This window comes from Streptomyces sp. NPDC007875 (assembly GCF_042868035.1).
Lineage (GTDB): Bacteria > Actinomycetota > Actinomycetes > Streptomycetales > Streptomycetaceae > Streptomyces > Streptomyces antimycoticus.
The window spans coordinates 213,547-270,730 of sequence record NZ_JBIADZ010000002.1; the positions used below are offsets into that span (position 1 = coordinate 213,547).

General features: G+C 71.4%; 48 protein-coding genes, 3 tRNA genes and 1 pseudogene (1 of these 52 cut by a window edge). 27 read left to right on the plus strand and 25 right to left on the minus strand.

Annotated features, from left to right (window positions below; genetic code table 11):
- Positions 1-252 (plus strand): annotated as a pseudogene (locus ACFYOY_RS04710) (hypothetical protein); the annotation flags it as partial.
- A gap of 1,072 nt (positions 253-1,324) precedes the next feature.
- Here the strand turns inward: ACFYOY_RS04710 and ACFYOY_RS04715 are convergent.
- From ACFYOY_RS04715 to ACFYOY_RS04725, 3 genes are all read right to left on the minus strand, one after another.
- Complete coding sequence (locus ACFYOY_RS04715; protein ID WP_351883799.1) at positions 1,325-1,867, minus strand: hypothetical protein; 543 nt, start codon at positions 1,865-1,867, stop codon at positions 1,325-1,327.
- Positions 1,868-2,190: 323 nt separating this feature from the next.
- A tRNA-Arg gene (locus ACFYOY_RS04720) sits at positions 2,191-2,263 on the minus strand.
- Between the two features lie 427 nt (positions 2,264-2,690).
- A tRNA-Ser gene (locus ACFYOY_RS04725) sits at positions 2,691-2,781 on the minus strand.
- A 337-nt stretch (positions 2,782-3,118) separates the two neighbouring features.
- Here ACFYOY_RS04725 and ACFYOY_RS04730 point away from each other — a divergent pair.
- Both ACFYOY_RS04730 and ACFYOY_RS04735 read left to right on the plus strand, forming a co-directional pair.
- Positions 3,119-3,568 (plus strand): SSI family serine proteinase inhibitor, encoded by a 450-nt coding sequence (locus ACFYOY_RS04730; protein ID WP_351883790.1) that lies wholly within the window; start codon positions 3,119-3,121, stop codon positions 3,566-3,568.
- 213 nt (positions 3,569-3,781) lie between these two features.
- Positions 3,782-8,254 carry a PAS domain-containing protein gene (locus tag ACFYOY_RS04735; protein ID WP_388584794.1) on the plus strand — a complete coding sequence of 1,491 codons (4,473 nt, stop codon included), beginning with the start codon at positions 3,782-3,784 and terminating at the stop codon, positions 8,252-8,254.
- A 254-nt stretch (positions 8,255-8,508) separates the two neighbouring features.
- Here the strand turns inward: ACFYOY_RS04735 and ACFYOY_RS04740 are convergent, their stop codons facing one another.
- The 6 genes from ACFYOY_RS04740 to ACFYOY_RS04765 form a co-directional block, all read right to left on the minus strand.
- Complete coding sequence (locus ACFYOY_RS04740) at positions 8,509-10,167, minus strand: long-chain fatty acid--CoA ligase (RefSeq protein ID WP_351883786.1); 1,659 nt, start codon at positions 10,165-10,167, stop codon at positions 8,509-8,511.
- Between the two features lie 189 nt (positions 10,168-10,356).
- The gene (locus tag ACFYOY_RS04745) at positions 10,357-10,887 is read right to left on the minus strand and encodes a SigE family RNA polymerase sigma factor (protein ID WP_351883784.1); all 531 of its coding nucleotides are present in this window, start codon (positions 10,885-10,887) and stop codon (positions 10,357-10,359) included.
- A 273-nt stretch (positions 10,888-11,160) separates the two neighbouring features.
- Entirely contained in the window at positions 11,161-12,030 is an 870-nt protein-coding gene (locus ACFYOY_RS04750) for a DUF1906 domain-containing protein (RefSeq protein WP_351883782.1), read from the minus strand.
- A gap of 53 nt (positions 12,031-12,083) precedes the next feature.
- Positions 12,084-13,250: a lipid-transfer protein gene (locus ACFYOY_RS04755; protein ID WP_388584799.1), complete on the minus strand. Its 1,167-nt coding sequence runs from the start codon at positions 13,248-13,250 to the stop codon at positions 12,084-12,086.
- The gene (locus tag ACFYOY_RS04760) at positions 13,247-13,762 is read right to left on the minus strand and encodes a MaoC family dehydratase (RefSeq protein ID WP_388584801.1); all 516 of its coding nucleotides are present in this window, start codon (positions 13,760-13,762) and stop codon (positions 13,247-13,249) included. Before ACFYOY_RS04760 ends, ACFYOY_RS04755 begins: the two co-directional genes overlap by 4 nt.
- Before the next feature lie 101 nt (positions 13,763-13,863).
- Positions 13,864-14,859, minus strand: a complete 996-nt coding sequence (locus ACFYOY_RS04765) for an OB-fold domain-containing protein (RefSeq protein WP_388584803.1) — start codon at positions 14,857-14,859, stop codon at positions 13,864-13,866.
- Between the two features lie 688 nt (positions 14,860-15,547).
- Between ACFYOY_RS04765 and ACFYOY_RS04770 the strand changes: the two genes are divergently transcribed.
- The gene (locus tag ACFYOY_RS04770) at positions 15,548-16,561 is read left to right on the plus strand and encodes a bifunctional DNA primase/polymerase (RefSeq protein ID WP_351883776.1); all 1,014 of its coding nucleotides are present in this window, start codon (positions 15,548-15,550) and stop codon (positions 16,559-16,561) included.
- A 364-nt stretch (positions 16,562-16,925) separates the two neighbouring features.
- Positions 16,926-17,723: a hypothetical protein gene (locus tag ACFYOY_RS04775; protein ID WP_351883774.1), complete on the plus strand. Its 798-nt coding sequence runs from the start codon at positions 16,926-16,928 to the stop codon at positions 17,721-17,723.
- A gap of 67 nt (positions 17,724-17,790) precedes the next feature.
- Here ACFYOY_RS04775 and ACFYOY_RS04780 read toward each other — a convergent pair whose 3' ends face one another.
- The gene (locus ACFYOY_RS04780; protein WP_228053110.1) at positions 17,791-18,123 is read right to left on the minus strand and encodes a helix-turn-helix domain-containing protein; all 333 of its coding nucleotides are present in this window, start codon (positions 18,121-18,123) and stop codon (positions 17,791-17,793) included.
- A gap of 325 nt (positions 18,124-18,448) precedes the next feature.
- On the opposite strand from ACFYOY_RS04780, the gene ACFYOY_RS04785 reads away from it, so the two are divergent.
- Positions 18,449-18,883 (plus strand): VOC family protein, encoded by a 435-nt coding sequence (locus ACFYOY_RS04785; RefSeq protein ID WP_388584807.1) that lies wholly within the window; start codon positions 18,449-18,451, stop codon positions 18,881-18,883.
- 191 nt (positions 18,884-19,074) lie between these two features.
- Here ACFYOY_RS04785 and ACFYOY_RS04790 read toward each other — a convergent pair.
- Together ACFYOY_RS04790 and ACFYOY_RS04795 are read right to left on the minus strand one after the other, a co-directional pair.
- Positions 19,075-19,161, minus strand: a tRNA-Ser gene (locus tag ACFYOY_RS04790).
- Between the two features lie 39 nt (positions 19,162-19,200).
- Entirely contained in the window at positions 19,201-20,682 is a 1,482-nt protein-coding gene (locus ACFYOY_RS04795) for a trypsin-like peptidase domain-containing protein (protein ID WP_351883770.1), read from the minus strand.
- 217 nt (positions 20,683-20,899) lie between these two features.
- Here ACFYOY_RS04795 and ACFYOY_RS04800 point away from each other — a divergent pair, with 217 nt between their 5' ends.
- From ACFYOY_RS04800 to ACFYOY_RS04810, 3 genes are all read left to right on the plus strand, one after another.
- Positions 20,900-21,733 (plus strand): glycerophosphodiester phosphodiesterase, encoded by an 834-nt coding sequence (locus ACFYOY_RS04800; protein WP_351883768.1) that lies wholly within the window; start codon positions 20,900-20,902, stop codon positions 21,731-21,733.
- Between the two features lie 140 nt (positions 21,734-21,873).
- Positions 21,874-22,539 carry an ATP-binding protein gene (locus ACFYOY_RS04805; RefSeq protein WP_388584811.1) on the plus strand — a complete coding sequence of 222 codons (666 nt, stop codon included), beginning with the start codon at positions 21,874-21,876 and terminating at the stop codon, positions 22,537-22,539.
- A 157-nt stretch (positions 22,540-22,696) separates the two neighbouring features.
- Positions 22,697-23,665, plus strand: coding sequence for a DUF5926 family protein (locus tag ACFYOY_RS04810; protein WP_161560713.1), 969 nt, complete (start codon positions 22,697-22,699; stop codon positions 23,663-23,665).
- Positions 23,666-24,226: 561 nt separating this feature from the next.
- Here ACFYOY_RS04810 and ACFYOY_RS04815 read toward each other — a convergent pair.
- Entirely contained in the window at positions 24,227-24,901 is a 675-nt protein-coding gene (locus ACFYOY_RS04815; RefSeq protein WP_351883764.1) for a bifunctional DNA primase/polymerase, read from the minus strand.
- Positions 24,902-25,484: 583 nt separating this feature from the next.
- Between ACFYOY_RS04815 and ACFYOY_RS04820 the strand changes: the two genes are divergently transcribed.
- Positions 25,485-27,113 carry a PP2C family protein-serine/threonine phosphatase gene (locus ACFYOY_RS04820; RefSeq protein WP_351883762.1) on the plus strand — a complete coding sequence of 543 codons (1,629 nt, stop codon included), beginning with the start codon at positions 25,485-25,487 and terminating at the stop codon, positions 27,111-27,113.
- A 102-nt stretch (positions 27,114-27,215) separates the two neighbouring features.
- Positions 27,216-28,712 carry an aminopeptidase P family protein gene (locus tag ACFYOY_RS04825; protein ID WP_351883760.1) on the plus strand — a complete coding sequence of 499 codons (1,497 nt, stop codon included), beginning with the start codon at positions 27,216-27,218 and terminating at the stop codon, positions 28,710-28,712.
- Positions 28,713-28,780: 68 nt separating this feature from the next.
- On the opposite strand, the gene ACFYOY_RS04830 is transcribed toward ACFYOY_RS04825, so the two are convergent.
- The gene (locus ACFYOY_RS04830; RefSeq protein WP_351883758.1) at positions 28,781-29,284 is read right to left on the minus strand and encodes a carboxymuconolactone decarboxylase family protein; all 504 of its coding nucleotides are present in this window, start codon (positions 29,282-29,284) and stop codon (positions 28,781-28,783) included.
- A 47-nt stretch (positions 29,285-29,331) separates the two neighbouring features.
- On the opposite strand from ACFYOY_RS04830, the gene ACFYOY_RS04835 reads away from it, so the two are divergent.
- Complete coding sequence (locus ACFYOY_RS04835) at positions 29,332-30,834, plus strand: PLP-dependent aminotransferase family protein (protein ID WP_351883756.1); 1,503 nt, start codon at positions 29,332-29,334, stop codon at positions 30,832-30,834.
- Positions 30,835-30,914: 80 nt separating this feature from the next.
- On the opposite strand, the gene ACFYOY_RS04840 is transcribed toward ACFYOY_RS04835, so the two are convergent.
- Positions 30,915-31,418: an ATP-binding protein gene (locus ACFYOY_RS04840; RefSeq protein WP_014061889.1), complete on the minus strand. Its 504-nt coding sequence runs from the start codon at positions 31,416-31,418 to the stop codon at positions 30,915-30,917.
- Positions 31,419-31,619: 201 nt separating this feature from the next.
- Here ACFYOY_RS04840 and ACFYOY_RS04845 point away from each other — a divergent pair, with 201 nt between their 5' ends.
- The 9 genes from ACFYOY_RS04845 to ACFYOY_RS04885 all read left to right on the plus strand — a co-directional run bounded on the left by ACFYOY_RS04845 (position 31,620) and on the right by ACFYOY_RS04885 (position 41,698).
- Positions 31,620-32,435, plus strand: a complete 816-nt coding sequence (locus tag ACFYOY_RS04845) for a hypothetical protein (RefSeq protein WP_351883754.1) — start codon at positions 31,620-31,622, stop codon at positions 32,433-32,435.
- A 96-nt stretch (positions 32,436-32,531) separates the two neighbouring features.
- A complete protein-coding gene (locus ACFYOY_RS04850) occupies positions 32,532-33,287 on the plus strand; it encodes a YcnI family protein (protein ID WP_388584818.1) in 756 nt (251 codons plus the stop codon).
- A 143-nt stretch (positions 33,288-33,430) separates the two neighbouring features.
- Positions 33,431-34,093 carry an SCO family protein gene (locus ACFYOY_RS04855; RefSeq protein ID WP_351883752.1) on the plus strand — a complete coding sequence of 221 codons (663 nt, stop codon included), beginning with the start codon at positions 33,431-33,433 and terminating at the stop codon, positions 34,091-34,093.
- Positions 34,090-34,584 carry a copper chaperone PCu(A)C gene (locus ACFYOY_RS04860; protein ID WP_351883750.1) on the plus strand — a complete coding sequence of 165 codons (495 nt, stop codon included), beginning with the start codon at positions 34,090-34,092 and terminating at the stop codon, positions 34,582-34,584. Before ACFYOY_RS04855 ends, ACFYOY_RS04860 begins: the two co-directional genes overlap by 4 nt.
- A gap of 6 nt (positions 34,585-34,590) precedes the next feature.
- Complete coding sequence (locus tag ACFYOY_RS04865) at positions 34,591-36,693, plus strand: copper resistance CopC/CopD family protein (protein ID WP_388584822.1); 2,103 nt, start codon at positions 34,591-34,593, stop codon at positions 36,691-36,693.
- Positions 36,690-37,931 carry an iron uptake transporter deferrochelatase/peroxidase subunit gene (gene efeB, locus ACFYOY_RS04870; RefSeq protein WP_351883746.1) on the plus strand — a complete coding sequence of 414 codons (1,242 nt, stop codon included), beginning with the start codon at positions 36,690-36,692 and terminating at the stop codon, positions 37,929-37,931. The genes ACFYOY_RS04865 and efeB overlap by 4 nt, the downstream gene beginning before the upstream one ends.
- A 112-nt stretch (positions 37,932-38,043) precedes the next feature.
- Positions 38,044-38,979, plus strand: coding sequence for a prephenate dehydratase (gene pheA, locus ACFYOY_RS04875; RefSeq protein ID WP_351883744.1), 936 nt, complete (start codon positions 38,044-38,046; stop codon positions 38,977-38,979).
- Between the two features lie 590 nt (positions 38,980-39,569).
- Positions 39,570-40,847, plus strand: a complete 1,278-nt coding sequence (serS, locus tag ACFYOY_RS04880; protein WP_351883742.1) for a serine--tRNA ligase — start codon at positions 39,570-39,572, stop codon at positions 40,845-40,847.
- Entirely contained in the window at positions 40,844-41,698 is an 855-nt protein-coding gene (locus ACFYOY_RS04885) for an HAD family hydrolase (protein WP_351883740.1), read from the plus strand. The genes serS and ACFYOY_RS04885 overlap by 4 nt, the downstream gene beginning before the upstream one ends.
- A 177-nt stretch (positions 41,699-41,875) precedes the next feature.
- On the opposite strand, the gene ACFYOY_RS04890 is transcribed toward ACFYOY_RS04885, so the two are convergent.
- Positions 41,876-42,325 carry a phospholipase gene (locus ACFYOY_RS04890; protein WP_351883738.1) on the minus strand — a complete coding sequence of 150 codons (450 nt, stop codon included), beginning with the start codon at positions 42,323-42,325 and terminating at the stop codon, positions 41,876-41,878.
- A gap of 199 nt (positions 42,326-42,524) precedes the next feature.
- The gene (locus ACFYOY_RS04895) at positions 42,525-43,529 is read right to left on the minus strand and encodes an Lrp/AsnC family transcriptional regulator (protein WP_351883736.1); all 1,005 of its coding nucleotides are present in this window, start codon (positions 43,527-43,529) and stop codon (positions 42,525-42,527) included.
- 160 nt (positions 43,530-43,689) lie between these two features.
- Between ACFYOY_RS04895 and ACFYOY_RS04900 the strand changes: the two genes are divergently transcribed.
- From ACFYOY_RS04900 to ACFYOY_RS04920, 5 genes are all read left to right on the plus strand, one after another.
- Complete coding sequence (locus ACFYOY_RS04900; protein WP_351883734.1) at positions 43,690-45,234, plus strand: MFS transporter; 1,545 nt, start codon at positions 43,690-43,692, stop codon at positions 45,232-45,234.
- Positions 45,235-45,551: 317 nt separating this feature from the next.
- Positions 45,552-46,301, plus strand: a complete 750-nt coding sequence (locus tag ACFYOY_RS04905) for a hypothetical protein (protein WP_388584828.1) — start codon at positions 45,552-45,554, stop codon at positions 46,299-46,301.
- Positions 46,302-46,414: 113 nt separating this feature from the next.
- Positions 46,415-47,125, plus strand: coding sequence for a FadR/GntR family transcriptional regulator (locus ACFYOY_RS04910; protein ID WP_388584831.1), 711 nt, complete (start codon positions 46,415-46,417; stop codon positions 47,123-47,125).
- Positions 47,126-47,195: 70 nt separating this feature from the next.
- Entirely contained in the window at positions 47,196-48,488 is a 1,293-nt protein-coding gene (locus ACFYOY_RS04915) for an MFS transporter (protein ID WP_351883730.1), read from the plus strand.
- Positions 48,489-48,748: 260 nt separating this feature from the next.
- A complete protein-coding gene (locus ACFYOY_RS04920; RefSeq protein ID WP_388584833.1) occupies positions 48,749-48,913 on the plus strand; it encodes a hypothetical protein in 165 nt (54 codons plus the stop codon).
- Between the two features lie 121 nt (positions 48,914-49,034).
- Here the strand turns inward: ACFYOY_RS04920 and ACFYOY_RS04925 are convergent, their stop codons facing one another.
- From ACFYOY_RS04925 to ACFYOY_RS04960, 8 genes are all read right to left on the minus strand, one after another.
- Positions 49,035-49,763, minus strand: a complete 729-nt coding sequence (locus ACFYOY_RS04925; protein WP_351883728.1) for an ABC transporter permease — start codon at positions 49,761-49,763, stop codon at positions 49,035-49,037.
- A gap of 15 nt (positions 49,764-49,778) precedes the next feature.
- Positions 49,779-50,705: an ABC transporter ATP-binding protein gene (locus ACFYOY_RS04930; protein ID WP_059143685.1), complete on the minus strand. Its 927-nt coding sequence runs from the start codon at positions 50,703-50,705 to the stop codon at positions 49,779-49,781.
- On the minus strand, positions 50,702-51,601 hold the full coding sequence (locus tag ACFYOY_RS04935; protein WP_351883726.1) for an ABC transporter permease: 900 nt from the start codon (positions 51,599-51,601) through the stop codon (positions 50,702-50,704). Before ACFYOY_RS04935 ends, ACFYOY_RS04930 begins: the two co-directional genes overlap by 4 nt.
- Entirely contained in the window at positions 51,591-52,661 is a 1,071-nt protein-coding gene (locus ACFYOY_RS04940; RefSeq protein WP_351883724.1) for an ABC transporter ATP-binding protein, read from the minus strand. Before ACFYOY_RS04940 ends, ACFYOY_RS04935 begins: the two co-directional genes overlap by 11 nt.
- Positions 52,662-52,776: 115 nt before the next feature.
- Positions 52,777-53,340 carry a hypothetical protein gene (locus ACFYOY_RS04945; protein WP_059143688.1) on the minus strand — a complete coding sequence of 188 codons (564 nt, stop codon included), beginning with the start codon at positions 53,338-53,340 and terminating at the stop codon, positions 52,777-52,779.
- Between the two features lie 320 nt (positions 53,341-53,660).
- The gene (locus ACFYOY_RS04950; RefSeq protein WP_208515080.1) at positions 53,661-54,245 is read right to left on the minus strand and encodes a hypothetical protein; all 585 of its coding nucleotides are present in this window, start codon (positions 54,243-54,245) and stop codon (positions 53,661-53,663) included.
- The gene (gene htpX, locus ACFYOY_RS04955) at positions 54,242-55,156 is read right to left on the minus strand and encodes a zinc metalloprotease HtpX (RefSeq protein ID WP_388584838.1); all 915 of its coding nucleotides are present in this window, start codon (positions 55,154-55,156) and stop codon (positions 54,242-54,244) included. Before htpX ends, ACFYOY_RS04950 begins: the two co-directional genes overlap by 4 nt.
- Before the next feature lie 137 nt (positions 55,157-55,293).
- Positions 55,294-56,202, minus strand: coding sequence for an LLM class flavin-dependent oxidoreductase (locus ACFYOY_RS04960; protein ID WP_388584840.1), 909 nt, complete (start codon positions 56,200-56,202; stop codon positions 55,294-55,296).
- Positions 56,203-56,505: 303 nt separating this feature from the next.
- Here ACFYOY_RS04960 and ACFYOY_RS04965 point away from each other — a divergent pair, with 303 nt between their 5' ends.
- Positions 56,506-57,184 carry the 5' portion of an HAD family hydrolase gene (locus ACFYOY_RS04965; protein WP_388584843.1) on the plus strand. 203 nt of this gene lie beyond the right edge of the window, so only the first 679 of its 882 coding nucleotides appear in the window; the start codon lies at positions 56,506-56,508; the stop codon falls past the right edge of the window.

Sequence of the window (57,184 nt, forward strand, 5' to 3'; positions counted from 1 at the left end):
CCCGGCATGCGCTGCACCAACCAGATCGACTACGGGGACGACCCCAGGGACAACGCCACGATCAACAGCATCGGCTCGGACACCGGCTACTGCCCGGAGCCGCAAAAGGGCGGCACTCCGTCCGGCACCCCCAGGAAGCCCGGCATGCGCTGCACCAACCAGATCGACTACGGGGACGACCCCAGGGACAACGCCACGATCAACAGCATCGGCTCGGACACCGGCTACTGCCCGCCGGTCCAGCACCAGTGAGTTCTCGCAGTAATTCCCCCCTCCAGGGTCCACGAACAGGCTGCATGGGATCCCCGGATGGCAATCACCACAGTGCACAGGCAGGAGGCGAACATCCAGCCTGATAACACCTCCTCGCCGAACCTTGTCAAGCGCCTGGGTTCCAGCGCGAGGGCTACTCAACAGCCCTCCAGTTCATCAACGGCGAGAGGAGGGACCACGAGCGCTGGGCCATCACTGCCGAGATGGCCCAAGCCGAGGCACCACTGGCCAACTGAAGTGCGCAGTCGCAGCAACCGCGGTCTGGCTCCCACACAAACACCTCTCGATCCGTAGGTCTTCCGAGCAACGTCGCCCAGGTCCGCGCCCCGGCCTCATGAGCGACATCTCTTCACCATGCCCGAAAGAGCGTTCCTCAGCTCTTGAGGGCATTTCTTTTGCTCCGTCATCACCCCCTCTGCATGCCAGGAACTATCCGGCGGGTAAGGCTGGCAATGAATACGCGCCAGACGCCGCTCGCCCCGGCAGAGTTGAAAGGCGCATGGGCAGCACCCACGTGCTGAACTCCGTTTCCTCGCAGCCCTTCCAGGGAATGACCCATACACGCTGTCAGAGGGTTTCAGCGAGGCGGGGGGCCTGCCCATGAGCGGTACGTCACGGTCGCATCAGAACGGCGCGGAGGCAGGGAACACCACCCCTGAGCCACAGCGCCACAAGATCAAGCAGATAGCGCACACCGCCGTCCCCGGGACCGCTGCCTGAGCGCAAGCATTCGGGCGACGAGCGCTCCGACCGCCAACTCGCCTCAATGAAGGCCAAGATCGATGCCGGGGAGAAAATCCCGACTCCTGGAGGCACCGCGGGGAACGAAGACCGCGACATCCATGAGGAGGAGTGGCGCGCACACGATCGCCACGGCCCCTATGGACAACGGCGCCGTCGCAGGAATTAGCCACTGGGTGCCGCAGGAGACGACCGCCGTCACTGGGTAACGCAAGAGGCCCCATCCATTTCTGGAAGGGGCCTCTTAGCTGCGTCGCCACAAATTGCCACACCGGGGCGCGGCAACGGCGTTCATGCCCAAGGCGAGGGCTTACGGGTGGTACTTCTCCTCAACCGTCTCGGCACCACCGGATTTGCGGTCCATGGTGACGCGGACGGTCACGCTGTTGGTCTTCGCAGCCTTCTCCAGCTCGTCCACGGTGCACTTCGCGGTGCCGTAGCCGTCGTCGCCGATGGCCACGCTGCCGTCGGGGGCGGTGCAGATCGCGGCCGCGCCGCGGATATTCGTGGCGTTGGCGACCAAGAACGCCTGGTCCATGCCGCCGTCCTCAGGCTTGACGATCAGCTTGCCGGGCGCGAGGTACTTCATCGTGCCGACGACCGTGAGGCTCCTACCGGCGTTGGCGGCACCGCCCCCGTTCTGCCCCTGCGAGCCAGAGTTGCCCGAGGAGGAGCCGCTCGAGGCTTGCTGCGAGGGGGACGCGGTCGAAGAGGCCGAGGAGCCGCTGGAGTCCGCAGCATCAGAGTCAGGGCCGCAGGCCGTGGCCCCCAGGCCCAGCGCCGCGGCGGCCACGATAGTTGCGGCGATGCGGCGGCCGGCGCGGCCGCGGAAGCGGTTGGTGGTGGTGCTCATCGTGTCTCCCATTGCTGCGTTGTCTTGTCTTGCTCCCGGACGACAATCAGCTTCGAAGATCGCGTTGGCGTTCGACTAACGGACGCCTAATGGAACCCAGCGGCGCATAACAGCACGCTTGCGCCGATCGGCGCCACGCCCGCTGCGCTGGGAAAACATCGGCCTCGGACGGGACCCGGACGCGGACCCGGCCGGTCGCCGAGACCGGCACGACGACCAGGAACAAGCCCTTCGGCGCATGCTCCGGACCCGGTAGCCGCGCAGTGAGGCACGCAGCAACACCAGAGGCCCCCTTCCACAACTGGAAGGGGGCCTCTGAACTGCGCGCTCGGCAGGATTCGAACCTGCAACCTCTTGATCCGTAGTCAAGTGCTCTATCCGTTAAGCTACGAGCGCTTGGCTTCCCGGCGGTTTTTCTTGCCGGTCGGCGTTGCGGGGACAACATTACATGACCTCTGCCGCCAGGCGAAATCCGTTTCCCACACCCCCACTGACCTGCGAAAACTCCGTTTTCAGGGGCTGTCGAAGCGGCCGTCGCGAGACATCGGGGAGCGGGCCTTCGCGTCGCGAGGCGCTTGAGGGGTGACGGCCGACGTCACGGAAGGCTACAGGCTGGTCGCCCTGCGTCGCTTCGGTGAGAGTCCGGGATTTGCGGGCTATCGGACCGCGGTCGTCCGGAGTCGCAGCCACCGTCACCGTCACCGTAGTAAGGGGAGCACGGGCGGGCATCGTCGCGCCGGGTCCGCTTCGGTGATCATTGGCGGCAGTCCGCAAAACGACACAGGGAGCCCGCGCCATAGGCACGGGCTCCCTGATCAGAGAGCGGAGGCTGAGGGATTTGAACCCTCGATGGGCTTTAGGGCCCAAACCGCATTAGCAGTGCGGCGCCATAGACCAGACTAGGCGAAGCCTCCAGCACACCGGTTTCGCTCGCGCGAGCGCGATGTGGTGTGTGCAGATGATGTCACAGCCCAGCGGGATGTCACCAATCGCGGACTACGGTACTCGGCGGGCGGGGCCCATCGCAAAGCCCTAACGCCCGAGCGCAGCCCCAATGCCGGAGCGCAGCCCTTACGGCGGAGCGTACGCGGCGGAGCACAGCCCCCTACGGCGGAGCGCAGCCCTTACCGGCCGAGCACAGCCCTTACCCGGCCGAGCGCAGCCCTTATGGCGGCGCAACGCGCGCGGCGGCGGCGCGTTAGACGGGGCAGGGGCAGCGCGCCCCCGTCTGATCACTTCAGGAGTGCCCCGATGCCCCTGCTGCACCGCCTCGTCGTCACCGCCGCTCTGACGACCGCCGCCACGGCGGGCGCGCTGGCCCCCGCCGGGGCCACGCCGCTCCCGCTGCCCTTGCCGTTCGACGGGGAGAGCTCCGACCGGCTCGTGATCACCGTCAGCCAGAACGGTGAGCCCGACGACGCCTCGACCTTTGTGCTGGCGTGCCACCCGACCGGGGGTACGCACCCCCGGGCCCGGGCCGCGTGTGCGCAGCTGGACTCGCAGACCGTGTGGGGCCGGGATCCGTTCGCGCCGGTGTCGCCCGATGCGATGTGCACCGGGCAGTACGGCGGGCCGGCCACGGCTCGGGTGACGGGTCACTGGGCGGGGCGTCCCGTCAACGCCTGGTTCAACCGCACCAACGGGTGTGAAATCGCCCGGTGGAATCGGTTCTCCGTCGTTTTGCGCACCCCTGTGAGCTGACCTGCGGATTGGGGCGGGAGTGAGAAGAGGAGAGCACGGAGAAGTTTGTCCGGGCGTGCGTCGAGACGCGTACGTCGTGCTGCGACCTCCCTCTCATCCGCCGTCACGTCCGGCTTCGGTGGCCGTAGACTCCCCTAGAGACACTCCGCAGACGGGACGGCAAAATGACCGCGAGTGTCAGCAAGATGCAGTAGTCAGGGAGGAAGCGTCGTCGTGAGCAGCAGGCCATCCCGAGGCGCTGCTCGCCTCGCAGCGATACTCGACGCCCTCCCGGACGCGCTGTTGCTCGTCAACTGCAACGGCACGATCGTCAACGCCAACCACATCGCGCTGGAGTCCTTCGAGGCTCCGGGCACCGCCCTGGTCGGCCGTGGTCTGCTCGATCTGCTCCCCTCCTTCGATCCCAATCGCATTCCCGGGTCGATGCGGCGCCCCGAGTCGGCACAGCGGGAGGGCATCAAGCCGACCCGGATGATGGCCCGGCGCACCGACGGGGCGCAGATTCCCGTCGAGGTGACCAGCGCGAATCTGGAGGACGGGCGGACTCCTTACGCCGATCAGTACAGCTACACCGGCGATGAGCTGCTGATGCTCATCGTTCGCGACCTGACCGGGACACTCGACACCGAGGCCGAACTCGCCCGTCAGCAGCGCCAGACCGAGATGATCCTGCGCGCGGCGGTAGAGGGCGTGGTCGGCGTGGACACCGAGGGCAAGGTGGTCCTCGTCAACCCGTCCGCCGCGCAGATCCTCGGCTACCGGGCCAGCGACATGGGCGGTCAGGAGCTTCACTCTCTTGTACACCACTCGCGCCCGGACGGTTCCCCGTTCCCGTACGAGGAATCACCCCTCGCCGACTCCCTGCGTTCCGGCCGCAAGCACCGGGTGCGCGGCCAGGTGCTGTGGGCGAAGGACGGAAGCGAGGTCCCGGTCGATCTGACCACCGCGCCCGTCCGCGACGGCGAGCAACTCGTGGGCGCGGTGATGACCTTCACCGACCGGCGTGCCGAGAAGGCCATGGCGGCCAAGCACGCCGAGGAGGTCGAGAGCCTCACCACCCGGCACACGGAGAAGGTGGAGAGCCTCACCACCCAGCACGCCGAGGAGCTGGAGAACCTCACCGCCCAGCACACGAAGACCGTGGAGGAGCTGCGGACGCAGCTCGCCGAGGAGCGCGCGCGGTACACGGCACAGCTGGAGTCCGTCACCGCGCGGAACAGCCAGCTGCTCGCCGTGCTGGACCAGTCGCTGCGCGGACCGCTGCTGCAGCTGCGCGGCGAACTCGGTGTGCTCGCCGACGACCCGGCCGGGCAGCTGTGGCCCGAGGCCAACCAGATCCTGCACCACCTCGCCGCCGGCTACACCCGGATGACCACGCTCGTCGACAACGTCCTGAGTTATCAGCGGCTCGACGCGCACAGCGAGGAACTGGCCCGCCGTACGGTCTCGATGGACGAGGTCGTATCGGCCAGTGTGGAGGGCGCGGTCGAGCTGATCGGCCCGGGTCGCGCGCAGTTCGCCGTGCACGCGCCGCCGATCGACGCCGAGGTGGACCCGGAGCGGCTCGCCCAGGCGCTCGCCCATCTGATCGCGGACGTGGCCGGGGTCGACTCCACCGGCAACACCTCAGCGGGCAGCGCGGCGAGCGACTCGACGATCGTGGTCGCGGCGGCGCAGCGCGGGGATGTCGTACGGATCGAGGTCCGCGGACCGTACGCGGGCGGCGACCCGGTGCACGAGCCGATCGTGCGCGGGATCGTGCGCCGGCACGGGGGCGTGCTCCAGACCCATGAGATGCCGGGCATGGGCGGACACGCCTACGTCCTGGAGGTGCCGATCTCGGCGGCGGCCGCGGCCGAGCAGGAGCACGCGAACGGCGACACCGCCGTGCAGGGCGACGGTACGCAGGGACAGAGCACCTCCGGCGCGGGTACGGGCACCGACGCGGGTACGGGGAAGGGCACCGCGGGCGGCAACGCCACCGGCCAGACCCCGACCGGACGCCGCGCCCGGCACGGCGCGGCCCCCAGCGGCACGCCAGGCGACACCAGCGGCGGCGGTACGCAGGGCAACGGGACACAGGGCGGTACGCCCCCGCCCAACCTCCGTAAGGCCGACCCGCATACGGCCGATCCCCGTACGGCCGGCCCGCGCACCGCCGCTCAGCAGGGTGCCCCGGGCGGGCCCGCCGCACTTCCCGCGGTCGTCGGCGAGGACAGCGCTGCCGAGCCCGCGGACACTCCACGGCCCACCGGGCGGCGCAGGGCGCGCCCCCACCCCGACGAGGCGGCGGCCGTGGCCGCGCACCCCGCCCAGAACGCCGAGGCAGCCTCGACCGGTAGTCATCGCCATGCTCACGGCGGCGCACCGGAAGCGGCCGGTCCGCAGCCGACGGGCGCAGCCGCCATGGGTGTTGTGCCGCCTCAGGGCATTCCGGCCCAGCAGCAGCCCCAGGGCCGCCGCGCCCGGCGCGGCGCCCCGGCGCAGGAGCAGGGCGGCCCTCAAGCTGCCGCTGCCCCCGCCCAGGGCGCGAGCGGCCGAGCCGCCCTCGCCCTCCCCGCGGCCGCCTCCGACACGCCCCAGCGGCCCGCCCAGCCGGTCGCATCGGGCATGCCCGCGCTGCCCGCCGCCCGTACGCCCGAGGAACAGCAGCCCAACTGGGGCCAGGACACCGGCGCAGGCCGGCCGGAGGAAGTCCCGCCCACCGGACGTCGCCGCGCCCGACGCACGCTGGCCGAGGCGCCGGAGGTACCGGCGCCCGACCAGGCGCAGCCCCAGACCCAGGGCCAGGCGCAGCCCCAACCTCAGCCGCAGCAGGCCCAGCCGCAGCCGCAGCCCGCGGGGGAGTCCGGTCTCGTCCGCTCTCCCTTCGCGCTGCCCCCGGCCGCCGCCGACCGGGCGCAGCCCGGCGCGCTGCCGCCGGAGCTCGGCCCGGCCGGGCTCGTCCCCGCGCAGCACGGCGCCCGTGAGGCGCGGGGCGGCGCGCCCCAGCCGCAGCAGGGCGGGGGCCTGGCCGTACGAGGCGAGCCCGTACCCCCCAACGGCGCCGCACGGCCCGGGGGCTGGCCGTCCGACCCCGGTCAGGCACAGGGCCAGGACCCGCGTCGGCCCCAGCCGCAGGCCCAGGGCTCCGGCGCCGCCCAGCCGGTCGCATCGGGCATGCCCGCGCTGCCCGCCGCCCGTACGCCCGAGGAACAGCAGCCCAACTGGGGCCAGGACACCGGCGCAGGCCGGCCGCAGGAGGTCCCGCCCACCGGACGTCGCCGCGCCCGGCGGCCGCTGGCCGAGGAGCAGCCGGAGGCGACCCAGGGTGGCCCGGGTGGTCCGGGTAATCCGGGTGGTCCGCCCCAGGGTGGTCCGAGTGGTCCGCAGCCCGCGGAGGCGAGCGGGCGCCCACCGGCCCAGCAGCCACCGGCCCAGCAGCCGGCGCAGTGGCCGGACGCGCCCACGCAGCCCCGTCCGCAGCCGCTGCCCGCCGAGGCCCCGCCGAACGCCGACGCCGCCCAGGGGCGCGCGATCAGCGTGCGCACCCTGGGCCAGGGGGTGCCGTTCGCCCAGCAGGTGGGCGAGCACCCCCAGGGCCAGGCCGCGCAGGGCCAGCCGCAGGGACGCCCGCCGCAGGGCCAGCCCCAGACGCCCTCCGGAGGCACCAGCTTGGGCTCCGGCAGGCGGCGCAAGCTGGCCGCCCGGCCCGAGATGGCGGACCAGGGCACCTCGGCCGAACTGCAGCCGGCCGGCAGCCGTTCGCAACCGCACCCCGGGGCACAGACCGGCGCGCAGCCCCGCCCCCAGCCCGGGCCGGGGGCGCAGCCGCAGCGTGCGGCGAATGCGTCGCAGAGCTCGGGCCGTGCGTTCGCCATCGGCGCGCCGGACGAGGGCGCCGAGGGGCCGGAGCCGCTGGACGGGCCCAATGGCGCCGTCGAGATCGTCGACGACCGCACCCCGCCGCCCGACGACGAACTGCCGCCGGAGCCGCTGGACAACCCGCGCCGCCTCCTCGTGTGGCCGGCGCCGGACATGTCCACCCAGCAGGCGCTGAGCGACCGCGGCTACCGTCCGGTGATCGTGAACTCCCGTGAGGAGGTCGACGCGCAGATCGCCGCGTACCCGGCGGCGCTGTTCGTCGATCCGCTGACCGGGCCGATCACCCGGACCGCACTGCAATCGCTGCGTACGGCCGCGGTCGCCGCCGAGGTGCCGGTGCTGGTGACCGCGGGGCTCGGCCAGGCGACGCGGGAGGCGGCGTACGGCGCCGACCCGGCCGTCCTGTTCAAGGCGCTCGCCCCGCGCGACAGCGAGCAGCATCCGTCGCGCGTTCTGCTGATCGAGGAGCACGAGCCGATCGCGGCGGCCCTTACGGCGACACTCGAGCGGCGCGGGATGCAGGTCGCCCGCGCGGCGGCGGACGCGGACGCGGTCTCGCTCGCGGGGCAGATGCGGCCGAATCTGGTGGTGATGGACCTGATGCAGGTACGTCGCCGCCGGGCCGGGATCGTCGACTGGCTGCGCGGCAACGGACTGCTCAACCGCACCCCGCTGGTCGTCTACACCTCCGCGGACATCGATCCGGCGCATCTGTCGCGGCTGGCCTCGGGCGAAACGGTGCTGTTCCTCGCGGAGCGCTCGACGAGCGCGGAGGTGCAGTCGCGGATCGTGGACCTGCTGGCGAAGATCGGCACCAACTGACGCGCGCGGTTCTTACGGTGACGCGCGGCCCGTGTACGGCACACCTGCTGTCCTTACGGTGACGCGCGCCCATAAGGGGACCCCCGCCGGTCCATACGGTGGCGTGCCGCCCGTAAGGGGACACTCGCCTCCTTACGGTGACCGCGTGACCGACCGGGGGCGCGCGCCCGCTCGGCCCGCGCCCCCGATCCGGGCGTTCCTCAGCCCAGTCCCAGTGTGGTCACGAGCCCAGCGTCGTCACGAGCCCAGCGTCGTCACGAGCCCAGCGTGGTCACATCCAGCTCCCCGTCCGCGTACTGCTTGCGGATCACCTTCTTGTTGAACTTCCCCACGCTCGTCTTCGGCACCACCGGGATCAGCGCCCAGTGCTCCGGCAACTGCCAGCGCGCGACCCGTTCGGCGAGGAAGGCCCGCAGCCCCTCGTAGTCGACCGTGGCGCCGTCCGTCAGCACCACCGTGGCCAGCGGCCGCTCTCCCCACTTCTCGTCCGGCACCGCCACCACGGCCGCCTCCGCGACCTCCGGATGGCCCATCAACTGGTTCTCCAGCTCGACCGAGGAGATCCACTCGCCGCCCGACTTGATGACGTCCTTGGCCCGGTCGGTCAGCGTCAGATAGCAGTCGGGGCTGATGGTGCCGACGTCGCCGGTCTTCAGCCAGCCGTCCTCGGTGAACTTGTCCTCGGGACGGAACGGCTCACCGTCCGCCCCTCCGTAGTACGCACCCGCGATCCACGGCCCGCGTACCTCCAGCTCACCCGGCGTCTTCCCGTCCCACGGCACGACTTCGCCGTCCGCCGAGATCAACCGGCACTCGACGGACGTCGGGAAGCGGCCCTGCGACAGCCGGTACGGCCAGGCGTCCTCCGCCGAGAGCCCGCCCGGCGGATGGGCCACGGAGCCGAGCGGAGAGGTCTCCGTCATGCCCCATGCATGGACGACGTGGATGCCGTGGCGCTCCTCGTACGCCTTCATCAGGGAAGGCGGGCAGGCCGAGCCGCCGATGAAGACGTCCCGCAGACAGCTCACCTCCCGCGGCCTCGCGTCGAGTTCGGCGAGCAGCCCCTGCCAGACGGTGGGGACGGCGGCCGCGATGGTGGGACGTTCGCGCTCGATCATCTCGGCGAGCGGCTCGGGCTGGAGGAAGCGGTCGGGCATGAGTATCGAGGCGCCCGCCATGAAGGCGGCATGCGCGGTGCCCCATGCGTTGGCGTGGAACATGGGCACCACCGGCAGCAGGGTGTCGGCACCGGACATCCCGAACGACTCGGCGGTGTTGACCTGCATCGAGTGCAGGTAGATGGAGCGGTGGCTGTAGGCCACGCCCTTGGGGTCCCCGGTCGTCCCCGAGGTGTAGCAGAGCGCGGCGGCCTGGCGCTCGTCGATCTCCGGCCAGGCGTAGTGCCGCGGCCGCCCCTCGATCAGCTCCTCGTAGTCATGGACCCGGGCGGCGCAGCCGTCCAGGACGGAACGGTCGCCGGGCCCCGCGACCACGATGTGCTTCACGGTGGTGAGGCCGGGGAGGAGCGGTGCGAGCAGCGGGAGCACCGAGCCGTTGACGATGATCACGCGATCGGCGGCGTGGTTCACGATCCAGCCGAGCTGCTCGGCGGGCAGCCGCAGGTTGAGGGTGTGCAGCACGGCGCCCATGGAGGGGACCGCGAGATACGCCTCCAGATGCTCGCCGTTGTTCCACATCAAGGTGGCCACAGCCTGCCCCGGCTCCACCCCGAGCTCATCGCGCAGCGCGTTCGCCAACTGGATCGACCGCATGCCCACGTCGTGGAAGCTGCGGCGCCGGGGCTCGTCCTCACCGGTCCAGGTGGTCACATGGGCCGTACGGCCATGCACGAATGCCCCGTGCACGAGGATGCGGGTCACGGTCAGCGGTACGTCCTGCATCGTGCTGAGCACCGGGGCCTCCAGGGTTCCGGTTACGCGCGGGCTGAGGTTCCGCCGATTCTGCAGCCGACCGCTCGGTATGTCACTACCCCGGACCCCGTCGGTCGCCCCCCCGATCGCCCCGTCGGTCCCCCTGCCGACCCCCGGGTCCGTGCCCGGGTCCGTCCCCCGGTCAGCCCCAGCCGACCGCCGCGCGGCCGATCACGCCGCGTAGCCGAGTTCCGGGTCCTCTCGGAGCTTGCCGAGGGCGCGCGAGACCGCGCTCTTGACGGTGCCGACGGACACTCCGAGTACCTCCGCCGTCTGCGCCTCGCTCAGGTCCTCGTAGTACCTGAGGACGACCATCGCCCGCTGGCGGTCCGGCAGCCGCAGTACGGCGCGCCAGAGCGCGTCGCGGACAACCTGCCGCTCGGCGGGGTCCGGGGCGGGCACCGTCTCGGGCTCGGGCAGCTCCTCGCAGGCGAATTCGTCGACCTTGCGCTTGCGCCACTGCGAAGTCCGGGTGTTGACCAGGGCACGCCGTACATAGCCGTCCAGCGCGTTGTGGTCCTCGATACGCTCCCACGCCAGGTACGTCTTGGTCAGCGCGGTTTGCAGCAGATCCTCGGCATCGCACACGTTGGAGGTCAGCGAGCGGGCGGTGCGCAACAGCACCGGCCCCCGCGCCCGTACATACGAAGTGAACGACGGGAACGCGGCGGCGGATACGCCTGTGCACACGGTCGTGGTCATGGCTTAACGCTAGGAGCGGGCAGGTCGGAGCGGATCGGCCATAAGTGCCGAAGAGGGATCAGCCTCAGGTTGTACGGGTGGTGCTGGCACGACCTCCTCCGGGGGGAGGGCGCGAGCCGAGGGTCAGGGTTCCTCCCGACGGTTCCCCGAGAGCGTCCCCGAAGGCGCTCCGGGAGAGTTCCCGAGGATTCCCCGACGATGCCTCCGTGGCATGCCTTTGAGGATGCCTTTGAGGACCCAAGGGTGTCCCGGACGGGGGCCGGTGGCGGTGGGTCACTTGATGATCGCGACCGGTGCGTCCACCTTGTTGCGGTCGATGCGCAGCTTCCGGCCGCCGTGCGTCACATCGACGTTGCCCTTGTACTGGTGGATGCGACGGTGCGGATTCCACGCGCTCTTGGCCAGCGTCGGCTCACCGTACAGCGACGGCTTCCCCTTCCAGCGCGCGAACCACATGGCGGAGGGCAGGTCATGGACTCCGGCCCGGCGGGCCTGCTCCAGATGGCGCACCCCGGACTCGGCGCTGCTGTAGAAGCCGGGGAAGAAGCCGCGCGAGCGGACCTCGCGGTTCCAGCCGCGGATGAAGGAGAGCGTCTTGGCGGCACAGCTCGTCTTCGTCAGGTCGTACGCCTCCATGTCGAGGTAGAGGGCGCTGCGCTTCTTCAGGGACAGCGCCTTGGCGCGCGCGACCGCGTCCTTGCCCTCCGCGCGCCCCTGGGAGAAGGGCTTGCTGCCGATCGGCACATGCTTCTTGTTGGCGCTGCGGACGCAGGGGGCCTGGGATCCGACGAAGATGGGCAGCACCCGCCACTTCATGCTCTTGACGCCGCGCATCCAGGAGACGGTGAGGTTGGGCTGGCTCGCACAGGCCCGGCCGCGACCGCCGTAATAGACGCCGACGGCGCGGTAGCGGGAGCTGTTCCACGCACGCAGGGTGGCGAGGGACGGCGCGTGGCAGGTGTCGAAGGCCCAGCCCTGGAAGACCTTGGCGCCCAGGGGGCGAGGGTCGGGCAGGACCTCCGCCGAGGCGGCGGGGGTGGCACCGGCGATCGCGGTGGCCAGCGCCGCGGCCAGACCGGCGGTCCAGCCCGTGACCTGCCATCCGCTCTGTCTGCTCGGCCTGCTCTGCTCTCTTCGGGTCATATGACGAGTGAAGATGGACCGCGGCGGCCCGATACCGCCGACACGCGCGCGGTTCAGCCGTCTGCGCCGAGGAGAAGCCCGGATGTCGGTACCCCGGTGCCCGCGGTGACCAGGGCGCGGGCGGCCCCCGGCACCTGGTTGACGGAGCTGCCGCGGATCTGGCGGACGGCCTCGGCGATCCCATTCATCCCGTGCAGATACGCCTCACCGAGCTGACCGCCGTGGGTATTGAGCGGCAGCGCGTCCTCGGCGACGAATCCGGCCGCCTCACCGCGTCCGCAGAAGCCGAACTCCTCCAGCTGCATCAGTACGAACGGCGTGAAGTGGTCGTAGAGGATGGCCACGTCGATGTCGGCCGGGGTCAGCCCGCTGCCGCGCCACAGCTGCCGGGCGACCACCCCCATCTCGGGAAGGCCCGTCAGGTCGTCGCGGTAGAAGCTCGTCATCTGTTCCTGGCCGCGGCCCGCGCCCTGCGCCGCAGCATTGATCACGGCGGGCGGACGCGGCAGGTCGCGCGCCCGCTCCACGCTGGTGACCACGAGCGCCTGGCCGCCGTCCGTCTCCTGACAGCAGTCGAGCAGCCGCAGCGGCTCGACGATCCAGCGGGAGGCGGCGTGCTCGGCGAGGGTGATCGGCTTGCCGTGGAAATACGCGGCCGGGTTGGTGGCCGCGTGACGGCGGTCGGTGACGGCCACATGGCCGAAAACCTCGGGCGTCAGCCCATAGGCGTACAGATAGCGCTGGGCAGCCATGGCAACCCACGAGGCCGGGGTCAGCAGCCCGAAGGGCAGCGACCAGCCGAGCGCGGCGCCCTCGGCGGACGGCTCGCGGTGCTGTACGCCCGAGCCGAAGCGGCGCCCGGAGCGCTCGTTGAACGCGCGGTAGCAGACGACAACCTCGGCGACGCCGGTCGCGACGGCGAGCACGGCCTGCTGCACGGTGGCGCAGGCCGCGCCCCCGCCGTAGTGGACGCGCGAGAAGAAGGTGAGATCGCCAATGCCGCACGCCTGGGCCACGGTGATCTCGGGGCTGGTGTCCATGGTGAAGGTGACCAGCCCGTCCACATCGGCCGGGGTGAGGCCCGCATCGTCCAGGGCCGCCTGGACGGCCTCGACCGCCAGCTTCAGCTCGCTGCGGCCCGAGTCCTTGGAGAACTCGGTGGCGCCGATACCGACTACGGCGGCCCGGCCGCCCAGGGTGTCCGCCTTACGGGCGCTCATCGGGGGGTGTCCGAGGTGGTGGTGGGGGCGTCGGTGGCCGCTGGGGTGTCGGTGGTCGGTGGACTGTCGGTAGTCGCGGGGCGGTCGGTGGTCCTCTTACGGGCGTCATCGCTTCCCGGGGCGTCGGTGGGGAGCTGCACCGTGACCTTGCCGGTCACATGGTGGCCGATGCCGTTCCTGCCGGTGACGGCGATCTCCGCCGAACCCTCCGCGACCGCGGTGACCTCACCCGTCAACACCATCTCATCGCCAGGGTAGTTGGGCGCCCCGAGCCGGATGGCGACCTTACGGAGGCGGGCCCGCGGCCCGAAGTGATCGGTGATGTACCGGCCGACCAGCCCGTTGGTGGTGAGGATGTTCATGAAGATATCCGGGGAGCCCTTCTCCTTGGCCGCCTCGGCGTCGTGGTGCACATCCTGGTAGTCCCGGGATGCGAGGGCGCCGGCGACGATCAGGGTCCGGGTGATCGGGATACGCAGCGGGGGCAGCTCATCGCCCGTACGCACTGTCATGGGGCCGCCTCCTCGTTCGTACTGTCCGCCAGGTCCGCCAGGTCCGCCGGGTCCACCGGGTCCACCGGGTCCACCGGAGGGCTGTTCGCCTCGTCCGTCCCTCATGGCTCGGCGCCCCGGAACACGGGCAGCTCCAGCTCCTCGTCCACACGCAGGAACTCCAGCTCGACGGGCATGCCGATGCGCACCTTGTCGTACGGCACCCCGGTGATGCCGCTGACCATCCGCACCCCTTCCGCGAGCTCGATCAGGCCGACCGCGTAGGGCGGGTCGAAGGCGGGGAAGGGCGGATGGTGCATGACCACATAGCTGAACACCGTGCCCGAGCCGGACGCCTCGACCGCCTCCCACCGCTGGGAACCGCACGCCCCACACCCCGGCAGCCAGGGAAAGCGCGGGGCGGCGCAGTCCAGGCAGCGCTGGATGAGCAGCTGATGCCGGGCGACGCCCTCCCAGAAGCCCGCGTTGTCGCGGTTGATGACGGGGCGAGGGCGACGCGGGCGGTCGGCCGCCCGCTCCGAGGCCCGTTTCGGCTCCCGTCTCGGCTCCGGCTCCCGCTTCGGCTCCGCCTTCGGCCGCGCGGGTGCGTACTTGAGGATGCGGAAGCGGTGGGTGCCGGCCAGCTCCCCATCCCCCGTACGGACGTTCATCCGGGTGGTGACGAAGTATCCGGCGCCCAGCTTGGTGGTCTTGCGCGGCGACACCGACTCGATGACCGCGTCGAAGGTGATCCGGTCGCCGGGGCGCAGCGGCCGCAGGTACTCCTGCTCGCAGTCGGTGGCGACCACCGAGCTGCAGCCCGCGTCGTCGAGCAACGCCAGCAGCTCGTCGTACGCCTGGGAGCGGGCCGAACCGCCGGGGTGCCCGGCCAGCCCGCCCATCGTCCACGCCTGCAGCATGGTCGGCGGGGCGATACCCGGATAGGCGGGGTTGGCGTCGCCCATCGCCTCGCACCAGTGCCTGATCATGGGCTCGTTGACCGGGTCCCTGCCCGCGCCGCCGCTCGCGGCCGTTCGCCCCTCGTACGCTTTCAGCCGTCCGTACAGCTCATCGAGCTCATTCACTTCATCCAGGTCGTGCAGCTCATCGCGCGTCATCGCTTCCCCTGCCGCATGTCTGCCGTAGAAAGCAAATCTGACTATCTGTCAGGTAAATCGACACTGTCAAGAACACCGAACCAGGCAGCCACACCTCAAGGCCGCCACGCACGATCGCGCGATGGCGTCGATACGCCACCGCGCGACCGCACGACCTCACCCGTCCCGTTCGCTCAATGAATCACCACAGCTCACTCAGATCGATCGGGCATTGCCCCACCCCTGCGTTCCCTTGCGGGCGCCCGCGATGGCGGCGACCTGCCCCCATGCGATCGGGGCAGATCCCAGGAGCCGCGCCCCGCCCTGGACGCGGAGAACGGCAGTGCGGTGAAGGTGCGGCCGGAGCCCGCCCTTGTGTCCGCCATCTCGATTCCTCCGATCCTCCGACGCTCGGGAAGTGCCGCGGAAGCAGAGTTGCCCACCGATTCCCGGACGATGCGCACGGGCCATGGGAATTACCACGCAAGCATGATGAACCTGTTTTAAACGCCCGACGCACCCCCGCTCCCCGCCCCGCGCCGATGCGCCGGGTGCGCCGGGTGCGGCTACGCGCCGGTACAGGGTGCGCCACCCCGCCCCGCCACAGGGTGGGCCTTACGAGGGAACCGGTTCCGCATAGTTTCGGCCATCCTCGGCGACTTGCCGGGTCCCCTTCCCATTACCGAACACTTGTCCGAAAATGGGTCACATGGCGAATCCCGCACTCGCCCATGTTCTTGCCCACGCCCTGACCGCCGCGGCCCACGGCTTCCACGTGATCCCCCTGACCCGCGCGAAGCTGCCCGCCGTGCGCTCCCCTCACCACCACGACCCCGCGCCTCTGCCGTGCCGCGGCGAATGCGGCCGGCTGGGCCACGGAGTCCATGACGCGTCGGCGGACCCGGAGGCGATCCGCGCCCTGTTCGCCGCCGCCCCCTGGGCCACCGGCTACGGCATCGCCTGCGGACGCGCCCCGTACCACCTCATCGGCCTCGACCTCGACCTCAAGGGCGGAAGCCCGGGAAGACCCCGAGGAACCGGGGGAGCGGGCGCCACGGACGGTCGGGGCAGGACGAGGAAGCCCGGTGCAAGCGGTAAGGACGGGACGGACAGTACGGACGGTCTGGCCGCGGACGGTCTGGCCGCCCTCGCCGGGCTGGTCCGCGAGCACGCCTTCGCCATCCCCCCTACGGTCACCGTGCTCACCCCGAGTGGCGGCCGCCATCTCTGGTTGTGCGGCCCGCCCGGCCTCGCCGTCCCCAACTCCGCCGGACGCCTGGCGCCCGGCATCGACATCCGCGGGCTGGGCGGCTACCTGGTCGGCCCCGGCTCATACGGCTCGCACGGCAGCTACCGCCTCGCGCCGGGCTCCCCCGCCTGGGCCCCGGCGCCCGCCCCGTCCGCCCTGCTGCGCCTGCTCACGCCCCCGCACCCGGCCCCACACCGCTCGTACCGCCCCGGCCCGTCATCCCCCGGGCCGCATCCCGCGGCCCTGGAGGGGCTCGTACGGTTCGTCCGCGCCTCGCGGGAGGGCCAGCGCAACGACCGGCTGTTCTGGGCCGCCTGCCGTGCCTACGAGACGGGCGCCGGGCCGGAGTTGGCCCCCGCCCTGATCGAGGCCGCACTCGACACCGGGCTGGCCCCGCGCGAGGCCCGCGCCACCGTCGCCTCCGCGGCCCGCAGCGCCGCCCGCCACCTCCAGCCCCCGGACGCGTGGGGCTGACGCATACGCCTGGGCCGGATGAACGGAGCAGTGGCTGCAGCCGTACGGCAGGACGCCAGAGGCGGCGCGATCCAGCGGTATACGGACGGTGAGCCGTGCGTTACGTGAACGAGGAGCACTATCGTGACCACGCGACGAGGCGCTCCGTACAGGAACCGAAGGGCGCAGGGACCGCACGGCGCGGTGACCAGGCGGCGCAGGAACCACGCCCGTTCGCCGGTGCTTCCGCCCCCGAGGCGGACCGTGCAGGGATTCCCGCTCTCCCCGTGACCGGTGATCGTTGATCGGTGACTGGTGGCCGACCGACCGGTGACCGTCCGACCGCCTCCGGCGCACCGGTACCAAGGCGCGAGCAGGGGGAGCATTGCACGAGCTCTACGCACAGGGGTGGTTCGCGGACATCGCGTTACCCATTGGCGTCTGCGCACTGGTCACCTGGATCTCGCTGGTCCACCGCTTCTCCGACAAGGGCCGCCTGCTGGGAACCGTAAGGTCCGCGGCGCTGTGCTGCGGCATCATCGCCTGCAGCTGCGCGGCGGCGCTGCTCACCATCGTCCTGCTGCTGCCGCACGCCGCCGATGTGCCCCCCGCCGTGGCCGCTGCCGCCGCCGGCGGGGCCCTGGCACCTCGCGTCCGTCAGCAGCAGAACCAGCAGTCCACGCCGCCCTTCGTCGCCGTGATCACGCTGGGCATCGCGGTGCTGCTGAGCGAGCTGGAACGACGGCTGGTCCACGACATGTACATCCACTGCCACCGGCTGGTCCGCGACTTCGAGAACGTGGCCCAGCTGCGCATGTTCGCCTTCGAGGCCCGCCGCCACCTGCGCGGCTGCGCCGCCGCGACCAAGGACAGGACGACGATCAACACCTTGTACGAGGAGGTGGACCAACTCCTGGACGATGCGACCAAGGTCGAGGCCGATATCGAGGCGAGGTGCCGGCAGCGGGAGGTCCAGGAATTCCCGCCGGAGCTGCACACCCCGACCCGGGAGGAGGCGGAGGACCGCCGTCAGGCCCTGGCGATGGCCATGGACGCCTGCGCGCGCATGCTGGAGTTCGGCTACCGCACCGGCAAGCGGAGCGGCGACCGCGAGCTCACGCGGCTCCGGGACGAGGCCCTGGCGGCGCGCCCCCTAGCCACGACAGGCACCCCGCACCCCTGAGCGACGCGCCCCTGACGCGGCGCCGCACACCACAACACCCATCAGGGACACACCCCGGCACGCACGCTCAGGGAGCGTAGACAAAGGCATCGGACCCATCACCCAGCCCACGCGTCCGACGAGCCCCGTCCTCCTTGGGCTCCACAAAACTGATCTTGATGTCCAGATCCAGGGCCTCGGCCACGGCAGCGAGACTCCGCAGCGTCAGATTCTCGTCCCCGGAAAGTATTTGGCTCACCCGTCCCGGGCTGACATCCATGAGCCGGGCGAGGTCAGCACGGCTCATGTCGCGCTTCCCCAGCAACCCCGCGACCTCCACGGTGGCCTGACGCGCCAGCCGGGCCCCCGCACAGTCCGCGGCCTCCCCCTTCGAACCCTTGCCTTTCCACGGCACACTCATCACTCTCCCAGCGCATGGTGCCGACCGTTGGGCTTCACACCCCTCAGCGACAGGATTCCACCTTTAGCTACAACTAAAAGCCCACATCCCCCACCCCCGCCACCCAGCCCACCCCCACTCGCCCATTCCCCCCGCCCTGACCTGCACCAACGCCCCACCCATAGCTTTTCGGCCAGATCCAACGCCGCCCACCCCGGCCAGGCCGCCGGCGTCCTCCTCTGTCTCGAACGGCCAATGCCAGGAGCCCGGGCCCGCCAATGGTCCACACAGCAGGCGCTCCCTCGGCTCGGCCACGACTGTCAGCGGCGCGCAGTACGGTCCTGACATGGCAGCCAGAATCGATCTGACCCTTGATTGCGCGGACGCGAAGCTCCTCGCCGAGTTCTGGAAGGCGGCCCTGGGGTATGTCGACGAGCCGCCGCCCGCTCCCTTCAGAACCCGCGAGGAGTGGCTCGCACAGTTCGATCTCCCAGAAGACGATTCCGCGGACGACGGCGCATGGCTCTGCGATCCCGACGGCATCGGCCCCAGGCTCTCCATCCTCAAGGTGCCCGAGCGGAAGACAGCGAAGAACCGGCTTCATCTCGACATCCGGGTGCCAGGGCACGGCAGCCCTGGGGAGCGGTGGGCGCGGATAAGGGCAGAGTCCGAGCGGCTCATAGGGGCGGGCGGGAAAGCCCTGGAGGAGTTCGACGGCCACCACATCGTGATGGCTGATCCGGAGGGCAACGAGTTCTGCGTCGGCGCGGCCTCTTCCTAGCCCCGTCGACAACGCCGCCACCCTCACGATCCACGCACAGACACTCCGCGGTGTAACCGAGGTCAATCGATAGTCGGCGTGGGGCCCTCTCAGGCGGTGTCCGACCGTGCCCCATCCGTTGCGGTGCCCGGCGGGTAGCCCGCATGAGGACGGCCCCCGACCGTCTTGCCTGGTCAGGGGCCGTTCACTTGCGGAGGCTGAGGGATTTGAACCCTCGGTGACATCGCTGCCACGACGGTTTTCAAGACCGTTCCCTTAGGCCGCTCGGGCAAGCCTCCCCGCGCCACTCGCGGTGGCGCGGGGATCAGCCTAGCGTGTCAGCTGTCACCCTTGCGCTTCCCCAAGGTGACGTCCGCCTTGGACACCTTGCCCCCGCGCTTGTAGGTGAGAGTGACCTTGTCGCCCGGCTGGTGGGTCCAGATCTCACTGATGAGGGTCGGGCCGCTGTCGATGGCCGTGTCGTCCAGTTTGGTGATCACGTCGCCGGACTTGAGGCCCGCCTTGTCGGCCGGGCCGCCGGGGACGACGGCGGGGCTGCCGCCGGTGCCGTTGGAGGCGATGGTGGCGCCGTTGGCGGAGTCCTTCGTGCTGACCGTGGCCTCGATCACCGGGTAGATGGGCTGGCCCGTCTTGATCAGCTGCTCGGCGACGTTCTTGGCCTGGTTGATCGGGATCGCGAAGCCGAGGCCGATGCTGCCGGACTGCTGGGACTCGCCGAGGCCGCTGCCGTTGCCCGCGGACTGGATGGCGGAGTTGATGCCGATGACGCCGCCGTCCGCGTTGAGCAGCGGGCCGCCGGAGTTGCCCGGGTTGATGGAGGCGTCGGTCTGCAGAGCGCTCATGTACGAGGCGTTGCCGCCGCCTCCGTCGCTGGAGGCGACCGGGCGCTTCTTGGCGCTCACGATGCCGGTGGTGACCGTGCCGGAGAGGCCGAAGGGGGCGCCGATGGCGACGGTGGCGTCGCCCACGGCGACCCGGTCGGAGTTGCCGAGCGGCAGCGGGTTGAGCTTGGCGCCCGCGGCGTTCTTGAGCTTGACCACGGCGACGTCGTAGCCCTGGGCGCGGCCGACGACCTCGGCGGTGTACCGCTTGCCGTTGGAGAAGGTGGCGGTCAGCTTGCCGTTGTCGGCGGCCGAGGCGACGACGTGGTTGTTGGTGAGGATGTGGCCCTGCTTGTCGTAGACGAAGCCGGTGCCGGTGCCGCTCTCACCGTTGTTGCCCTGGGCCTCGATGGTGACGACGCTGGGCAGGGTCTTGTTGGCGATGCTCGACACCGAGCCGGGCGCGCGGCTCTCCGTCTTGGGGTTGCCGTAGGCGGAGACGGTGGTGGTGTCGCTGCCGTCGCCCTCCCGGTCGGCGGCCCAGAAGCCGATGCCGCCGCCGATGGCGCCCGCGACCAGCACGGCGGCCAGCAGGGCGGCGACCAGCCCGCGGGGCTTGCGCTCGGACGGGCCGGAGGGCGGCACGGGAGCGGTCCCCCACGGTCCGCCCGGGCCGCCCTGCCCGCCTTGTCCTTCGCCGGGGCCGCCGGGCTGCTGTCCACCGTCGGCCGACCACCACGTGCTGGACTGGCCGGCGTCCGCGCCGGGGCCCGAGGCACCGGGGGCGGGGCCGGGGGCTCCCGACGGCGCTGCCGCGTCGGGCGGGCCTATGGGCGCGTCGGGTGCGGTCGGCTGCCTGCCCGCGGTGGGCTCATAGGTCGGCGCGGGTGGCACGGCCGGGTTCGGGTGCGGCGCCGGAGGGGCCGGATGCGACCCGGGCGCGGGCGGAACGGCAGAGCCCTCGTTCTCGGTGCTCACAGCAATCTCCTCAGGTGCACGACAGATTTCCTCGACGGCCCACGTGTACGTCTTACCGTCGTCAGCTTTTCCCACAGCGCGTCAGACGGCCGTAAGGAGCGGCGGTCCTGCGGACTACCACCCTTTATCCCGGACAATTCGACCCACCGCCATTCCGTGCGAACGTACGGAGGGGCCGAATCCACCGGCCATCACCGGGCGGTGGCACCATAACGCGGTGACCTATGCGCGCCCTGCCCGGGACAGCCGCCCCGGGCCGCCCACCGTCTCCGTCGTCGCCCATCGCGGGGCCTCCGAGGATGCCCCGGAGCACACCCTGGCCGCCTACCGTAAGGCAATCGAGGAGGGCGCCGACGCCCTGGAATGCGATGTCCGGCTGACCGCCGACGGCCATCTCGTCTGTGTCCACGACCGCCGCGTCGACCGCACCTCCAACGGCCGGGGCGCGGTCTCGGCACTGGAGCTGTCCGATCTGGCGGCCCTGGACTTCGGCTCCTGGAAGGGCCGGGCCACCGACAAGGAGGAGCCGGACCGCGACAGCCGGGACAGCACCTCTGTCCTCACCCTGGAGCGGCTTCTGGCGCTCATCGCCGACGCGGGACGCCACATCGAACTGGCGATCGAAACCAAGCACCCCACCCGCTGGGCGGGCCAGGTGGAGGAGCGGCTGCTCGCGCTGCTGCGCCGCTACGGCCTGGACGCGCCGCCGCCCGGCGAACGTTCACCCGTCCGCGTGATGAGCTTCTCAGCGCGCTCACTGCACCGGATCCGCAGCGGGGCCCCCGCCATCCCGACGGTCTACCTGATGCAGTTCATACTGCCGCGCCACCGGGACGGGCAGCTGCCGGCCGGGGTGCGGATCGCGGGGCCGAGCATCCGGATCGTGCGGAACCATCCCGGCTATGTGGCGCGACTGCAGCGTGAGGGGCACCGAGTGCACGTGTGGACCGTCGACGAACCGGAGGACGTCGACCTGTGCGTCCGCCTCGGGGTCGACGCACTGATCACCAATCGCCCCAAACAGGTACTGTCCCAACTCGGACGCTCATAATGGGCATTACAAGGTGTGCACCGGCGCGTTCGGTACGTATTCGATCGTGACGAGTGCGTCACACGATGCCACTTGGCCGGTTTCCGCTCCAGCACCGCGGGGCATTCATCCCGTGGCGTGGGGCGAAGGAGGTCTCGGGGGTGGCGTTGGTGGTGGCACGGCAGGTGCCGACGTCGTCGACCATGGCCGTACCCCATGGTCCTGCGGGTGTCCGCGCGGCAAGACAGCGGATGCGTGTCGATTTGGGCAGGACTGGGGTATCGGATTCGGTCATAGACGACGCTGTATTGATCCTTTCAGAGCTGCTCAGTAATGCATGGCGGCATGGTCGCCCTTGGCGTTCCGGCCATGGTGGCGGCACGGTCCGGGCTGCATGGAGCGTCGACGAGGACGACCGGCTGACGGTCGAGGTGACGGATGGCGGAGGCCCCACAAGGCCACTTCCGGCCAATCCCTCGGTCACCGCACGCGGCGGTCGCGGGCTGAACATCATCATGTCGCTGGCCGAGGAATGGGGCGTGCGGGACGGAGTCGGCGAGGTCACCGTATGGGCCCTTCTTCCACCTGACGACGATTTCGCCCGTCGCGTCGTGCTTCCCTCGGCTCTCTCCCCCGACCTGGGTACCGAGCTGGCCTCCGGGCTGCGTCCGAGCCTCGACACGGATCTCGGCACGAACCTGGTGCCGAAGCTCGGGACGAACCTCGATGCCGATCTCGACGCGAACCTGGGCTCGAACGTCGAGGCGAACATCGACCCCGATTTCGACCGCGAGCTGGACTTCGCCGATCTGGACGAGCTCGCCTAGCCGACGCGGCGCATGGAGCCGACGCGCTTCGGCCAAAGGGCTAGGCTCGCGGCCGTACCAGTCGTACGCGCCGTAGGAGAGCACTGCCACGGCCGTACGCAGACCGTCACGGGCGTACGAGCAAGCCCTGAGCCGCAGATCGGGAGACAGCCTCACCATGGCCAAGAAGCGCCGCCCCCAGACGAAGGCCGCAGGCCCACAGGTCGCCAACGGCGAGATCCCTGTGGTGGGCGCGCGGGAGCCTTGCCCGTGCGGTTCGGGCCGTCGCTACAAAGCCTGTCACGGCAGGGAAGCCGCACACGCCGCCACCGAACTGGTGCAGCGCCCCTTCGAGGGGCTCCCCAACGAATGCGACTGGGTGGCTCTGCGCGAGCTGGTGCCCGCCGCGACCGTCGAACTGTCCCTCGCCGAGGGGCTGCCCGAGGGGGTTCCGTCGGTCACCCTGGCGACCGTGCTGCCCATGGCGTGGCCCGCGCTGCGCCGCGACAGCGGGGCGGTGCTGCTCGGTCTGCAGAACGACACGCCCTCCGGTGACATCAGCCGCGACCTGGCCGACACCCTGCGCCGGGCGCTGACCGCCGATCCGGGCACTCCGGTGGCCGCCGAGCGGGCTCCGGGCGACGGTCCGCGGCTGCAGGATCTGCTCGACCCGAAGGGCACTTTCTCGCCGACCCTGCACGAGGGGTTCGAGTTCTGGCTCGACGACGCCGCGAACGCGACCGGAGAGGTCGCCGCGTCCCTGGAACGGGCCAACGCGGCCGCGATCCCCACCGCCCGGCTCACCGGCGTGGAGGCGGCCTACTGGTGCGAGACGCCGGAGAAGAACCACCTGCGCTGGGTGATGTCGCACCCCGAGGAGAAGCTGCTCGACGCACTCGCCCGGCTGCACGCCGCGGGTGCCTCCTCGCTCGGCGAGAACACCCGGCTGGTGGGCTCCTTCCGGGCCCATGGGCTCACGGTGCCGGTGTGGGATCTGCCACGCGGGATGAGCGCCGAGGACACCGAGAAGCCGGCCGTGGACCTCGCTGAGCGGCTCGCGGAGGCGCTCGCATCCGACGCCCCGCTGACGCCCGAGCAGCGGCGCGCCCGGGGCGGTCTCACCAACCGTCAGGTGACGCTGAGCTGACGGTCGCGGGACGGCCGGAGGGCGCCACCGGGTGACGTGACACTGCTCACAACTCACCGTTACGCCCTGCAAATAGGCGTCCGGAAATCCGCGATCGAATTTGCTATCGGCCGATCTCTTGTTACGGTTCTAAAAGCCCGGTCGCTGGTGCATCCCCCGTCGCCAGCGACCGGGCGCTTCCATGTCCGCGTCCGGACGTCGACGCGAGAGACGGGCGGGGCGGCACGAGGCGGCCGGGAGAAGGTACGGACCAATTGCCTTCGGCGCCACGGGAGTTGCCCCCGGAGCCCGGAACATGATCCGGAACGTGAGTTCGGAAACCGAGCCCGGAGCCCGAGCCCGAAATCCTCAGCGCAAAGCCCTGACCCCGGATCCCGGAACCGCTGACCCCGGAGCCCGGAACCCCAGCGCCCTGAATTTCGGCATCCCACCCTGAGAGCGCCGTACCGCCGGAAAAGAGCGGGCTCGGAGCCCAGGCAAACACCTCCCGGCCTCCGAGCCCCACACACCCCTGAGCCTCGCGCTCAGCGGCCCCCGAACCCCCGCACCCGGGGCCCGCCCTCAATAGGCGAGCCGGCTGCCCCCGTCGGGCGCACTGGTGCTCGCCTCGACCAAGGCGTTCACCACGGTGGCCACCTGAGGCAGCCAGGGCCGCCCGGAGCGGCGCAGCGGCGGCCGCTCCCAGCGCACCCGCCCGAGGCCCGTCTGCGACGGCGGCAGCACCACATAGCCGCCCTCGCCGTGGAACCGCAGCGAGCTGGGCACCCAGTCCTGCTGGTTCAGCAGCTCGCCGAGGTCTTCGAGGGAGTACGGCTCCACCAGCAGCGACCAGCGGGTGGGCGTGGCGACCACCGGGCCGAGCCGCACCCCCGCCCGGTCGAAGACCGCCAGCGCCCGCGCTCCGGCGACCGCGGGCAGGCTCACCGCGCAGGGCGCGAGGCCGCCGGTGGCCAGCAGCAGGGGCGCCGTGGGCCGGTTGGCCCACCACCAGCGCACCATGCGCGGGTCGGTGGTGGCGGCAAGGAGAACAGGGTCGAACGGATGACCACCCGGAACCACACATTCCGGGTCGGGGCAGCCGCATACCCGGGGCCGTCCGCCGCCGGACCGGAGTCCGACGCCCGGGACCACGGGCCACTGCCACTCGGTGGCGCAGGTGAGCGCCGCACGCAGCAGCGGCGATCGCGCGCCGCGCCGCAGCGAGAACTTGCGTCGCCTTCCGAGGATCTCGCGCATGAGCGCTCGTTCCTTTCCGTTAACGCCGAGGGCTGTCCGTCGCACTACATCGCACTTCAGATGGCACTTCACTTGGCACTACGTGGCGCTGTACGGCATCGTTCGGCCCGTCACAGCGGGTTCATCACAAGGCACTGCGCGTACAAGGCAGCGCATCATGCCGCGGGCCGAGCGTGGAACGTGGCGAGGGGTGGCGCGCGCATGGCGCTTGCCGTCCGGTTGGTGCGTTCCTCGCCACTCGGGGATGGGCGCGGCCGTTGTGGTCTATGACGCCTGGACCGGCCGCGGGGTTCCGGGGCGATCCGAACTGCCCCTGCCCCTTCTCCGAATGTGTACCCGCCGCGGTGGAGACGACGCGCTGTCGAACTGACGTCAGTCGACCTCGAAGGGACAGCCTAACGACTTTTTTTCAGCCAAGTTCAATTCCCCCCAGACACCAACAAGACCACCGGGACGATGCTGGACATCGCATCTCCGCTCCGTGTACATCTGGAGACAGTAGCGGCACAGTAGCGGCGCAGCACGACAGGGGGTTTGCGATGCTATTGAGCGAGCCGGACCCGGCGGGTGAAGGCAGCGGGCCATGAACTCGCCCCACGCGCCGAAAGTGGCTGGAATCGATCCTTCCCTCCCCTCGCCCACGCAAACTGCGGACCCTGTCCCGGACCCCGTTCCCCCGCCCCTGACCGATGCCAACTCCGGTGTCCAGGACCGGCTCGCGAGTTGGGTCTCGGATCTCACCACCCTTCATGAGCTCACCGAGCGGCTGGTCAGGACCGGGACGCTCGACGAGGCGCTGCGTGAACTGCTGCGCGCGGGCGCGGCCCTGGTCGGCGCCCGGCGCGGGCTGGTGGCGCTCGAACCGGCCGACGGACTCGGCCCGGTGACCACCGTGGGGCTCGGCCTCGGCCACGCCGATCTCGGCCAGATCGAGACCATCCCGCGCGGCTCCGCCTCCGCCGGTCATCTCCTCGACGGGCTGCCCGAGCCGAGTGGTGAGCGGCGTGCCGATGTGACCCACCCCGATATCGCCGGCGAGGCCGACCTCGACCCGCGCCACCGCGAGGTGGCCGCACGGCTCGGGTTCGCCGCGAGCTACGCGGTGCCGCTGGACCCGTTCCGGACCACCCCCTGTACCGCGCCCGGCCTCACCGCCATCCCCGCGCCCGCCCCCGACGCGGACGGTTCCGGCACCGGCTCCCCGGCGAGTGCGGGCGACCGCCCGGCCCCCGGCGCGCCCGGCACGGCGAGCACCCCCGGCACCGGCCACGGCCGCGATGCCGTACCGGCTGCCGCGGCCCCGCCCGGTATCGCCGCCGCCATGGGCGCCGGCGGGCCCTCCGGGCGGCTCGGCGGAGCCGCCTGGCTGTACGACGAGCCCGCCGAGCCCGGAGAGCGCCAGCGCCATCTCGTGGGCCTTTACTGCCAGTACGCCGCCGCGCACATCGCCCGGCTGCTCGAGCTCTCCCGCGCCCGCGCCGCCGTCGCGACCGTCCAGGAGGAGCTGCTGCCCACCCGGCTGCCCCGGGTCCCCGGGGTGCGTCTGGCCGTTCGCCACCACCCCGGTCCGCACGGCGGCGGGGACTGGTACGACGCGCTGCCGCTGCCGGACGGGGCGCTCGGGCTCTCGGTGGGCGGAGTCACCGGTTCCGGGCCGAGCGCCGTGGTCGCGATGGGGCGTCTGCGGGCCTCGCTGCGGGCGTACGCGGTGATGGAGGGCGAGGACCCGGTCGCCGTCCTGTCCGATCTGGAGCTGCTGCTGCGGCTCACCGAGCCCGCCCGCTCCGCGACCGCCCTCTTCGCCTACTGCGAGCCCGGGACGCGCAAGGTGGTGCTGGCCGGGGCCGGGCACTGCCCGCCACTGCTCACCGGGGAGCGGCGCACCGAGTTCGTGGAGACCACCCTGTCCGCGCCGCTGGGGATGCTCTCGTGCTGGGAGGCGCCCAGCGTCGAGATCGCACCGTCGTCCGGAGAGACGCTCCTCTTCTACAGCGACGGGCTGCTCCACCGCACCGGTGAGCCGATGGACCGGGCCTTCACCCGGCTGCACACGGCCGCGGCGAGCGCTCCCAAGGGCGTCCGGGGCGATCCGGATGCCTTCGCCGACCATGTGCTCCGTACGGTTCTCCCCGACGGCCCGGCGGCCCCCGTGGGGCGGTCCTCGGAGGACGGCACCGAGGACCTCGTCCTGCTCGTGGCCCACTTCGACTGAGGCGCGAGTTCGACTGACGCTCGAGGGGTGCCACGGCACCCGCTGGAGCCGTGGTCGCCCCGCGCTTCGGGCCCTCCCTGCCGTCGCGCCCCCACACATACGATGGGTGGGGTCCAGTTCGAGGAGGAAGACGTGACCGAGGAGCCCACTCCCGAAGCCCCGGAGAACCCGGAAGGCGAGGAGCCCATCAAGCAGCGGAAGAACGGCCTGTACCCAGGCGTTTCCGACGAGCTTGCGGCGAACATGCAGTCCGGTTGGGCGGACACCGAGCTGCACGACCTGGAGCCCGTCGAGCAGGCTCCGCACACCGCCCGGCGCCGCGCCGCGCTCTCCGCGCGCTTCCCCGGCGACCGCCTGGTCATCCCCGCGGGCAATCTCCGCACCCGCTCCAACGACACGGACTACGGCTTCCGCGCCTCGACCGAGTACGCGTACCTCACCGGCGACCAGACCGAGGACGGTGTGCTGGTGCTGGAGCCCGAGGCGGGCGGCGGCCACACCGCGACGCTGTACCTGCTGCCGCGCTCCAACCGGGAGAACGGCGAGTTCTGGCTGGACGGCCAGGGCGAGCTGTGGGTCGGCCGCCGGCTCAGCCTTACGGAGGCCGAGAAGCGGCTGGGCCTGGCCGCCAAGGACGTCCGCGAGCTGGCCGAGGAGCTCAGGGCCGCGGCCGGCCCGGTCCGTATCGTGCGTGGTCACGACGCCGCTCTGGAGGCCGCCCTGACCGACAAGGTCACCGGTGAGCGCGACGAAGAGCTGCGGGTCTTCCTCAGCGAGCAGCGCCTGGTCAAGGACGAGTTCGAGATCGCCCAGCTGCAGGCGGCCGTCGACTCGACGGCCCGCGGCTTCGAGGACGTCGTCAAGGTGCTGGACAAGGCGCAGGCGACCTCCGAGCGCTATATCGAAGGAACGTTCTTCCTTCGGGCCCGGGTCGAGGGCAACGACGTCGGCTACGGCAGCATCTGCGCCGCGGGCCCGCACGCCACCACGCTGCACTGGGTGCGCAACGACGGCCCGGTCCGCTCCGGCGATCTGCTCCTCCTGGACGCGGGCGTGGAGACCACCACCCTCTACACCGCCGACGTGACCCGCACGCTGCCGGTGAACGGCACCTACAGCCCGCTGCAGCGCAAGATCTACGAGGCCGTGTACGAGGCACAGGAGGCGGGCATCGCCGCGGTCCGGCCGGGTGCGAAGTACCGCGACTTCCACGACGCCGCCCAGCACGTCCTGGCCACCAAGCTCGTCGAGTGGGGCCTCGTCGAGGGCCCGGTGGAGCGGGTGCTGGAGCTGGGACTGCAGCGCCGCTGGACGCTGCACGGCACCGGCCACATGCTCGGCATGGACGTCCACGACTGCGCCGTGGCCCGCACCGAGACCTATGTGGACGGCACCCTGGAGCCCGGGATGTGCCTGACGGTCGAGCCGGGGCTGTACTTCCAGCCCGACGATCTGACCGTGCCCGAGGAGTACCGGGGCATCGGCGTGCGGATCGAGGACGACATCCTGGTGACGGAGGACGGCAACCGCGTGCTGTCGGCCGCGCTGCCGCGGACCGCCGACGACGTCGAGGCGTGGATGGCCCGCCTCACCGCGTGAGGCGGCGGCTCATCGTGTGATCACGCGGTCCTGTGGGGAGCGGCGGCGCCGCTCCCCACGGTCCGTTCTCAGCCTTGTCCCGGCACCTTGCGGGTGGTCACCGCGATCCGGTTCCAGGAGTTGATCGTGAAGATGAGGGCGATGAGCTGGGCCAGCTCCGGCTCCTCGAAGTGCCGGGCGGCCCGCTCGTAGACCTCGTCCGGGACGCCGCCCGGCAGCAGTGTGACCGCCTCGGTGAGCGCCAGGGCGGCCTGCTCCTTCTGGGTGTAGAAGCCGCCCTTACCGGCCTCCTCCCAGACCCCCACCAGGGCGATGCGCTCGTCGCTCTCGCCCGCCTTATGGGCGTCGGTGGTGTGCATATGGAGGCAGTAGGCGCACTTGTTGAGCTGGGAGGAGCGGATCTGCACCAGCTCCACCAGGGCCGGGTCCAGGCCCTCGCGGGCGGCCGCGTCCAGGCTGATCAGCGCCTTGAACGCCTTGGGGGCGGCCTTCGCGAAGTCGACCCGTCCGGTCTGCCGCGCCGTCGCCGTTGTGGTCGTCGTCTGTGCCGTCGTCGCTGTCGTAGTCGTCATGGGAATGAAATTAGGCCGCTAAGCGACCCTCTGTAGGGTGCATTTCCATGGCGGATTCATGGGTCAATTCGGCGGAGATCCTCGGCAGTGACCTCCATCTGGAGCTGACCCGCGCGGGCAGCCGCAGGACCGCCCTGATGGCCGCGCTGCGCGAGGCCATCCGCGACGGCCGACTCGCCCCGGACACCCGGCTGCCGCCTTACCGCTCCCTCGCCGCCGACCTGGGCATCGCCCGGAACACGGTCGCCGACGCCTACGCCGAGCTGGTCGCCGAGGGCTGGCTCACCGCCCGCCAGGGCTCCGGGACCCGGGTGGCGCCCCGCCCCGCACCGCCCCCGCCCCGGCGGCGCACGCCCGGGCGGGGGCTCGGCGGGCGGTCGGCCGGGGCCAGCGGTGGCCCTCGCGCGCCCCGGCCCGCCCCGCGACCGGTGCACAACCTGCTGCAGGGCCAGCCGGACGCCGCCGCCTTCCCCCGCACCGCCTGGCTCGCCTCGGCCCGCCGCGCGCTGACCGCCGCACCGCATGAGGCGTTCGGCCCCGGTGATCCGCGCGGCCGCCCGGAGCTGCGCCGCGCCCTGGCCGACTACCTCGCCCGCGCCCGCGGCGTCCGTGCCGACCCCGGCCGGATCGTCGTCTGCTCGGGCTTCGCGCACGCCCTGCGGCTGCTGAGCGGCACCCGGCTGCTGCGGCCCCGGATGGCCGTCGAGTCCTACGGCCTGGCCTTCCACCGCTCGCTTCTGAGCTCCGCCGGGATCCGCACGATCCCGCTTCCGCTGGACGCCGATGGCGCCCTTACAGATGGACTGACCGCCCTCGACGGCCTACGGGCGGCCCTGCTCACCCCCGCCCACCAGTTCCCCACCGGCGGTCCGCTGCACCCCGAGCGGCGGGCCGCGGCCGTCGCCTGGGCGCGGGAGAGCGGCGGTCTGGTCCTGGAGGACGACTACGACGGGGAGTTCCGCTACGACCGCCGCCCGGTGGGCGCCGTCCAGGGCCTCGACCCCGACCGGGTGCTCTACCTCGGCTCGGTCAGCAAAAGCCTCTCCCCGGCCCTGCGGCTGGGCTGGATGGTGCTGCCGGACCAACTGGTCGACCGCGTGCTGGCCGCCAAGGGGGAGCGCGAGGGCTGGACCGGCGTCGTCGACCAGCTGACCCTCGCGGACTTCATCGAATCGGGCGGATACGACGGCCATGTGCGCCGTATGCGCCATCGCTACCGCCGCCGGCGCGATCAGCTCGTCGCCACCCTCGCCGAACGCGCGCCCCATGTCCGCGTTTCGGGCATCGCGGCCGGCCTGCACGCGGTGCTGGAGCTACCGCCCGGCACCGAGCGGTCCGCCCTGCGCGCCGCCGCCTGGCAAGGGCTGGCGCTCGACGGCCTCGGCGGCTACCGCCACCCGGACGCCGCCACACCCCACCCCGACGGGCTCGTGGTGGGCTACGCGACCCCGCCCGAGCACTCCTTCGCGGGAGCGCTGGACGCGCTGTGCCGTGCCCTGCCGCCCGAGGAGGCCGAACAGCCCGACCAGACCGATCAGACGGCCACCTGACGTCCTGAGCTTTCCTGGACCTTCTGACGTCCCTTCGAGGTTCCTGAGGTCCGTGAGGTCATTGAAGGGCTACGACACGGCTACGACGCCCTCAGCAGCGCCCCTTCACGCCACTTGAGGATCTTGTCGAAGCTCACCACCACCCCGCCGCGCCCCGGACGGTCCCGGTAGCGGACATGGTCGGTGAGAGCCTCGATGAGAAAAAGCCCCCGCCCGTGCTCCGCCTGTGGCGGAGCCGGACTGCGCGGCTGCTGCGGTCTCGGCGCGCCCGCCGGACGCCGCTCGTTGCGAGTGCGGCCCTCGCGGCGGACGGCGCCGCGTCCGGCGAAGCCGGGGCCGGAGTCGGTGACCTCGATACGGCAGGTGTCGCCGTCGATATAGGCCGTGACTCGGTAATCCCCGCCCGTGCCGTCGCGACCCCCGTGCTCCACCGCGTTCGCACACGCCTCGGAGAGGGCGACCGACAGATCGTAGGAGATCTCCGGATCGACTCCGGCCGTCTCCATGGTGCCGAGGAGCAGTCGTCGTGCGAGCGGAACGCTCGCCGCCTCGCGGGGCAAATGGAGTGACCACCAGATGCTCATGCTCCAGCCTCCCGGCCGCGGCTCGACATACCGTTACGTATTGCCTGGGTCCATGGTCCGTAAGCGTCTTATCAACGTGACTCCGCTCATTCGGCGGACGCGCTCGATGCGCGAACCGGTGTATGGGCCTGTCCCGGTGTGCGCCGGTACGCCCCACCCGCCGTAGGGAATGCGCCCACCCAGTGGGATGATGGCGCCGCCATGGCTTCCCCTGTCGCCCGTGCCGGCGCCGATCTGCGAATGCTGCGGGCCGCGGTGTTCACCGCGGTCTGTGTCGTGCTGTCCGCGGCGGGGCACGTCCTGGCCTCGTGCGCGACCGTGCCGCTGTGGACGGTGGGCGTGGGCTGCGCGGCGATGTTCACGGTGGCGCTGTCGCTGGCCGGGCGGGAGCGGTCGCTGCCCGGAATAGCGGCCCTGCTGGCCACCGGGCAGCTCGCGCTGCACGCGCTCTTCGCGCTCGGGCAGCACCGGGCGACGGCGGCCGAGGAGGCCGCCCAGCGGGCCGACGCCGCCCAGGGTCATGTCATCGGCCTGGCCGCCAGGCTGCTGTGCGCGTCGGGCCCCGGACGGCTCGACGCCGCCACGGCCCATCGGATCGTCGCGCACGCGGGCATCGACCCGTCCGCCGCGCACAGCCCGCACGCCATGCCGTCGTCCGCCGCCCCGGCGGAGCAGGCGGCCGGGATAGCGGGCCTGCTGCCGTCGCTGCCCATGGCCCTGGGCCATCTGCTCGCCGCGCTCGCCATCGGCTGGCTGCTGCGCCGGGGCGAGATGGCCGTATGGCGGGCGGTGCGGCTGTCGGTGGACGGGGCGCGCGGGGTCGCGGAGGCCGCGCTCGTACGGGCGCTGCGCGCCGCCCTGAAGTTGGTACGGGTGCTCCTGGCCCCGTCCGGGGCGCCTTACGGCGGGCCGTGCCGTCCGCGCACGGCCGATCGGGACGAGGGCGGGACGACGGCCCTCGCCCTCCAGCACAGCGTGATCAGGCGGGGACCGCCGGCCTGCGACCTCGCGGCCTGACCGACGCGACGCTCCTCCAGCGGGACCGGAGGGTGGCCGCGACGTCGCCGCACGCGCGCCCACCCATCTGATCATTCCTGTCCCTGGAGTGTTGACATGAACGCCATGCGTCTGCGCCGTCTGCCGGTCATCGGAGCCCTCACCGCGGGCGGCCTGGTGCTGCTCACCGCGGGCCCCGCCTTCGCGCACGTCAGCGTGCAGCCCGGCCAGGCCGAGAAGGGCGGCTACAGCACCATCGACTTCAAGGTGCCGAACGAGCGCGACGACGCCTCCACCGTCAAGCTCGAGGTGACCCTGCCCGCCGACCATCCGCTCGCCTCGGTGATGCCCCAGCCGGTGCCCGGCTGGGACGTCAAGGTCACCAAGTCCAAGCTCCCCAAGCCCATGGAGATGCACGGCGAGAAGATCAACGAGGCGGTCACCAAGGTCACCTGGTCCGGCGGCAAGATCGAGCCGGGGATGTTCCAGCAGTTCCCGCTGTCGGTCGGCCAGCTGCCCGACGACGCCGACCAGCTCGCCTTCAAAGCGCTCCAGACGTACGACAACAAGGAGGTCGTGCGCTGGATCGAGGAGCCCAAGGAGGGCGCCGCCGAACCGGAGAACCCGGCGCCGGTGCTCAAGCTGGTCGCCCCGGCCGAGGGCTCGGACGGCCATGACGCCGCCGCGGCCTCCGGACAGGGCAAGGACAGCGGCTCCGAGAAGGCCGGCGCCGAGAACTCCGCCTCGGCCGACACCTCCGACGACAAGGACAGCAGCGACACCACGGCCCGGGTGCTGGGCATCGTGGGCATCGTCATCGGCGCCGCCGGTGTCGCCTACGGCGTGGTCGCCAGCCGCCGCCGCTCCGCCTGACCGCCGACCACCCGACCGTACGCGGGTACCGCCGGTGACCTCCGGTCCTGAACCGACCGCGTGATCCCGGCGGAGGCGGCGGACCCTCGTGTCCGCCGCCCCCGCGCGCCACCGAACCACTTCTCTCTTTGGAGAACAGCTCCATGCGCACCAAAATCCTGGCCACCGCCATCGTCGCCACCGCCGCGCTCACCCTCAGCGCCTGCGGCGGCTCGGACAGCGGCGGCAAGGGCGACAACGCGGCCGCCGCCGAGGTCAAGGGCGGCCAGAGGTCGGGGCAGGCCATCGTCCTCGACCAGGCGAAGGCCAAGCCGGACCTCGCCCTCACCGACACCGACGGCAAGAAGTACGACCTGCTCAAGGAGACCAAGGGCCGACCCACCCTGCTCTTCTTCGGCTACACCCACTGCCCGGACGTCTGCCCGCTGACCATGAGCAACGTCGGCCTCGCCGTGAAGAAGCTCCCCAAGGCCGAGCGGGAGAAGCTGCGCGTCGTCTTCGTCAGCACCGACCCGGCCCGGGACACCCCCAAGCGGATGCGTTCCTGGCTGGACGCCCAGGGCGGCACCGACTTCGTCGGCCTGACCGGCGACTTCAACACCATCGAGGCCGCCGCGCGGCCGCTGGGCATCTTCATCGAGAAGCCGAAGAAGGAGAAGGACGGCAGCATCACCGTCAGCCACGGCGCCGAGGTGATCGGCTTCTCGCCCAAGGACGACAAGGGCCACTGGATCTACACCACGGAGGCCACGGCGGATCGTTACGCCAAGGACCTGCCGAAGATCATCGAGGGACGGAACCCGTGACGGCGGCAGCTCCCGGCATTCCTGGCCTCCGTAAGGCGGCCGCCGCCGTCCTCGCCCTCGGTCTGTCCGCCACGCTCGCCGCCTGCTCGGGCGGCGACGGCGGCGGCGGGAAGGACGGGGGCGACCCCGAGCTGTCCGTGAGCGGCGCCTACGTCTCCCAGCCGCCCATGACCGACATGGCGGCGGGCTATCTGACCGTACGGAACGCCGGTGGCGGCGCCGACGAGCTGACGTCCGTCACCACCCCACTCGCCTCCGAGGTCACCCTGCACACCACCAAGGGCACCCGGATGAAGCAGGTGAGCTCGCTCGATGTCCCGGCGAACGACCGGGTCGAGCTGTCCAGCGGCGGAGATCATCTGATGCTGACAAACCTCTCCCACCGGCCGAAGGTCGGTGAGAAGGTCAGCTTCACCCTTCACTTCGCCACATCCGCCCCCATCGAGATCAAAGTCCCGGTCGAGCCGACGACGTACCGCCCCAAGGACTGACACCCGATGCCCTCGCTGACCTCCCTGGCCCCCGCCGGGCCCACCGCGGCCCCCTCCCGGACCACCGCGACCGCCCGGCGGCTGATGGCGATCTGCGGCACCCTGCTCGCCGCGCTGCTGTGCGCGCTGAGCGTCGGCGCGAGCTCCGCGTCCGCGCATGCCGCGCTCACCTCGACCGACCCCGCCGACGGCTCGGTGGTGAAGACCGCGCCCAGGGAGGTCACGCTGAACTTCTCGGAGGGCGTGCTGCTCTCCGGCGACTCGGTGCGCGTGCTCGACCCCAAGGGCAAGCGCGTGGACACCGGGAAGACCGCCCATGCCGGCGGCAAGTCGTCGACCGCCGCCGCCGGGCTGCACTCCGGGCTTCCAGACGGCACCTACACGGTGGCGTGGAAGGCGGTCTCGGAGGACAGCCACCCGGTGAGCGGCGCGTTCACCTTCTCCATCGGCGCCCCGTCCAAGACCACGGCGAAGGTACCCACGGGCGAAGCGTCCGACAGCACCGTCAGCACGCTCTACGGAATCGGCCGGTACGCCGCCTACGGCGGTTTCGCGGCCCTGGTGGGCGGCTGTGTGTTCGCCGGGTTCTGCCGGTCCTCCCGCCCGGTGCGGAAGATCGCCGTGGGCGGCTGGGTGACGGTCTTCACGGCCAGTCTGCTGCTGTTGCTGCTGCGCGGGCCGTACACCGACGGCGAGGGGATCGGCGGGATCCTCGACCTCGGCAGGCTGGGCGATGTGCTGTCCACCAAGCCGGGCGCGGCGCTGCTGTCCCGGCTGCTGCTGCTCGGCGCGGCGGCGGTCTTCCTGGCCGTCCTCTTCGGCTCGTACACCCGTCGCACCGGGGAGCGCGAGGCGGACGCGCGGCGCCGCCAGGACCTCGCCTTCGGGCTGGGCTTCGGCGGCACGGTGATGGCGGTGGGCCTCTCCGCGACCTGGGCGATGGCCGAGCACGCCTCGGTCGGCCTCCAGCGGCAGCTGGCCATGCCGGTGGACATAATCCATCTGATCGCGGTCGGGGTGTGGCTGGGCGGCCTGGCCTCGCTCGCGGTGACGCTCCGGGCGGGTGAGCCGATCGGCCGGGCGGCCGTGCGCCGCTTCTCGCGGCTGGCCTTCGGCTCGGTCGTCGCCCTGGTGGTCACCGGGCTGTACCAGTCGTGGCGGCAGGTGGGCTCCTGGGGCGCGCTGACCGACACCGAGTACGGGCGATGGCTGCTGGTCAAGGTGGGCCTGGTGGCGGTGCTCCTGGGCATCGCGGCCATCTCGCGACGCTGGACCGGCCGCCTTACGGATGCCACGGCGGAGGAGACGGACGCGGAGGCGGAGAGCGCGTCGGAGGCGGCTCCGGCGGCCTCGGACGTGGATGTCACGGCGGAGGCCGGGATCAAGTCCGAGGCCAAGGCCGCGGTGAAGGCCGCGCGGCCGGTCCGTACCGGCGCGGCCGACGCGGCGGTCGATGCCCCTGCCGACGCCGAGACCGAGTCCGGTGACGGGCCCGGTGACGGCACCGATACCGCCGCCGACGACGATCCCGAACGCGCCGCCCAGCTCGCCCGTCAGCGGGCCGCCAAGGACAAGACCGCCACGCTGCGGGAGCGCGACGCCGACCGCGAGCGCAGCGGTCTGCGCCGGTCGGTGATCGCCGAGACCATCGTGGCCGTCGTGCTGCTGGCGGTGGCCACCGTGCTGAGCGGCACCCAGCCCGGCCGCGCCGAAACCGAGCAGGCGAGCGCCCCGGCCACGAAGCCCGGCGGCCAGCTGAACGTCGACCCGGTGAGCGTGCTGGTCCCCTATAACACGGGTCCCAAGAGCGGCCGCGGCAAGGCCGTTGTCATGATCGAACCCGCTCTGCCGGGTGACAACGCGCTGCATGTCTTCACCACCGACCTGGCGGACCGTCCCGTGGACGTCCCCGAGGTCAAGCTGTCGCTGACGCTCAAGTCGAAGGGGATCGGGCCGCTGCGCATCCCGCTGGAGCGCCTCTCGACCGGGCACTGGAGCGCCAAGACCGTCCAGCTTCCCATGGCCGGCACCTGGCAGCTCTCCCTGACCGTACGAACCTCCGACATCGACCAGGTGACGGAGACCAGGAACGTGAAAGTCGCTCAATGACGACAGAGCAAGCACCCTCGTCCGGCATCTCCCGGCGGCGTCTGCTGGGCTCGGCGGGCGCCGCCGGCGCGGCCGGACTGGTCGCCGGCGGAGCCGCCGGAGCCTACGCGTCCGAGGCGACGCGGGAGGCACCCGAACCCCTCAGCTCCCTGGGCGCCACCGCCGTGCCCTTCCACGGCAGGCGCCAGGCGGGCATCACCACCCCCCTTCAGGCCCATGGCCATCTCCTCGCCTTCGACCTGGCGCCCGGTGCGAACCGTAAGGCGGCCGCCGCACTGCTGCGCCGCTGGTCGCGAACGGCCCAGGAGCTGATGGCGGGCGAGGCGCCACCGGACGACACGGGGATCGCGCTCGACGCCGGTCCCTCGTCCCTCACGGTCACCTTCGGCTTCGGGCGGACCTTCTTCGGCAAGGCGGGACTCGACGACCAGCTGCCGGAGGCGCTCGCTCCGCTCCCCGACTTCGTCTCGGACGAGCTCGACCCCAAGCGCAGCAACGGCGATCTGTGGATCCAGATCGGCGCCGATGACGCGCTGGTCGGCTTCCACGCGCTGCGCGCGCTGCAGCGCGAGGCGGCGGGCACGGCCCGGCTGCGCTGGCAGATGAGCGGCTTCAACCGCACCCCCGGCGCCACCGACCGCCCCATGACCACCCGCAACCTCATGGGACAGATCGACGGCACCAACAACCCCAAGCCGGCCGACGACGACTTCGAACGGCGGATCTTCGTACCGGAGAAGGGTGAGCCCGCGTGGATGGCGGGCGGTTCCTACGCGGTCGTCCGGCGCATCCGGATGCTGCTGGACACCTGGGACCACCTCTCCCTGGAGCGGCAGGAGAAGGTGGTCGGCCGCCGCAAGTCCGACGGCGCCCCGCTGTCCGGCGGCACGGAGACCACCCCGGTCCGGCTCGACAAGGTCAACCCGGACGGTGCGCTGGCCATCGCGGGCGCCGCCCATGTGCGGGTCGCGGCGCCCGCGTCCAACCAGGGCGCCGCCATGCTGCGCAGGCCCTTCTCGTACCACGACGGCTTCCGCGACGACGGGGCGCCGGACGCCGGGCTGCTCTTCATCGCCTGGCAGGCGGATCCGATGAAGGGTTTCGTCCCGGTGCAGCGGAAGCTCGACCTGGGCGACGATCTGTCGCGGTTCCTGCGGCACGAGGCCAGCGCGCTGTTCGCGGTGCCCCCGGGCTGCGCCCCGGGAGAGTACGTGGGTCAGGCACTCTTGGAGGGATAGGAGACGGGGACGAGCCTCCGGTCACCCGTGTCCAAGAGGTGACCGGCGAATCCGCCGACTTCGGGGACGCGAGTATCGTGGCGGTCTCGTCTGATCACAGGGAGCGACCGTGATGTCGGCCAGCCACTATGCCTACCTCGGCCCCGAGGGCACCTTCACGGAGGCCGCCCTGCGGTCCATGCCGGAGGCCGCCACCCGGGAGCTGGTGCCGATGGTCTCGGTGCCGGTGGCGCTCGACGCGGTGCGCTCCGGTGCCGCGGCGGCCGCGCTGGTCCCCATCGAGAACTCGGTCGAGGGCGGGGTGACCGCGACCCTCGACGAGCTGGCGACCGGCGAACCGCTGATGATCTACCGCGAGGTGCTGCTGTCGATCAGCTTCGCGCTGCTGGTACGGCCGGGCACCGCGCTCGCGGACATCAAGACGGTGACCGGGCATCCGGTCGCCCAGCCCCAGGTCCGCAACTGGCTGGCGGCGAACCTCCCGGACGCCCTGTGGGAGTCGGCCGCCTCGAACGCGGACGGCGCGCGGCTGGTGGAGGAGGGGCGGTACGACGCGGCGTTCGCGGGCGAGTTCGCGGCGTCCAGGTACGGTCTTGAGCCGCTGGTCACCGACATCCACGACGCACAGAACGCGATGACCCGCTTCGTCCTGGCCGGCCGCCCCGCCCGGCCCGCCGCCCGGACGGGCGCGGACAAGACGTCCGTGGTGATCTGGCTCGGGGACGACCACCCGGGCGCGCTGCTGGAGCTGCTGCAGGAGTTCTCCGCCCGCGGGGTCAACCTGATGCGGATCGAATCGCGCCCGACCGGCGAGGGCATCGGCCGCTACTGCTTCTCGGTGGACTGTGAGGGGCACATCACCGACCGGCGGGTGGGCTCGGCCCTGATGGGACTGAAGCGGATCTGCCCGAAGGTGCGGTTCCTGGGCTCGTATCCCCGGGCGGGTGTGACGGCGGAGGACCTGGCGGAGCTGCGGCACGGGACCTCGGACGAGGCGTTCACGGAGGCGGCGGAGTGGCTGGCCCGCTGCCAGGACGGCCGGGCCTGAGCCGCGCCCGCGCGTAGCGGCCGACCGTAGCGAGCGTGCGCCGGGGCACCCCCGGTGCTGGGGATCGACGGAATCGCTGCGGAAAAGTTATCCACAGGCTGATGCGGCACGCTGGGGATAAGTCGACATCACCAATCCGGCGAGACGGCCAGATCGCGACATTCACCGCATACGCCCCCATCACCGAATATTGCTCACTTGTCACCCCAATTCCCTCGACCAACTCTTTGGAGTGAGGGATTCCTCTCTTGTGGAGTGTGTGAACGCGGTTCGACAGGGGAATCCATCGCCGAGCACATAGGGGGCCTAAGCGATCACCGCGACATCCACAGATCTCACACACAGCCTGTGGATAACTTCGGGATTCCCCCCACCCCTGTGGACAACCGGTCCCCAACTCACCCTGTGCACAAGGGAAGAAGGTCGACTCGACGCCGCCCCTTTGCCCCTTTTCGGGGAATGAGCAGGCATTCCTTGACGGCGGCCGTCACAGGAATTCCCCGGTTTACCCACAGCCCCAAAAGGGGGCAAAACGGGGCGCAAAGGAATATCGCGTCGAGTACCCGAGGTCACACCGGTAACCTGGTGGGGTGATTGACCTTCGCCTGCTCCGTGAGGACCCCGATCGTGTGCGCGCCTCCCAGCGCGCCCGTGGAGAGGACGTCGGCCTCGTCGACGCCCTCCTGACCGCCGACGAGCGGCGCAGGTCCTCCAGTGTCCGCTTCGACGAGCTGCGCGCCGAGCAGAAGGCGCTCGGCAAGCTCATCCCCAAGGCTTCCGGTGACGAGAAGGCCGAGCTGCTGAAGAAGGCGGGCGAGCTGTCCGCCGCCGTCAAGGCGGCCGACGCCGAGCAGGACGCGGCCGCGGAGGAGACCCAGCAGCTCCTGCTCCAGCTGGGCAATCTCGTCCACCCCGCGGTCCCGGTCGGCGGCGAGGACGACTTCACCGTCCTGGAGACGATCGGCACCCCGCGCGACTTCGACGCCGAGGGCTTCGCGCCCAAGGACCATCTGGAGCTCGGCGAGCTGCTCGGCGCGATCGACACCGAGCGCGGCGCCAAAGTCTCCGGCTCCCGCTTCTACTACCTGACGGGCATCGGCGCTCTCCTGGAGTTCGCACTGGTGAACGCGGCGATGGCACAGGCCACCGCGGCGGGCTTCACCCCGGTGCTCACCCCGGCGCTGGTCAAGCCGAAGGCCATGGAGGGCACCGGCTTCCTCGGCCAGGCCGCCGAGGACGTCTACCACCTCGACAAGGACGACCTCTACCTGGTCGGCACCTCCGAGGTCCCGCTGGCCGCGTACCACATGGACGAGATCCTGGAGGCGGACGCACTCCCGCGGCGCTACGCCGGGTTCTCCTCCTGCTTCCGCCGTGAGGCCGGGTCGTACGGCAAGGACACCCGGGGGATCTTCCGGGTGCACCAGTTCGACAAGGTCGAGATGTACGTCTACACGACCCCGGAGGACGCCGAGGCCGAGCACCAGCGACTGCTGGACTGGGAGAAGCAGTGGCTGACCTCCCTTGAGCTGCCGTTCCGGGTGGTCGACCTGGCCTCGGGTGACCTCGGCTCGTCGGCGACGCGGAAGTTCGACTGCGAGGCATGGATCCCGACGCAGGGCAAGTACCGCGAGCTGACCTCGACCTCCAACACCACCGAGTTCCAGTCGCGGCGGCTGTCGATCCGGATGCGCGAGGGCAAGAAGGTCCGTCCGCTGGCCACGCTCAACGGCACGCTGTGCGCGGTCACCCGGACCATCGTCGCGATCCTCGAGAACCACCAGCAGGCCGACGGCTCGGTGCGGGTGCCCGAGGCGCTGCGGCCGTTCCTGGGCGGACGCGAGGTGCTGGAACCGGTCGCACGGTGACGAACGCCGGACCGACGGACGAGCTCGCCGGACCGACGGACGAACTCCCCTATCGACTGGTCGCGACCGATCTCGACGGCACACTGCTGCGCCCCGACCACACCGTCTCGGCGCGGACCCGTGACGCGCTCGCCGCGGCCACCACGGCGGGCGCCGCGCACATCGTGGTCACCGGGCGGACCGTCCCGGTGGCTCGGCACATACTCGACGACCTCGGCTACCAGGGGCTCGCGGTGTGCGGTCAGGGCGCCCAGCTCTACCACGCGGGTGAGCACCGGCTGCTGACCTCCGTCACGCTGGACCGCCAGGTGGCCCTGCTGGCGCTGGAGAAGATCGAGGCGGAGATCGGCCCGCTGTCGCTGGCCGCGGCCCGCGACGGGCTGGACGGTGCGGTGCTGTTCGGCGAGGGCTACCGGATGGACCACGAGGGGATGCCCCTGGTGCCGTTCACGGACCCGGCCGAGCTGTGGTCGCAGCCCATCAGCAAGCTCTACGTCCAGCACCCCGAGCTGGGCGACGACGCGCTCGCGGACGCCGCCCGGACGGCCGCCGGGGGCCTGGTCGGGGTCACGATGGCCGGTACCGGGCTGGTGGAGCTGCTGCCGCTGGGGCTGACGAAGGCCACGGGCCTCTCGATGGCCGCGCGCCGGCTGGGGATGACCGCCGGCGACGCGATCGCGTTCGGCGATATGCCCAATGACATCCCGATGTTCGGCTGGGCGAAGCACGGGGTCGCGATGGCGAACGCGCACCGGGATCTCAAGGCCATCGCCGACGAGATCACCGCCTCCAACACGGAGGACGGCATCGCCGTGGTGCTGGAGCGGCTCTTTCCTGCAGCGCGCCAGTGACGGCAGCGCGCCAGTGACGGCAGCGCGCCAGTGACGGCAGCGCGCCAGTGACGGCAGCGCGCCGGTGAACCGGCCGGATGCCGGCGCGGCCGCCTCGGCGGACCGCCCGGCATCCGGGCCCGGCAGCGGTGATCGGGCCCCCTCGGCCGCCGCAGAGGGAGCCCGGTCCAGGACGGGTCAGCCGAAGACCTTGACCGCCTGGTAGTAGGTCCACGCCGTACCGTCGCACGACGTCTTGGTGGCACCGCTGTAGGCGCTGCACACCCGCTTGAGGTCCTCGTAGAAGGCGCTGTCGATGCGCGCCTTGTTGGCGTCGAAGATGCCCATCGCCTTGTGGTTGCGGTAGCCGAAGTCATGCCGCGCGCAGGCGGTCTGGAAGGGGAAGCCGAAGGGGTTGTCGGGGGAGCTGCTGCAGTAGTCGGTGGACCAGTCGAACCCGTAGGCGGCCCAGGCACCCTGGTTGTTCCGCGCCGCGACCCAGGCGTTGTAGCTGCTGGCGCTGGTCTGGGTCCAGCTGGCGAGGACCTGCGGCTTGTCCGCGGGGGCCGCCTGGGCGGGTGCGGCCAGGGCGATGGCGGTGGCCGCGGTGACCGCGGTGGCCGCGAGACTCGTGACGAGGCGACGCATTCGGGTTCCTCCCGTTTTTTTACTCCTGACGCCCCCTCAAAGGCTTGTGGCGCAGGGGGCGGCGCGGTGTGATTCAGCGCACGCCAAGAGTTGGGCAGGTCCCTGACAACCGTCAAGATCTACACCGACGTAGAGATGAACAGAGTTCGACCGGCAGAGTTTCGGACTTTCCTCCAACTGCCGCCGCTGCGCGGGTCGTTCAGGAGGCGCGCCGGGGCACCCGGGAGGGAGGGGTGAGCAGCGGCCCCGGACCCTTGACCCGTCGGAGGATCGGAGAGGTCTCCATGTCCAGCACGGAGGGCAGTTCGGCGATGCGGGTCGTCAGATAGGTGTAGAGGGCCGGGACATCGGCGCAGACCACGGTCGCCATCAGATTCTTCGTCCCGGTGGTTGCACATGCGAACGCCACCTCGGGGTGGTCCGCGAGTGTCTGCCCGGTGGCGGCCAGATCCGACGGCCTTACCGACAGCCACATCGTGGTGGTGACGCCCTGATGGAACATCCGGTGGGTGTAGTCGACATCGAAGTACAGGGTGCCGTCGGCGCGCAGATCGGCCAGCCGGCGGCGTACCGTCGACTGTGACCAGCCGGTGGCGGCGGCCAGTTCGGCCAGCGGTGCCCGGCCGTCCCGCGCGAGGACGTCCAGCAGCTTGCGGTCCTCGGCGCCCACCGGCCCGCGCGGCCGCTTCGACCGGTCCGCGGCGGGCGGGCGCAGCCGCCCGATCTGCTCGGCCGTCAGCGCATCGGTCTTGTTGACCAGGCCCTGCTCGCCGCCGTAGAACTCATGCAGCACGCAGTGCGCACTCACCCCCACCACCCGGGGCGTCTGCGGGAGTTTGCGCAGCAGCAGGGCGTCACTGTCCAGGCCGGACGCCGCCCGTGTCGACGCGGCGACCTCGGTGCCGTCGGAGAGCACATGCACCCAGGAGGTGTCGGTGCGCCGGGCCATCGCCTCGGCCACCGGCAGCGCGGCGTCCGGCAGGCACCGTACCCGCACCAGCCAGACCACATCGCCGACCGCCGCCGGGTCGGTGAGCCCCAGCACCCGGATCGCTCCCGTCGTCCGCAGCCGGGTGTAGCGTCGGGCCACGGTCTGGTCGGAGACGCCCAGCACCTCGGCGAGCCGGCTGAAGGGGGCCCGGCCGTCGAGCTGAAGGGCATGCACCAGCGCCCGGTCCAGGTCGTCGTACGCGTCGGATTCCACCGCACAAAGCTAGCGGACGTCGGATATCGCCACCGGAGCGGTGCCGGCTGGAGGAGCGGACCGGTCAGGACGACCGTAAGAGCCGCGGGGACCGCCGGACCGTCATCGGGATCGGCCCTCGCGTCCCCTTGTCGGCACGTTCCGAATCCCGGAGTCAGTCATGCGCAGATCATGGTGGCCGCTCGCCGCCATCACGCTCGGCAATTTCATGCTGTTGATAGACGTCACGATTGTGAACACCGCGCTGCCCCAGGTGGCGCGGGGACTGGACGCTTCCTTCACCTCCCTCCAGTGGGTGATGGACATCTACGCGCTGGCGCTGGCCGCGCTGCTGATGGTGGCCGGTTCGGCGGCGGACCTCTTCGGACGGCGGCGGCTGTATCTCGTCGGCCTCGCGGTGTTCGCGGTCTCCTCCCTGGTCTGCGGTCTGGCACCGGACGCCGGGGTGCTGATCGCGGCCCGCGCCGTCCAGGGCGCGGGAGCGGCGGCCATGTTCGCCACCAACACCCCGCTGCTGATGGCGACATACTCCGGACGCGACCGCGGTATCGCCTTCGGGGTATGGGGCGGTACGAGCGGGGCGGCCGCGGCGATCGGCCCCGTGCTGGGCGGGGTGCTCACCGAGTACGTCGACTGGCGGGCGATCTTCCTGGTCAATCTGCCACTGACGGCGATCGCGGTGTGGATCACGGTCCGTTCCATCGATGAGTCGCGCGGCGCGCCGGGCGTGCGGATCGACTGGCCGGGCGCCGCCTCGTTCACGGTGTGCGCCGGGGCGCTGACGTATGGGCTGATGCGCGGCGGTGAGGAAGGCTGGGCCGACACCGGCACGGTCGCCGCGCTGGTGACGGCCGCGATCGCACTGCTCGCCTTCGCCGTGGTGGAGCGCGGAAAGCGGCAGCCGCTGCTGGACCTGGGGCTGTTGCGCCGCCCGACGTTCGCGGTGCTGATGGCCGCGGCCCTGCTGCTACAGGCGGGGGCCTTCCCGTACCTCACCTACGCCGGGCTGTGGCTGCAGACGGTACTGGGGATGAGCCCGGTGCAGGCGGGGCTCGCGGTGACGCCGATGGCGGGCGTCTCGCTGGTCGTCGGCGCGGCGGGCGGACGGCTGCTGGACCGGGTCGCCCCCGGGCGGTCGCTCGGCGGCGGACTGCTGCTGGTGGGCGCGGGCGCGCTGGTCAACGCCGCGATGGTGACCCCGGACGCGGACTGGACGGCCTTCGTCCCGGGCCTGGCGCTGGCCGGTCTGGGGATCGGCCTGGCCATGCCGGTGCTGGTCTCGGCGGCCCTCGGCTCGGCCCCGCCGGAGCGGGCGGGCATGGCCAGCGGCGCGGTGAACACCTTCCGGCAGCTGGGCTACGCCCTGGGGATCGCCGTCCTGGGCACGGTGTTCGCGACGCGGGTGCGGGACATGGTCGACGACAGTGGCACCGTCCCGGCCCGGGCGGCCGGACAGGCCGCCGAGGCCATCAGCGGCGGCCACGCCGACGCCGTCATCGCCACCGCGCCCCCGGCCCACGCGGACGCGGCGCGCACACTCGTCCACGAGTCGTTCGCGGCCGGACTCGACCGCATCTGCCTGATCTCCGGCATCGCGGCCCTGGCGGCGGGCCTGCTGGTCCTCGCCGTCGTCCGCGGCGGCCCCGGCGGAGCACCCCCGAAGCCGGCCCCCGAGCAATCCCCGGCGGAGCCGGTCCACGCCTGAGCGGTGGAGGACGGCGAGTCACAGGGGGCGGGCGCCCGATGGCGCACGCCCCTTCGCTGTGTGAGGCCGACGTCCGTCAACGCACGCGGTGCGAGTAACCCTTACGCGATCGGATCGTTCTTCCATCTACGCGTTATGCGCGGAGGCAACGCGAGTTGGAGCCTCGGCCGGGCGACGGATCGACGGGCAGCGATGTCACGGCGGTTGGGTCCGGAAGAGGTTGGCAGCCTCCGCTCCTGGTCCCTGGATACGGGCGGCCTAGCCCCTGGCTGGTGGGGCGCGACCATCACCCGAACTTCAGACCGGAAGGCACACCTATGCCACCTGAGATCGCACTACTGGAGTCGCGCGCGCTGCGCGACAGCGTCATCGAACGGACGGATGTCCTCGACAAGGTCAAGATCCTGACCATGCTGCCGGATGGGCTGCATATCACCACACGCATGGTGGCGGAGTACTTCGAGGTTGGGGAAGAAGCCGTCAAGAGTCTGGCCAAACGGCACCGGGAGGAGTTCCACAACAACGGGATGCACATCCTTCGAGGCGCTGACCTGCAAGTCTTTGAAAGGTCCAACTTGGACCTTTCAAATTCGAGTTATCCACAGGGCCGCGCCCACCTCACCCTCTACCCTCGCCGGGCGGTGCTCAACGTCGCGATGTTGCTGCGGGACAGCGATACCGCCAGGCGGGTACGCACCTATCTCCTCGATGCCGAGGAGTCGGCTAGGAGCGGACCGGAAGCCGGGACGGAGCAGCTCCCGCTCGAACGGATCCTCACCGAGCGGATGCTGGCCGGGCCGATCGGCGGCCGCCTCGACGCCGTCGAGGCGTGTCTGGCGGATGTCGGTTCCACGCTGCGCGAGCTGGCGCCGTGGATGGCCAGGGTCTCCGCTCGGCTGGACGGCATGGACCGGCGGCTCGACGCGCACGGGCGGGTCATCTGTGCCATGAGCGAGCGGCTCTGCGATCTCGGTGAGGACATGACCGAGGTCCGCAGGGACGTCTCCACACTCAAGGCCGAGTCGGTCCAGCGGCGGGCGCGGCGCGCCAAGCGGCTGCGCGGGTAGCGAATCGGAGGAGCTCGGTGGGCGGGGTGACGCCCTGCCCGCCGAGCCTTCCCGCGTAGCAGTTGTAGGATGACTGGGCAACCGGGTGAATCGAGATGAGGGAGCCGAGCGGGATGGCGTTGCGGGCGGCTGGACGGCAGTCGTTGGTCGACACCGTGGTGGAACAGCTGCGGGCGCAGCTCGCCGAGGGGGAGTGGAAGGTCGGCGACCGCGTGCCCACCGAGCATGCCCTCGCCGAGCAGCTCCAGGTCGGCCGGAACACGGTCCGCGAGGCGGTCCGCGTCCTCGTGCACGCGGGGATGCTGCAGTCCCGGCAGGGCGAGGGCACCTTCGTGGTCTCCACGACCGACCCCGCCGAGGTCATGCGGGGTGTGCGGCGCGCCGGGATCCGGGATGTGCTGGAGCTGCGGATCGCGCTGGAGGCGGAGGGCGCGCGGCTGGCCGCGCTCCGGCACAGCCCCGCCGATATGCGGCGGATGCGGGCGGCGCTGGAGTCGCTGGAGGCGTTCGGGCACGCCGGGGAGCCGCCTGCGGATAGCCGCCATGATCTGCACGCCGCCCATGACCTCGAGTTCCACACCGCCGTGGTGGAGGCCGCGCACAACGCCGCGCTGAGCGCGACCTACGGCTGGTTCAGCAGCTCGGTGCGCGACTCGCTGGTGGCCTCGCTCGGCGACCGCGAGGTGCCGAGCATCGTCCCCGCTGACCACCGCGCCCTGGTCGACGCCATCGCCTCCGGCGACCCGGCGGCCGCCGAGGCGGCGGCGCGGGCGCTGCTGGAGGCGCCGAAACGCGCCATCGAAGCCCTGCTCGCCATCGGCTGAGCCCCCCTCGGCGGGCCTCACCGCGACCCGGACCACCCCCACCCCCACCACGACCGGAACGGAGCTCTTCTTGCCACGCCCGCACACCCCCGGCCCCGAGGCCGAACCCCTGCTCGTGGACGCCGAGACGGATCTGCGGCCGACCCCCGAGGTGGCCGCCGCGCGGCGCACCCTGCGGGCCCACCCGGCCCTCCTCCTGATCGGCATCGTGCTGGCGTCGCTCAACATGCGGGCCGCGCTCGCCGGGGTCTCCCCGCTGCTCGGGGAGATCAGCGGGCACTTCGGGCTGTCCGCGACCATGAGCAGCCTGGTCACGACCATTCCGCTGATCTTCATGGGCCTGGCCTCGCCCTTCGCGCCCCGGCTCGCCCGGCGCTGGGGCACCGAGGCGGTGCTGCTGAGCGCGCTGGCGCTGCTGATCGGCGGCATCCTGCTGCGCGTGGCACCGCCCGTGATGGCGCTCTTCGCCGGGGGCGCCCTCGTCGGCAGCGGGATCGCGTTCCTCAATGTGCTGATGCCGGGCCTGGTCAAGCGTGACTTCCCGCACCGGGCCGCCGGGATGACCGCGCTCTACACCACCTCGATGATCGGCGGGGCGACGGTCTCCGCCGCCTCCGCCGTGCCCCTGGAGAACGCGCTCGGCGGCTGGCAGGGGTCGCTCGCCTCCTGGTCGCTGCTGGCGGCGTTCGCGGCGCTGGTCTGGATACCCCAGACGGTGCTCGCACGGCGCGGTACGCACCACGGTGAGCCCGCGGCGACGCCTGTAAGGACGACGCCGGACGCGGGGCCGAGGCTGAGCCGCTCCCCGCTGGCCTGGCAGGTCACGCTGTTCATGGGGTTGCAGTCGTCGATCGCGTACGTCTGCATCGCATGGCTTCCGACGATCTTCACCGACCACGGCATGAGCAAGAACACGGCCGGACTGGTGTTCGCGTTCAGCACCATGCTGCAGATGGTCGGTTCGTTCGTGGTGCCCACCCTCGCCGGGCGGATGCGCTCCCAGCGGATGCTGGCCGTGGCGGTCGCGGCGCTGATGGGCGCCGGTATCGCGGGCCTGCTCCTGGCCCCCGTCGCCGGGGCGTGGGTCTGGGCGACGCTGATCGGCGTCGGACAGGGCGGGGCCGTGGGGCTCGCGCTGACCATGATGGTGCTGCGGACCGGGGACGCCCACACCTCGGCGCGGCTGTCCGGAATGGCGCAGACCTGGGGCTATCTGCTGGCCGCGGTGGGCCCTCTGGCACTCGGCGTGGTGCACCAGACCATCGGCGGCTGGGGGCTGCCGCTCACGCTGATGCTGGCGGTGTGCGGGGTGCTGGCGGTGCTGGGCCTGGGCGCGGGACGCGACCGCAAGATCCGGTCCTGAGCGGCCCGGAGGATCGAACGGCCTGAGCCTGAGCGACCTCGCCTCCACAGCCGGCCCTCAGGCCGCGGAGGGCCGGCCGACAACTCCCGCCGCCACTCTCGGTGTCATCGGCATCGACGAGGACCGGAGGACGGCATGAGCGGCATGAGCGGCACGGCCGAGGCGAAGACCCCCCACGGCCCGCGGGCCACAGCGGGAGGCGCGGCGCCCGGCGGCCACGGCGGCGGCTGCTGCTGCGAGTCCCCTGGACCGTGGCCTGTGTGGCGGCGACCGTCCTGCTCGGTTCTTCCGCGGCCGTGGCCTCCGCCCTGGGCCAGGCCAACGCGGCCCCCGGACACGCCGCGGCGGCGGCCGTCACGACGACCGCCGCCACCGCGGAGACAACCGGCGGCCGCTCCGCCGCCCCTGCGCGATGGCGGCCGTAAGGCGGGCACGGACTCCTGGGCTGCCATAAGGCGCGCACGAGCCCCTGGCGCCCGTAAGGCATGCACGAACCCCCGGGCGCCGGGCGTCACCTCGCGCGGGTCACGCCGGTCGCGCGGGCAGTCACTCCTCCCCCGCGAGGGTCAGCGTGCGCAGCTTGCGGCCCGCGAACCAGGTCGCGCCCACGGTCACGGCCAGCAGCAGGATGACGCCGGTCGCCAGGCCGACATCCGACGAGATCACATCGCCGTCCGCGACCTTCTGCCCGAGCGCCAGCGCCCACTGCTGAACGCTGAGCTTGCGGGCCCCGGCCACCAGGCTGCCGAAGAACGTCTCCCACACCAGGGCGTAGACCAGCCCCGCGATCACCGCATGCCGGGTCACGGTGCCCAGCAGCAGGAAGACGGCGCTGTAGGCGACCGAGGCCACGGCGGCGGCGACGGCGTAGCCGACGGCCAGCTGATTGGCGTTGCCGTTCAGCAGGAAGCCCGCGAGCAGGGTGGGGATGGCGGAGAAGGCGACCGTGACGCCGATCGCCACGATCAGCTTGGTGAAGATGATCGTCGGCCGCTTCACCGGCTTGGCCAGCAGATAGATGACCGAGCCGTCGTCGATCTCCGGGCCGATCGCGCCCGTGCCGGCGATCACGCCGATCAGCGGGACCATGGTGGCCATCGCGAAGCCGCCGAGGATCGCGTCGGCCGTCTCGTCGTCCGCTCCGGTCAGCAGCCGTACGGCGAGCGAGATCAACAGCAGCAGACCGGGGAGTGAGAAGAGGATCAGCGCCCGGCGGCGGCCGAGCAGGGCCCGGTAGGTGAGCCGTGCGACGGTGGGGTGGTAGAGCGAGGACATCGCTGTGGGCTCCTTTCAGGCCGCGACGAGGTAGGAGAAGACGCTTTCCAGGGACTCGTCGGAGGGCGAGACCGTGAGGAGCCGGATGTGCTGGTCACGGGCGACCCGGGGCAGCAGTTCGGTGAAGCGGGCGAAGTCGACCGCCTGGATGTGCAGTCCGCCGTCGGCGCCGGTGCTCGCGTCGACCTGGATACCGGTGGTCGACGGGTCGGCGATCAGGGCGGCCGCTAGCGCGCGGTCGTCGCTGGACCGTACGAGATAGCGGTGCGGACGGTCCGTCATCAGCCGGCGGATCTTGCGGAAGTCGCCGGAGGCGGCGTGCCGGCCCGCGACGATCACCTCGATATGCGCCGCCAGCTGCTCGACCTCCTCGAGGATGTGCGAGGAGAACAGCACCGTGCGGCCCTCCGCGCCCATTCGCCGCAGCAGATCCATGAGCTGCATCCGCTGCCGGGGGTCCATGCCGTTGAACGGCTCGTCCAGGAGGAGCACCGACGGCTCGTGCACCAGCGCGGAGGCCATCTTCACGCGCTGGCGCATGCCCTTGCTGTACGTGGCGATCTTCCGGGAGCCCGCGTAGTCCATCTCGACCGTGTCGAGCGCCTTACGGGCGGCACCACGCGGATCGGGCAGCCCGTGCAGCTCGGCGTTGGCGATCACGAACTCGCGGCCGGTGAGGAAGTCGTACATCGCCTCGCGCTCGGGGACGATGCCGATGTGGCGGTAAGCCTGCTCATTGCGCCAGATCTGGGCGCCGTCCAGGGTCACGGACCCGGTGGAGGGGGCCAGGAAGCCGCCCATCATGTTGATGAGGGTGGACTTGCCTGCGCCGTTGGGGCCGAGGAGCCCGGTGACACCGGGGCCGATGTTCATGGTCACGTCGTTGACGGCCACGACGTTCCCGAACCAGCGGGAGACGTTGTCGATGGCGATCGTGGTCACAGGCCGACCTTTCGGTAGCGGCGCATCAGCAGCCCGTACGAGCCGGCGATCAGGCCGAGGAGAACGAGGATGTAGACGAACCCGGTTCCGGTGCCGGGGCCGACCCCGCCGGGGAAGGAGGAGGTGGCACCGAGGAAGGCCGTCTGCACTCCGTCGATGATGGTGATCGGCGAGAACAGCCCGATCCAGCTCACCGGGCCGGAGCTGCCCTGGTCCCATGCGATGGCCTGGACGGCGGACACCGCGCCGTAGGAGATGGTCAGCAGGGCGATGACGGCGGCGACGCCGAAGCCGCGGCGCGGGGTGAGCGCGGCGACGACCAGGCTGATGCCGGCGAAGAGAAGCGAGAGCAGAGCCACGGAGATCAGTCCTTGTGCGAAGCCCTTCGTCTGATCGGCGAAGTCCAGCTTGGCGAGCAGCGCCCCGACATAGAGGATCAGCAGGGGCGCGCCGGTGAGGATGAACAGCGACGAGGCCATGGCGGCGAACTTGGCCACCACATAGTCCATCGTTTCGATGGGCCGCGAGAAGTAGAGCGGGACCGTCTTGAAGCGGAGGTCCCGGGAGACGGACTGCGGCGCTTGGGAGGCGGTGTACAGGCCGATCACGGCCTGCAGCATGATCGCGTAGCGGGTGTACTCGACGGGGAGCTCGTCCACCTTGGTGGCGATGGCCACCGCGACGATGATCGCGGCGGGCATGCACATCACGGCGAACAGCAGCATCGGCGCGACCTTGGACTTCGCCGAGCGGCCGAGGCCGTAGGCGCCGCGCAGGCTCTGGGAGAAGAGCGAGCGGCGGGCGTAGGCGCGGCCGAGGCGCGGGCCGTCGTAGTGGCGGTAGCCGATGTTGTGAATGACGTCGGCACGCTGCTGGGTCACGGTCTCAGGCGGCATCGACGGCACCTCCGTTCCCGTGTGCGGTTGCGCCGGCCGGTCCTGCGGGCTTCGTCGTGCCGTCCGGTGCGTCCGGGGCGTCCGCATCGTCGTCGGACCGGAAGATCTCCGCGATGCGGTGGCGGCGCTGCTCCATGCGGACCAGACCCAGGCCGAGGTCGGCGATGGTGTCGCGGACCGTGTCGTACGTCTCCTCGCTCGCGACGTCGACCAGCAGCACATGGTCGGAGCCGGGCGTCCCGTCGGCGTCGCGGCCGGCGGGCTGGACGGTGAGCCCGGCCCGGTCGAGGGCGGTACGCAGCGCCTTGGTGCCGTCCGGGTGGTCGGTGGTGTCGGTCACCTCGACCGCGAGCGAGGCCGTCGCCTGGGTGAAGTCACTGGTGGAACTGGAGCGGAGCAGCTTGCCGCCGTCGATGACCACGACGTGGTCGCAGGTGCGCTCCAGCTCGCCGAGCAGATGCGAGGTGACCAGGACCGAGATGCCGAAGTCGGTGTGGACGCGGCGGATCAGGCCGAGCATCTCATCGCGGCCGACCGGGTCCAGGCCGTTGGTCGGCTCGTCCAGCAGGACCAGGCGGGGGTCGTGCACCAGCGCCTGGGCCAGTTTGACCCGCTGCTTCATGCCCGTGGAGTAGCCGCCCATGGGACGATATCGCTCCTCGTACAGACCGACATGGCGCAGCGTGTCGGCCGTGCGCTCACGGGCGGCGGAGGGCGGCAGCCCGGACATGCGCGCCATGTGGACGACGAACTCGGTCGCCGAGACATCGGGCGGCAGACAGTCGTGCTCAGGCATATAGCCGACGCTTTCGCGGATGGCGCTGCCGTCCTTGGCCACATCGAGACCGAGCACGGAAGCGCGGCCCTCGCTGGCGGGGGACAACCCGAGCAGGATCTTGATCAGCGTGGACTTACCGGCGCCGTTCGCACCCACCAGGCCAGTCACGCCTGGTGCGATGTCGACGGAGAGCCGGTCGAGCGCGGTGACGCGGGGGAACCGCTTGCTCAGACTTTCGGTGGCGATCACAGTCACGTGTTCGACCGTAGTGGTGTGAGCCACAGGCGGCGTCACTCCTGACGGTGGGATTCCCCTCGTCCTCGGGTCTGACGCGCCCGTAGGGGACGGACCCCGACGGGCGGGGGTTACCTCGGGTATCCACAGGTATTCCGGGGGCTTATGCCCGGTGTGCGGCCGGTGTGAGACGCGACCGTGCCCATCCCGGGTACCACGCGGTGAACAGGGCCGGAAGGACGAACCCCGCGAACTGGACCGCCAGCGCCGCCACCATGCCCAGACCGGCGGAGATCACCACGACCATGGCCGCGGCGGAGAGGGTGAAGGCGGTGGACCAGGCGCGAGTGATCACCACATTGATCCGCTTGAACACATAGGTGTCCCACACCTCAGGCGGTGCCTGGCGGCGGGCGACACCGGTGGTGAAGGGCCGTCCCACGGCGAGCGTCGTCCAGGCCGTGACGGCCAGCCAGCTCAGCGCCAGCGCCCCGATGTAGTCCTTGAGTCCGCTGTCCGGCCGGGCGAAGGCCCAGATCGTCAGCGCGGTGAAGAAGGCCACCGTGCTGCACTCCAGGATGAGGGCGTCGGCCGCCATGCCCGCCTTACGGGCCCGCACCAGCATCGCGCCACCCAGCACCAGACCGGCCAGGGCTCCCCACTGCCAGCCGAGTGTCGACACGACCGCGAGGGCGATCCATGGGATGAAGCCGCGCAAGTAGTTCATTCGGCCCTCCCCCGGGCGTCAGGTCACCTTCCGTCATGTGATGTCGAAGGTAGAAGGTGCCCCGCGAGCCCATTCCTATGCCTGAGGGCCTGTCCGGTCCGTGGATTCCCCTTCGCCCGGGGGGAGTTGGGCCGGTTTATCCGGGCGGAGCCGGACCGTTCGGCTGAGCGGAGCCGGACCATCCGGCTGAGCGGAGCCGGACCATCCGGCTGAGCGGATCCGGACCATCCGGCTGAGCGGATCCGGACCATCCGGCTGAGCGGAGTCAGACCGTTCGGCTGAGCGGAGTCAGACCGTCCGTCAGCCGGGGAGCCGGACCGCTAGAGACCCGGCGCGCCCCAGACCGGGAACCAGCGGCTCAGGTCCTCCTCGATCCGCAGATCGTCCCCGAGCAGCGCCCGCATCTGGAGCTCCAGCGCGTTGTCCCGCTTCTCCGCGGCGCCCGGCAGGGGCGCGAAGGGGTAGAAGGTGCCGCGCTTGTAGAGATACACCAGCGCGAGCGAACGCCCCGCCGGGTCCTGGAAGCCGATCAGCGAACACAGCAGCTGAGGGCCGAACCCGCCGTCCTGGAGCAGCGAATTGACCGCGTGCAGATCGTTCACCAGGGCGGGCACATCGTCCGACGGCTGCCGGGCCAGCAGCCAGGTGTAGCCGTACGCGTCCTGGCTGAACTCCACGGGCACCCCGCCCCGGTCCGTGTCCGCGTCCAGCAGCTCCCGCACATCCCGCTGGAGCTGGGAGAAGGCGCCGCCCTCCACGCTCGCGAAACAGACCGAGCCCCGCCCGGTCGGGGTGAACCCCGCCCCTGCCTCCAGGCTGACCGCTGCCCCCGGGAGCCCGAAGAGCCGGTCGAGGTCGGGGCGCACCGGCTTGCTGCGGCCCAGGATAGCGTCCAAGATCCTCACGCTGAGCCCCTTCCCGCCTGGCCGAGCTGAGTGGAGATGCGGGCGAGCTGGTCGAGCCGCTGCTCCAGCGTCGGATGCGAGGAGAAGAGCCGGCTGACGCTCTCCCGGGAGAGCGCGGGCGCGAAGAAGAAGGCGTTGAACGGCTCGACCTTGCGCAGATCCCGGGTCGGGATCCGGGCCATCTGCCCCGTCACCTTGGTCAGCGCGGCGGCGAGCGCCGAGGGCCGCCCGGTGAGCAGCGCGCCGGCGCGGTCGGCGGACAGCTCGCGATAGCGGGACAGCAGCCGGGTCAGCAGAAAGCTGATCGCATAGACCACGGCGCTGATCAGGGGGATGAGCAGCACCGCGATGCCCACGTTGTTGTTGCGGCTGCCCCGGCTGAGCCCGCCCCACAGCGCCGCGCGGGTCATGATGCCCGCCAGCACGCCGAGGAAGGAGGCGATGGTCATGACCGCCACATCGCGGTGCGCCACATGCGACAGCTCATGGGCGAGGACGCCCTCCAGCTCCTCCGGCTCCAGCCGCCGCAGCAGCCCCGTGGTGGCGCACACCAGCGCGTTGCGCTGATTGCGGCCGGTGGCGAAGGCGTTCGGCACATCGGTGTCGGCGATGGCCACCCGCGGCTTGGGCATGTCCGCGAGCGCGCACAGCCGGTCCACCGCACCGTGCAGCTCGGGGGCCTGCTGCGGGGTGACCTCCCGGGCGCCCATGCTGAACGCCGCGATCCGGTCGCTGAACCAGAACTGCGCCACGAACAGCCCTCCCGCGATGATCACGATCAGCGGCCAGGCACCCTTGAACAGGGCGAGCAGCACACCGATGAAGACCACATAGAGCAGCCCGATGAAGAACATCGTCGTGACCATGCGGGTGGTCAGCCCCCGGTCCGGGGGATAGCGGGTATGCGGCATGGGATGCCTCCCCAGTGACGCGACGCCAAAGGCTCTATACCCGATTCTGCCGCTTATAGGGCGATCTGCGCCCTGCCCTTTATCCGGCGATCCGGCAATCCGCGCCGCGCCCGCTATCCGGCGACCTGTGCCGCCCGCTATCCGGCGACCTGCGCCGCGCCCTCCGTGGCGATCTTCTCGAAGGTCCCGAGGTCGGCCGCGAAGATCGAATCGGGGATCGGCCAGTGCAGCACGATCTCGTCGATGCCCAGCTCGGCATGGCGCCCGGCGAAGTCCACGAAGGCCTCCACCGAGCTCAGCGGCCCTGTGGCCTCCGGGGTGAAACCGGTGAGCATGATCTTGTCGAGGTCGGCGGTGTCCCGTCCGGCCTCCGCGCACGCCCGGCCCAGCCGCTCGATCTGACCGCCGATGGCGGCAACCGAATCGGCCGGGGTGCCGGTCTCGGAGATCTTCGGGTCGCCCGTGGTCACCCACGCCTGGCCATATCGCGCCGCGAGCCGCAGCCCGCGCGGACCGGTGGCGGCCACCGCGAACGGCAGCCTCGGCCGCTGCACACAGCCGGGGATGTCGCGCACCTCGTGGGCGCTGTAGTGGGTGCCCTCGTGCGTCACCACATCGTGCGTCAGCAGCCGGTCGAGCAGCTCGACGAACTCACCGAAGCGATCCGCCCGCTCCCGCGGCGACCACGGCTCCTCCGCGCCCCGCAGTAGCGCCGTCGCGTCGAAGCCGGAACCGCCCGCGCCGATGCCGAGCGTGATCCGCCCGCCGGACATGTCGTCCAGCGTGATCAGCTCCTTGGCCAGCGTCACCGGATGCCGGAAGTTCGGGGAGGTGACCAGGGTGCCCAGCCGCAGCCGGGAGGTCGCCGCCGCGGCCGCCGTCAGCGTGGGGACCGCCCCGAACCAGGGCCCGTCGCGAAAGCTGCGCCAGGACAGGTGGTCATAGGTGTACGCCGCGTGGAAACCCAGCTCCTCGGCGCGCTGCCATATCTCCCGGCCGCGCTCGGACCAGCGGTAGACGGGCAGGATCACGGTGCTCACTCGCATAGGGCGAGCCTAAGCGGTGGGTGTGACAACGCCGTACCGATGTCAGCGCCGTACCGATCTCAGCGCCGTACCGATCTCAGCGCCGTACCGATCTCAGCGCCGCACCGATCTCAGCGCCGCACCGATATCAGCGCCGCACCGATCTCAGCGCCGTACCGATCTCAGCGCCGCACCGGCGGGATGCCCAGGACACCCGGGACGGCGCCTCGGACACCGGGACGGCGCCTCGGGACGCCCCGTGACGGCGCCCAAAGGGCCCACACGAGCACAGCCCCGGCACCGCTGAGCGGCATATGCGGGAGGATGGTTGCCGTGACCCCTGCGACCGAGCGGCCGAACACCCCGGCCCCAGAGCCTTCCCGCCCCGCCCCGGCCCGGCCCCGGCTGATCGCCACCGACCTCGACGGCACCCTGCTGCAGGATGACAAGACGGTCTCCGACCGCACCGTGGCGGCGCTCGCGGCGGCCGAGCTGGCGGGCATCGAGGTGTTCTTCGTCACCGGCCGCCCGGCCCGCTGGATGGACGTCGTCAGCGCCCATGTGCACGGCCACGGCCTGGCGATCTGCGCCAACGGCGCCGCCGTGGTCGATCTGCACCAGGGCGGGCTGCCGATCGAGGTCCGCCCGCTCGCCACCGACCAGGCCCTCGCCGTCGTCGAGGCGCTGCGCGTGGAGGCCCCCGGCACGTCCTTCGCGGTCGAGCGCAGCGGCGGGATCTTCTACGAACCGGAGTACCCGCCGTTCCACCTCGACCCGGGCGCGATCGTCGCCCCCGCCGAGAAGCTGCTGCACGACGGATTCGCGCATGCCGACATGCCGGTCCTCAAGCTGCTCGCCCACCACCCCGAGCTGGCGCCCGACGCCTTCCTCCAGCTGGCCCGCTCGGTGGCCGGGGCCTACGGCGACTTCACCCGCTCCAGCCCGTCCGCCCTGCTGGAGGTCAGCGGGCTCGGGGTCAGCAAGGCCAGCACGCTGGCCCGGT

Coding starts and splice junctions, on each gene's coding strand:
- ACFYOY_RS04765 (WP_388584803.1), bottom strand. CDS start 14,859: ATGACGCGCGATGAGCTGCACGACCTGGATGAAGTGAATGAGCTCGAT.
- pheA (WP_351883744.1), top strand. CDS start 38,044: ATGTCGGCCAGCCACTATGCCTACCTCGGCCCCGAGGGCACCTTCACG.
- ACFYOY_RS04905 (WP_388584828.1), top strand. CDS start 45,552: ATGCCACCTGAGATCGCACTACTGGAGTCGCGCGCGCTGCGCGACAGC.
- ACFYOY_RS04760 (WP_388584801.1), bottom strand. CDS start 13,762: ATGACAGTGCGTACGGGCGATGAGCTGCCCCCGCTGCGTATCCCGATC.
- ACFYOY_RS04835 (WP_351883756.1), top strand. CDS start 29,332: ATGGCGGATTCATGGGTCAATTCGGCGGAGATCCTCGGCAGTGACCTC.
- ACFYOY_RS04780 (WP_228053110.1), bottom strand. CDS start 18,123: ATGAGTGTGCCGTGGAAAGGCAAGGGTTCGAAGGGGGAGGCCGCGGAC.
- ACFYOY_RS04745 (WP_351883784.1), bottom strand. CDS start 10,887: ATGACCACGACCGTGTGCACAGGCGTATCCGCCGCCGCGTTCCCGTCG.
- ACFYOY_RS04925 (WP_351883728.1), bottom strand. CDS start 49,763: ATGTCCTCGCTCTACCACCCCACCGTCGCACGGCTCACCTACCGGGCC.
- ACFYOY_RS04755 (WP_388584799.1), bottom strand. CDS start 13,250: ATGAGCGCCCGTAAGGCGGACACCCTGGGCGGCCGGGCCGCCGTAGTC.
- ACFYOY_RS04935 (WP_351883726.1), bottom strand. CDS start 51,601: ATGCCGCCTGAGACCGTGACCCAGCAGCGTGCCGACGTCATTCACAAC.
- ACFYOY_RS04960 (WP_388584840.1), bottom strand. CDS start 56,202: ATGCGAGTGAGCACCGTGATCCTGCCCGTCTACCGCTGGTCCGAGCGC.
- htpX (WP_388584838.1), bottom strand. CDS start 55,156: ATGCCGCATACCCGCTATCCCCCGGACCGGGGGCTGACCACCCGCATG.
- ACFYOY_RS04715 (WP_351883799.1), bottom strand. CDS start 1,867: ATGAGCACCACCACCAACCGCTTCCGCGGCCGCGCCGGCCGCCGCATC.
- ACFYOY_RS04785 (WP_388584807.1), top strand. CDS start 18,449: ATGGCAGCCAGAATCGATCTGACCCTTGATTGCGCGGACGCGAAGCTC.
- ACFYOY_RS04770 (WP_351883776.1), top strand. CDS start 15,548: ATGGCGAATCCCGCACTCGCCCATGTTCTTGCCCACGCCCTGACCGCC.
- ACFYOY_RS04945 (WP_059143688.1), bottom strand. CDS start 53,340: ATGAACTACTTGCGCGGCTTCATCCCATGGATCGCCCTCGCGGTCGTG.
- ACFYOY_RS04830 (WP_351883758.1), bottom strand. CDS start 29,284: ATGACGACTACGACAGCGACGACGGCACAGACGACGACCACAACGGCG.
- ACFYOY_RS04900 (WP_351883734.1), top strand. CDS start 43,690: ATGCGCAGATCATGGTGGCCGCTCGCCGCCATCACGCTCGGCAATTTC.
- ACFYOY_RS04840 (WP_014061889.1), bottom strand. CDS start 31,418: ATGAGCATCTGGTGGTCACTCCATTTGCCCCGCGAGGCGGCGAGCGTT.
- ACFYOY_RS04750 (WP_351883782.1), bottom strand. CDS start 12,030: ATGACCCGAAGAGAGCAGAGCAGGCCGAGCAGACAGAGCGGATGGCAG.
- ACFYOY_RS04730 (WP_351883790.1), top strand. CDS start 3,119: ATGCCCCTGCTGCACCGCCTCGTCGTCACCGCCGCTCTGACGACCGCC.
- ACFYOY_RS04810 (WP_161560713.1), top strand. CDS start 22,697: ATGGCCAAGAAGCGCCGCCCCCAGACGAAGGCCGCAGGCCCACAGGTC.
- ACFYOY_RS04855 (WP_351883752.1), top strand. CDS start 33,431: ATGCGCACCAAAATCCTGGCCACCGCCATCGTCGCCACCGCCGCGCTC.
- ACFYOY_RS04815 (WP_351883764.1), bottom strand. CDS start 24,901: ATGCGCGAGATCCTCGGAAGGCGACGCAAGTTCTCGCTGCGGCGCGGC.
- ACFYOY_RS04890 (WP_351883738.1), bottom strand. CDS start 42,325: ATGCGTCGCCTCGTCACGAGTCTCGCGGCCACCGCGGTCACCGCGGCC.
- ACFYOY_RS04820 (WP_351883762.1), top strand. CDS start 25,485: ATGAACTCGCCCCACGCGCCGAAAGTGGCTGGAATCGATCCTTCCCTC.
- ACFYOY_RS04825 (WP_351883760.1), top strand. CDS start 27,216: ATGGGTGGGGTCCAGTTCGAGGAGGAAGACGTGACCGAGGAGCCCACT.
- ACFYOY_RS04910 (WP_388584831.1), top strand. CDS start 46,415: ATGGCGTTGCGGGCGGCTGGACGGCAGTCGTTGGTCGACACCGTGGTG.
- ACFYOY_RS04850 (WP_388584818.1), top strand. CDS start 32,532: ATGAACGCCATGCGTCTGCGCCGTCTGCCGGTCATCGGAGCCCTCACC.
- ACFYOY_RS04845 (WP_351883754.1), top strand. CDS start 31,620: ATGGCTTCCCCTGTCGCCCGTGCCGGCGCCGATCTGCGAATGCTGCGG.
- ACFYOY_RS04865 (WP_388584822.1), top strand. CDS start 34,591: ATGCCCTCGCTGACCTCCCTGGCCCCCGCCGGGCCCACCGCGGCCCCC.
- efeB (WP_351883746.1), top strand. CDS start 36,690: ATGACGACAGAGCAAGCACCCTCGTCCGGCATCTCCCGGCGGCGTCTG.